The 57,671-nt window shown below is 34.5% G+C and carries 49 protein-coding genes (2 of these 49 running past the window's edge); 38 read left to right on the top strand and 11 right to left on the bottom strand.

Translation table 11 applies throughout. From position 1 onward, the window contains the following. Positions 1–2,704, top strand: the 3' portion of a protein-coding gene (locus tag CBF31_RS06745; protein WP_126831931.1) for a SpaA isopeptide-forming pilin-related protein. It extends 317 nt beyond the left edge of the window; 2,704 of the gene's 3,021 nt are visible here — the last part of the coding sequence; its start codon lies beyond the left edge, outside the window; it ends in the stop codon at positions 2,702–2,704. Positions 2,705–2,741: 37 nt separating this feature from the next. Here CBF31_RS06745 and CBF31_RS06740 read toward each other — a convergent pair whose 3' ends face one another. Together CBF31_RS06740 and CBF31_RS06735 are read right to left on the bottom strand one after the other, a co-directional pair. Further along, positions 2,742–3,734 (bottom strand): D-2-hydroxyacid dehydrogenase, encoded by a 993-nt coding sequence (locus CBF31_RS06740; protein ID WP_126831620.1) that lies wholly within the window; start codon positions 3,732–3,734, stop codon positions 2,742–2,744. A gap of 23 nt (positions 3,735–3,757) precedes the next feature. Further along, a complete protein-coding gene (locus tag CBF31_RS06735; RefSeq protein ID WP_126831619.1) occupies positions 3,758–4,831 on the bottom strand; it encodes a PTS sugar transporter subunit IIC in 1,074 nt (357 codons plus the stop codon). A gap of 335 nt (positions 4,832–5,166) precedes the next feature. Between CBF31_RS06735 and truA the strand changes: the two genes are divergently transcribed. Further along, a complete protein-coding gene (gene truA / locus CBF31_RS06730) occupies positions 5,167–5,907 on the top strand; it encodes a tRNA pseudouridine(38-40) synthase TruA (protein ID WP_126831618.1) in 741 nt (246 codons plus the stop codon). A gap of 47 nt (positions 5,908–5,954) precedes the next feature. Here the strand turns inward: truA and CBF31_RS06725 are convergent, their stop codons facing one another. Then, positions 5,955–6,761: a MarR family transcriptional regulator gene (locus CBF31_RS06725; protein WP_126831617.1), complete on the bottom strand. Its 807-nt coding sequence runs from the start codon at positions 6,759–6,761 to the stop codon at positions 5,955–5,957. 561 nt (positions 6,762–7,322) lie between these two features. On the opposite strand from CBF31_RS06725, the gene CBF31_RS06720 reads away from it, so the two are divergent. Genes CBF31_RS06720 through CBF31_RS06705 form a run of 4 tightly spaced genes read left to right on the top strand, consistent with a single transcriptional unit; the run spans position 7,323 to position 10,690 of the window. After that, positions 7,323–8,657 carry a hypothetical protein gene (locus CBF31_RS06720; protein ID WP_126831616.1) on the top strand — a complete coding sequence of 445 codons (1,335 nt, stop codon included), beginning with the start codon at positions 7,323–7,325 and terminating at the stop codon, positions 8,655–8,657. 11 nt (positions 8,658–8,668) lie between these two features. After that, entirely contained in the window at positions 8,669–8,998 is a 330-nt protein-coding gene (locus tag CBF31_RS06715; RefSeq protein WP_126831615.1) for an LPXTG cell wall anchor domain-containing protein, read from the top strand. 15 nt (positions 8,999–9,013) lie between these two features. Beyond that, positions 9,014–9,637, top strand: a complete 624-nt coding sequence (locus CBF31_RS06710) for a hypothetical protein (protein WP_126831614.1) — start codon at positions 9,014–9,016, stop codon at positions 9,635–9,637. Between the two features lie 45 nt (positions 9,638–9,682). Then, positions 9,683–10,690, top strand: coding sequence for a WxL protein peptidoglycan domain-containing protein (locus tag CBF31_RS06705; protein ID WP_126831613.1), 1,008 nt, complete (start codon positions 9,683–9,685; stop codon positions 10,688–10,690). 125 nt (positions 10,691–10,815) lie between these two features. Here CBF31_RS06705 and CBF31_RS06700 read toward each other — a convergent pair whose 3' ends face one another. Further along, positions 10,816–12,321: a helix-turn-helix domain-containing protein gene (locus CBF31_RS06700; RefSeq protein ID WP_170167894.1), complete on the bottom strand. Its 1,506-nt coding sequence runs from the start codon at positions 12,319–12,321 to the stop codon at positions 10,816–10,818. Positions 12,322–12,530: 209 nt separating this feature from the next. On the opposite strand from CBF31_RS06700, the gene CBF31_RS06695 reads away from it, so the two are divergent. The 20 genes from CBF31_RS06695 to CBF31_RS06600 all read left to right on the top strand — a co-directional run bounded on the left by CBF31_RS06695 (position 12,531) and on the right by CBF31_RS06600 (position 36,091). Next, positions 12,531–12,965: a hypothetical protein gene (locus CBF31_RS06695; protein WP_126831611.1), complete on the top strand. Its 435-nt coding sequence runs from the start codon at positions 12,531–12,533 to the stop codon at positions 12,963–12,965. Positions 12,966–13,080: 115 nt separating this feature from the next. After that, positions 13,081–13,728 (top strand): deoxyribose-phosphate aldolase, encoded by a 648-nt coding sequence (gene deoC, locus CBF31_RS06690; RefSeq protein WP_126831610.1) that lies wholly within the window; start codon positions 13,081–13,083, stop codon positions 13,726–13,728. A gap of 92 nt (positions 13,729–13,820) precedes the next feature. Then, a complete protein-coding gene (locus tag CBF31_RS06685; RefSeq protein ID WP_211330825.1) occupies positions 13,821–14,771 on the top strand; it encodes a sugar-binding transcriptional regulator in 951 nt (316 codons plus the stop codon). A gap of 84 nt (positions 14,772–14,855) precedes the next feature. Continuing rightward, positions 14,856–15,851: a ribose utilization transcriptional repressor RbsR gene (gene rbsR, locus CBF31_RS06680; RefSeq protein ID WP_126831609.1), complete on the top strand. Its 996-nt coding sequence runs from the start codon at positions 14,856–14,858 to the stop codon at positions 15,849–15,851. A 216-nt stretch (positions 15,852–16,067) separates the two neighbouring features. After that, the gene (gene rbsK / locus CBF31_RS06675) at positions 16,068–16,973 is read left to right on the top strand and encodes a ribokinase (RefSeq protein ID WP_126831608.1); all 906 of its coding nucleotides are present in this window, start codon (positions 16,068–16,070) and stop codon (positions 16,971–16,973) included. Positions 16,974–16,998: 25 nt separating this feature from the next. Next, entirely contained in the window at positions 16,999–17,394 is a 396-nt protein-coding gene (gene rbsD, locus CBF31_RS06670; RefSeq protein WP_126831607.1) for a D-ribose pyranase, read from the top strand. Between the two features lie 75 nt (positions 17,395–17,469). Beyond that, positions 17,470–18,351, top strand: a complete 882-nt coding sequence (gene rbsU, locus CBF31_RS06665; RefSeq protein WP_126831606.1) for a ribose/proton symporter RbsU — start codon at positions 17,470–17,472, stop codon at positions 18,349–18,351. 494 nt (positions 18,352–18,845) lie between these two features. Further along, positions 18,846–22,661: a lectin-like domain-containing protein gene (locus tag CBF31_RS06660; RefSeq protein WP_126831605.1), complete on the top strand. Its 3,816-nt coding sequence runs from the start codon at positions 18,846–18,848 to the stop codon at positions 22,659–22,661. Beyond that, positions 22,658–22,978, top strand: a complete 321-nt coding sequence (locus tag CBF31_RS06655) for an LPXTG cell wall anchor domain-containing protein (protein WP_126831604.1) — start codon at positions 22,658–22,660, stop codon at positions 22,976–22,978. The genes CBF31_RS06660 and CBF31_RS06655 overlap by 4 nt, the downstream gene beginning before the upstream one ends. 1 nt (position 22,979) lies before the next feature. Then, positions 22,980–23,774 (top strand): WxL domain-containing protein, encoded by a 795-nt coding sequence (locus CBF31_RS06650; RefSeq protein ID WP_126831603.1) that lies wholly within the window; start codon positions 22,980–22,982, stop codon positions 23,772–23,774. Between the two features lie 26 nt (positions 23,775–23,800). Beyond that, positions 23,801–24,562 carry a WxL domain-containing protein gene (locus tag CBF31_RS06645; RefSeq protein WP_126831602.1) on the top strand — a complete coding sequence of 254 codons (762 nt, stop codon included), beginning with the start codon at positions 23,801–23,803 and terminating at the stop codon, positions 24,560–24,562. A gap of 27 nt (positions 24,563–24,589) precedes the next feature. Then, positions 24,590–25,390: a WxL domain-containing protein gene (locus CBF31_RS06640; protein WP_126831601.1), complete on the top strand. Its 801-nt coding sequence runs from the start codon at positions 24,590–24,592 to the stop codon at positions 25,388–25,390. A gap of 66 nt (positions 25,391–25,456) precedes the next feature. Next, the gene (locus tag CBF31_RS06635) at positions 25,457–26,473 is read left to right on the top strand and encodes a WxLIP family cell surface protein (RefSeq protein WP_126831600.1); all 1,017 of its coding nucleotides are present in this window, start codon (positions 25,457–25,459) and stop codon (positions 26,471–26,473) included. 126 nt (positions 26,474–26,599) lie between these two features. After that, positions 26,600–27,268 (top strand): aquaporin, encoded by a 669-nt coding sequence (locus CBF31_RS06630; RefSeq protein ID WP_126831599.1) that lies wholly within the window; start codon positions 26,600–26,602, stop codon positions 27,266–27,268. A gap of 804 nt (positions 27,269–28,072) precedes the next feature. Then, positions 28,073–32,068 (top strand): L-type lectin-domain containing protein, encoded by a 3,996-nt coding sequence (locus CBF31_RS06625; RefSeq protein WP_126831598.1) that lies wholly within the window; start codon positions 28,073–28,075, stop codon positions 32,066–32,068. Then, entirely contained in the window at positions 32,068–32,511 is a 444-nt protein-coding gene (locus CBF31_RS06620) for an LPXTG cell wall anchor domain-containing protein (protein WP_126831597.1), read from the top strand. The genes CBF31_RS06625 and CBF31_RS06620 overlap by 1 nt, the downstream gene beginning before the upstream one ends. Continuing rightward, the gene (locus CBF31_RS06615) at positions 32,511–33,293 is read left to right on the top strand and encodes a WxL domain-containing protein (protein ID WP_126831596.1); all 783 of its coding nucleotides are present in this window, start codon (positions 32,511–32,513) and stop codon (positions 33,291–33,293) included. Before CBF31_RS06620 ends, CBF31_RS06615 begins: the two co-directional genes overlap by 1 nt. A 59-nt stretch (positions 33,294–33,352) precedes the next feature. Further along, positions 33,353–34,129, top strand: coding sequence for a WxL domain-containing protein (locus CBF31_RS06610; RefSeq protein ID WP_126831595.1), 777 nt, complete (start codon positions 33,353–33,355; stop codon positions 34,127–34,129). A gap of 59 nt (positions 34,130–34,188) precedes the next feature. Continuing rightward, on the top strand, positions 34,189–34,992 hold the full coding sequence (locus CBF31_RS06605; protein WP_126831594.1) for a WxL domain-containing protein: 804 nt from the start codon (positions 34,189–34,191) through the stop codon (positions 34,990–34,992). Positions 34,993–35,053: 61 nt separating this feature from the next. Continuing rightward, on the top strand, positions 35,054–36,091 hold the full coding sequence (locus CBF31_RS06600) for a WxLIP family cell surface protein (RefSeq protein WP_126831593.1): 1,038 nt from the start codon (positions 35,054–35,056) through the stop codon (positions 36,089–36,091). 280 nt (positions 36,092–36,371) lie between these two features. Here CBF31_RS06600 and CBF31_RS06595 read toward each other — a convergent pair whose 3' ends face one another. Then, positions 36,372–37,562 (bottom strand): coenzyme F420-0:L-glutamate ligase, encoded by a 1,191-nt coding sequence (locus tag CBF31_RS06595; RefSeq protein ID WP_126831592.1) that lies wholly within the window; start codon positions 37,560–37,562, stop codon positions 36,372–36,374. Positions 37,563–37,702: 140 nt separating this feature from the next. Here CBF31_RS06595 and CBF31_RS06590 point away from each other — a divergent pair, with 140 nt between their 5' ends. From CBF31_RS06590 to CBF31_RS06565, 6 genes are all read left to right on the top strand, one after another. Beyond that, positions 37,703–38,584, top strand: a complete 882-nt coding sequence (locus CBF31_RS06590; RefSeq protein ID WP_126831591.1) for a LysR family transcriptional regulator — start codon at positions 37,703–37,705, stop codon at positions 38,582–38,584. Positions 38,585–38,782: 198 nt separating this feature from the next. Next, on the top strand, positions 38,783–39,439 hold the full coding sequence (locus tag CBF31_RS06585; protein WP_126831590.1) for a peroxiredoxin: 657 nt from the start codon (positions 38,783–38,785) through the stop codon (positions 39,437–39,439). A gap of 186 nt (positions 39,440–39,625) precedes the next feature. Then, positions 39,626–40,189 (top strand): elongation factor P, encoded by a 564-nt coding sequence (gene efp, locus CBF31_RS06580; protein WP_126831589.1) that lies wholly within the window; start codon positions 39,626–39,628, stop codon positions 40,187–40,189. A 347-nt stretch (positions 40,190–40,536) separates the two neighbouring features. Then, entirely contained in the window at positions 40,537–41,718 is a 1,182-nt protein-coding gene (locus CBF31_RS06575) for a NupC/NupG family nucleoside CNT transporter (RefSeq protein ID WP_126831588.1), read from the top strand. Between the two features lie 114 nt (positions 41,719–41,832). Next, positions 41,833–42,225 carry a DUF4809 family protein gene (locus tag CBF31_RS06570; RefSeq protein WP_126831587.1) on the top strand — a complete coding sequence of 131 codons (393 nt, stop codon included), beginning with the start codon at positions 41,833–41,835 and terminating at the stop codon, positions 42,223–42,225. Positions 42,226–42,255: 30 nt separating this feature from the next. Further along, the gene (locus CBF31_RS06565) at positions 42,256–42,567 is read left to right on the top strand and encodes a hypothetical protein (protein WP_126831586.1); all 312 of its coding nucleotides are present in this window, start codon (positions 42,256–42,258) and stop codon (positions 42,565–42,567) included. Between the two features lie 53 nt (positions 42,568–42,620). Here the strand turns inward: CBF31_RS06565 and CBF31_RS06560 are convergent, their stop codons facing one another. The 3 genes from CBF31_RS06560 to CBF31_RS06550 all read right to left on the bottom strand — a co-directional run bounded on the left by CBF31_RS06560 (position 42,621) and on the right by CBF31_RS06550 (position 47,547). Continuing rightward, entirely contained in the window at positions 42,621–43,970 is a 1,350-nt protein-coding gene (locus CBF31_RS06560; RefSeq protein WP_126831585.1) for a polysaccharide deacetylase family protein, read from the bottom strand. A gap of 184 nt (positions 43,971–44,154) precedes the next feature. Beyond that, entirely contained in the window at positions 44,155–44,652 is a 498-nt protein-coding gene (locus tag CBF31_RS06555) for a mannose/fructose/sorbose PTS transporter subunit IIB (RefSeq protein ID WP_126831584.1), read from the bottom strand. Between the two features lie 18 nt (positions 44,653–44,670). After that, the gene (locus CBF31_RS06550; protein WP_126831583.1) at positions 44,671–47,547 is read right to left on the bottom strand and encodes a sigma-54-dependent transcriptional regulator; all 2,877 of its coding nucleotides are present in this window, start codon (positions 47,545–47,547) and stop codon (positions 44,671–44,673) included. A 208-nt stretch (positions 47,548–47,755) separates the two neighbouring features. Between CBF31_RS06550 and CBF31_RS06545 the strand changes: the two genes are divergently transcribed. Both CBF31_RS06545 and CBF31_RS06540 read left to right on the top strand, forming a co-directional pair. Further along, positions 47,756–48,286: a TetR/AcrR family transcriptional regulator gene (locus CBF31_RS06545; RefSeq protein ID WP_126831582.1), complete on the top strand. Its 531-nt coding sequence runs from the start codon at positions 47,756–47,758 to the stop codon at positions 48,284–48,286. 25 nt (positions 48,287–48,311) lie between these two features. Further along, positions 48,312–49,349: a linear amide C-N hydrolase gene (locus CBF31_RS06540; RefSeq protein ID WP_126831581.1), complete on the top strand. Its 1,038-nt coding sequence runs from the start codon at positions 48,312–48,314 to the stop codon at positions 49,347–49,349. 31 nt (positions 49,350–49,380) lie between these two features. On the opposite strand, the gene CBF31_RS06535 is transcribed toward CBF31_RS06540, so the two are convergent. Beyond that, positions 49,381–50,940, bottom strand: a complete 1,560-nt coding sequence (locus tag CBF31_RS06535) for a ClC family H(+)/Cl(-) exchange transporter (protein WP_126831580.1) — start codon at positions 50,938–50,940, stop codon at positions 49,381–49,383. A 161-nt stretch (positions 50,941–51,101) separates the two neighbouring features. On the opposite strand from CBF31_RS06535, the gene adhP reads away from it, so the two are divergent. After that, on the top strand, positions 51,102–52,115 hold the full coding sequence (gene adhP / locus CBF31_RS06530; RefSeq protein ID WP_126831579.1) for an alcohol dehydrogenase AdhP: 1,014 nt from the start codon (positions 51,102–51,104) through the stop codon (positions 52,113–52,115). Positions 52,116–52,155: 40 nt separating this feature from the next. Here the strand turns inward: adhP and CBF31_RS06525 are convergent, their stop codons facing one another. Continuing rightward, positions 52,156–53,085, bottom strand: coding sequence for a mechanosensitive ion channel domain-containing protein (locus CBF31_RS06525; RefSeq protein ID WP_126831578.1), 930 nt, complete (start codon positions 53,083–53,085; stop codon positions 52,156–52,158). Positions 53,086–53,238: 153 nt separating this feature from the next. Between CBF31_RS06525 and CBF31_RS06520 the strand changes: the two genes are divergently transcribed. From CBF31_RS06520 to CBF31_RS06510, 3 genes are all read left to right on the top strand, one after another. Continuing rightward, on the top strand, positions 53,239–54,111 hold the full coding sequence (locus tag CBF31_RS06520; RefSeq protein ID WP_126831577.1) for an SPFH domain-containing protein: 873 nt from the start codon (positions 53,239–53,241) through the stop codon (positions 54,109–54,111). A 293-nt stretch (positions 54,112–54,404) separates the two neighbouring features. After that, positions 54,405–55,922: a peptide MFS transporter gene (locus CBF31_RS06515; RefSeq protein ID WP_126831576.1), complete on the top strand. Its 1,518-nt coding sequence runs from the start codon at positions 54,405–54,407 to the stop codon at positions 55,920–55,922. 242 nt (positions 55,923–56,164) lie between these two features. Further along, positions 56,165–57,514: a glycoside hydrolase family 18 protein gene (locus CBF31_RS06510; RefSeq protein ID WP_126831575.1), complete on the top strand. Its 1,350-nt coding sequence runs from the start codon at positions 56,165–56,167 to the stop codon at positions 57,512–57,514. A gap of 35 nt (positions 57,515–57,549) precedes the next feature. Here the strand turns inward: CBF31_RS06510 and CBF31_RS11205 are convergent, their stop codons facing one another. Continuing rightward, a protein-coding gene (locus CBF31_RS11205) for a hydroxymethylglutaryl-CoA reductase, degradative (protein WP_126831574.1) crosses the window boundary here: on the bottom strand, positions 57,550–57,671 show its 3' end. The gene runs 1,159 nt beyond the window's last position; 122 of the gene's 1,281 nt are visible here — the last part of the coding sequence; its start codon lies off the right edge, out of view; its stop codon occupies positions 57,550–57,552.

Below are 57,671 nucleotides of genomic sequence, written 5' to 3'. Positions count from 1 at the left end.
TATTCTAGATGGTTTAGGGAATATTGTAGGTCATTTTAGTGGGAAAAAAGGTGAAGCTACAGGAACGATTACATGGAATGGTTATTTTAAAGAGCACCCTAATAATAAATGTGGAGAGATTTCTTTCGCAGTTCATGGTGATCGACCAGACCCAAACAGAGCGAGTTTTATTGCTAAAAATGGTTGGGTGATTGGAGAACCAGACGAACAAGGGCATTACCACCAAATTATGTGGAATTTGTTAATTAATCCAGCATCAAGAACTCTAACGGATACAGTAGTGACAGATGGTTTTACTAATCCTGAGTATCATTCAATTGATGAAGGATCATTTAGATTAACTTATAAAGATGGTGGAACAGATCAAGAAGAAGTCCCTGCAGATGTGTATAATTTATCAGTTGATCAAAGTACGGGATCATTTGTGATGACATTTAATGGGGAATTAAAGCGTCCAGTTCAAGTTCTTTATACAAGTACTTTAAAAGAAGGCATTGAGTATTTACAAAACGGAAAAACAACATTATTTAGAAATGATGTTAATTTAAAAGCCAATGAAAATGGTAACCCAGTAACTGAAGATGCTTATAAAGAAGTTGTCTTAAGTGGTGGTGGCTCAGGTATTGGGGAAGATGCAGGTAAAATCGAAGTTATCAAACATGATGAAGATGATGACTCTCTTTTATTAGCAGGTGCAGAATTTGATGTCTATGATAGTCAGGGAAATCTAGTTGATCATGTAATTGTAGGAGAGAATGGTCACGGCCTTACAGAAAAAAGAATGCTTGTTGGAGAGTACAAATTAATTGAAACAAAGGCACCAGAAGGATATGAAATTGATGAAACACCGCATTACGTGAAGGTTGAAGGAACTGAAACAGCAACAATTGTTATTTACATTGGTAATAAGAGACCGGAACCAGTAAAAGGGTCAATCGAAGTTATTAAACACGATTCACTTGATAAGAAGAAATTATTAGCAGGTGCAGAATTTGATGTTAAGGATGCTGCAGGACAAGTTGTAGATCATATTGTTACTGATGAAGATGGCTATGGTGTGACAACTGTACCATTAGATTTTGGAGAGTATACATTAGTTGAAACCAAAGCACCAGAGGGATATGAATTGGATACAACACCAATTGAAGTAAGTGTGTTTGAAGGTGAAGAAACAAACGTGGTAACAGTAGATGTTGACAATCGACAACTACCAGGTGAACCGATTATTCCGACGCTTCCAGGAAAAGGGTCAATCGAAGTCATCAAACATGATTTATTAGATAAAGAGAAATTATTAGCAGGTGCAGAATTTGATGTCTTTGATGCAACTGGAGAAGTAGTTGACCATATCATCGTGGGAAAAAATGGTCATGGTCTGACAACTGTGCCGCTTGATTTTGGAGAGTATACATTAGTCGAAACCACAGCACCAGAAGGCTATGAATTAGACTCAACACCCATTCCAGTAAGTGTAGTTGAAGGTAAAGAAAGCAATGTGATTACAGTTGATGTAGACAATAGACAATTACCAGGTGAACCGATTATTCCGACGCTTCCAGGAAAAGGAACAATCGAAGTCATCAAACATGATTTATTAGATAAAGAGAAATTATTAGCAGGTGCAGAATTTGATGTTAAGGATGCTGACGGAAAAATTATAGATCATATTATCACTGGTGAAGACGGTCATGGTCTGACAAGTGTGCCGCTTGATTTTGGAGAGTATACATTAGTTGAAACCAAAGCACCAGAGGGATACGAATTAGACTCAACACCAATTGAAGTAAGTGTGTTTGAAGGTGAAGAAACAAACGTGGTAACAGTAGATGTTGACAATCGACAACTACCAGGCGAACCGATTATACCAACCTTACCAGGAAAAGGAACAATCGAAGTGATTAAACATGATTCGCTTGATAAAGAGGTATTATTAGCAGGTGCAGGATTTGATATCATGGATAGCGAAGGTAATTTTATCGAGCATATTACAACTGACGCGACAGGCCGTGCAGTATCAACGACTCCTTTAGATTTTGGAGAGTATACATTAGTTGAAACAGAAGCACCAGAAGGCTATGAATTAGATACAACACCAATTCCAGTAAGTGTAGTCGAAGGTAAGGAAAGTAATGTGATTACAGTTGATGTTGATAATCGTAAATTACCAGGCGAACCAATTATTCCGATGCTTCCTGGAAAAGGAACAATCGAAGTGATTAAACATGACTCGCTTGATAAAGAGAAATTATTAGCAGGTGCGGAATTTGATGTTAAGGATGCTGAAGGAAACGTTATAGATCATATTGTTACTGGTGAAGACGGTCATGGTGTGACAACCGTACCGTTAGATTTTGGAGAGTACACATTAGTAGAAACCAAAGCACCAGAGGGTTATAAATTAGACTCAAAACCGATTCAAGTGACTGTAGTTGAAGGTGAAGAAAATAATGTGGCAACAGTTGACGTATTGAATACTAAGTTGCCAGAAAAACCAACAAAACCTGAGTATCCAGTTGATCCGGAAAAACCAACGACTCCAGGAAAACCAGGTCAACCAACAGAACCAGGGAAACCTAAAGTTCCAAATACGCCTAACCATAATATTTTGCCACAAACAAGTGAAGTTAACTCAAGTTATCTAACGCTTATAGGTAGCGTATTATTAATTGGTTTAGCATTTATCCAAGTGAGACGATTTAAATAGAAATAAAAGGCGCTAATCATTAAGATTAGCGCCTTTTTTAATTAACTCTATTTTGGCTGTCATCAGTTGTGACAACATCGTAAACTGCATTTAAACCACCAGCAACTAAGTTTTCAACCGCTGTATCAGTGTAGAATGCAATATGTGGTGTAAAGATAACATCTTCACGATTGACAAGTTCTTTAAAGATTTCATCTTCAATTTCTTTGTCAGTGAAATCTTTAGTAACATAAGGCATTTCATTTTCATAGGTATCAAGTGCAGCACCAGCTAACTTGCCACTATCTAATGCTCTTAAAAGAGCAGCAGTGTCAACGATCATCCCACGTGCTGTATTAACTAAGAATGAGCCATCTTTCATAAGATTGAATAAGTCATCGTTAAACAGATGGTAGTTGTCTTTAGTTGCAGGCATGTGAATTGAAATCAAATCAGCTTCCTTTACTACCTCTTCAACACTATCTTTGTATGTTAAAAATTCTTTGGCATCATCATTTTGATAAAGGTCGTATGCAATAATTTCAGCACCAAATCCTTTTAAAATTTGAGCAGTGATACGTCCGATACGTCCAGTTCCAATAATACCAACTGTCATTGAACGGATTTCACGGCTTATCATATCTTTAGCCCATCTGAAATCTTGTTTAGCCATATTAGCTTGGATTTTATTTAATTGACGAACAGTTGCTAAAGCGGAAGTAACTGCAAATTCTGCAATAGCATTTGGTGAGTACTCAGGTACGTTTGTTACGATTAAACCTGCCTCAGTTGCTGCTTCTAAATCGTACATGTCATAACCAGCAGAACGAGTTGCGATTTGTTTGATCCCTAAGTCTGCAAGTTGTTGGTACATTTCTTTTGGTAATCCCATTGTTTGTTGAAGAGCAATCCCATCTTTTCCTTCTACTAGATGAAGTGTATCAGGACTTAAAAAGTCATTGGTAATTTCAAGATCTATTTTATTTTCTTTAGCCCATTTTTCAGCAAAAATACGTTCATCTTCTCTAGCGCCCATCATAAGTAATTTCATTTTATATTCCTCCTAGAATTTTATTAGTTTTTATTAAAAGTAAAGACATCAGGTTGATAAAGCTTTAACACTTTTGTACATAAGAAATCAGCGATTAAGGCTGAAATTAGTGGGATAACAAAGAATGCTATACCCGTTATAATCAAGTTCATAGTTGGAGAGCCTGTCATAAATTTCATGGCATTAATGGGTCCAACTAATCCAGAGAATCCAAATCCTGCAGAAGCAGCTGTCCCTTGAATATTAAGGAATGATCCTGCAATCCCAGTTAAAGTAGATGCAATAACGATAGGGATGGTGATAATAGGGTGTTTGATAAAGTTCGGCATCATCATTTTCATAGCGCCTAGCCCAACAGCCCATGTGACACCAGAGTTATTAACTTTTCTAGAACTGACAACCAGCAACATAGCACATGCGCAAATCCCTAGGTTAGCAGCACCAGAGGCTAAACCATCAAGTCCAATTGCAGTAGCAATCGCTACGGTTGAAACAGGTGAAATAATAATAATACCGAACGATATTGAAATTAAAATAGACATGATAACAGGTTGTAAGTCAGTAAAACTGTTAACCGCTGTTCCGATTGCTGCTGTAAACTTGCTGACAAATGGTAAAGTAAGGACACCAATAAGTCCAGCACCACCAGCTGCAATTATTGGTAATAAAAGAATAGTCATAGATCCTAGTTTGTCGTGAACCAAATAAATAATAACAATACAAATGGCAGCTGTTAGCATTGTATTAATTAAATCACCGATGCCAACCAATACAAATTTACCATCTATGACTTTATAAGCTCCTGATGCTGCGAAAGCGGCACTACCAGTGATGATAGCCTCCATTGCGGTTAAACCGAATTGAAGAGCAATAAGCACGCCAACAATAATAGGGACTGTAAATTGAATAGCTTGTACAATAACGAGGGGTGTTGTGAAAATATCATTTTTTGTGATTAAAAATTTAAACAACTCACCGAGTATAGCGTTTGGTATTAGTCCGACCACGATACCAACGGCTGTACCCGATAAAACTTTATTGAGAAATACTTTAGGGGTTAGGTCCTTTGGAAAGACCTGTGAAAAAGTGTTTACCATAATAGTTATCTCCTTTTAAATCGTTATCAACTTTTTGTGTTATTATTCACAAGTTCGTTGTACCAGTAGATTATCATACTCATTTTGTGAAGTAAACTACTAAGTCTGTTTAAAAATTAGAGGATCCTTATTTAAACAGGAATTCCTTTGATATACCAATCTTTCCCAATTTTTGCCGAATGAACGCAATTTTTGACAAAGGATTTTCACAAACTGTAAAGAATGTGAAAAAGGATTAGTTACTCGAGGTATATATGTGGATAAAGCTCAAATAAATCCTTGTATTTGATGTATAATAGAGGAAATGATGTATGGAGTAGGAGAGGAAAATAAAAATGAAAAATATAAAATTAACAATAGAGTATGATGGGAAACGATATTTAGGTTGGCAACGATTAGGTGATTCTGATAAAACGATTCAAGGGAAAATTGAAATGACGTTAAGTAAAATGACAGGTGAAGAATTAGAAATAGTTGGCTCAGGTCGTACGGATTCTGGAACACATGCTAGAGGACAGGTTGCGAATTTTAAAACAGCGTCAACGATGACACCTGAAAAGATGATGAGTTATTTAAATAACGCATTGCCTCGTGATATTGTTATCACAAATGTAGAAGAAGTACCTGAACGTTTTCATGCAAGATATAATGCATCAGGTAAGCAGTACAGTTATTATGTGTGGAATAAAGAAGTCCCTTCTGCAATTGAACGAAACTTCAGCTATCATTATCCGCAAGAATTGGATACTAAAAAGATGCAAGCAGCTTGTGATAAATTAGTAGGAGAACATGATTTTATTGGCTTTTCTTCGCTTAAAAAGACAAAAAAATCAACTGTTAGAACCATCAATTCGATTGCGATAGATACAAAAGGAAACCTAATTCAGTTTAAATTTGTAGGAGAAGGTTTCTTATATAATATGGTTCGTATTATGATGGGAACGATATTAGCAGTAGGTTCAGGTGAGATGGAGTTAAGTAACATTGATGAGATATTTGAGAAGAAAGTAAGACAAGCAGCGGGTGAAACAGTCCCTGGTCATGGCTTATTTTTAGATGAAGTGTATTATAACTAAAAAAAGATGTCGTGTTAAATTTAACACGGCACCTTTTTTTTATTTAGTTAATTTCGTTTAGAAAACATTCTACTGAAAAATGATTTTTTTTCGCCATCTTCTTCTAGTTTTTGATGTGGAGCATCTTCTCTAGGGAAGCGACCTAATTCACGTTCTTTTTCTTCTAGTTTTTCTTGGAGTTCTTTTAACTCAAGAGAGTACTCATCATCTGTGTACGTATCTTTCGTTTTGATTGGCTCATCTTCAGGTTCTTCCTCTTGGTGAACAAAATCATCTTTAGATTGGGTAACATCTTCTTTGTCAGGTTGGACATCACCAGTTAACTGTAGTTGTAGCTGTTGAATTTGTTTATTACTTTGTAATGTAAGTTGTTGTTGTTGATTGAGTAAGTTTTGATTTTCTTTTAATCGTTCTTCTAAGCCTGAGATAATGTTATATAAGTTTTGCTTGTCGCGGCGTAATTCTTCAACCATTGTAGCAGTTGACATATCATCGAGTTGTAGGTCCTTTGAAATGACTTGAGTTGTTTTTTCATTTACTGTTTCTTCTTTAACTTCCTTAGATGTATTATCTTCTTTTTCTTTGTATAAGTCGTCATAGCCTGTTTCTAATTCATCTAAACAACCGTCAACTAATGATTTTTCAGTTGTTGGGTCGATTTCCACTTTAGGCTCAGGTTTATTTTCGTTAGGATATTTTTCTTCTAAAAGGGCAACCGTTTCAGGAGAAATAACATATCTACCGTCAACTTTTTTTGGGTGATTTTCTTTAGGTAACGATTTGATTCTTTTTTGAATGGCTTGTCGACTAATGCCCCATTCTTCTGATAACTCACGTACTGTCTTATAATTCATTCCATTCACCTCTAAGATTATTTATATAGTTTTCTTTTTTATTCATGATCAAGCGTTCTTTAGCAAGATGTGACCTTTTGATTAGTTGATCATTTTATAGGTACACCAGTTTCAACGAGTCAGTTGGAGTTGATGATTTGAACAACTTGTAATAGCTACTTATTATTATACTAGATACCGTAAGTATTTCAATAACACCTATTGCTTAAACTTAAGCTCGACTATACGTTTATTAAGTATAGCATAAAGAGCGGTGTTATAGTCTTTAAGTATGATAAGAGAATAGTGCTAAAATTAATGAAGGCTGCCATACAAAGTTTTGAAGAATTTTTTCTTTTATTTAATAATTAAATAAAAGAGTAGTATTAAAAATAGTCAATAAATACTATTTCGTTACGGAAAAATAGCAAAGTATAGATATTAAATTGTAATTATTAAAATTTGAGTAGTTTTTTCAAATAACGACCGTTAGTGTAAGCGTTGACAATATAGGGTAGTGTTTTTATACTAAAAGAACGTATTATGTTTAACGTGTCTATTATACTTTTCTTTTAGGAGGTTATGGGAATCAAAAAAATAAAAAGACTAATATTGTGTTTAGCAAGCGTTGGGATTTTGACTGGTGTAATTAAGCAAGTTTCAGCCGAAGAATTGTTGGAACAAGAAGATATAGTAGCAAGTTCCTCAGAAATTATCGACACTGAACAGGACTCAAGCGAGTCAGTTGAAAGCCCTATTTTGAAGGGGAAAATTGAGGTGAGGCAGAGTGAAGTTGAATCTTCAACTACTGAATTAGAAAATAGTCGTAAGGATAAGGTTGATCATGAGAAACATCAAAATGGAATAAAAGAGTTTGCTAAAAGCCTTATTCATGAACATTTTATTAATAAGGAAGGTTCAAAAGAGTTAGTTTTAGGTGGTTTGGAACCTTTTATGCAAAGCTCACTTCAAGATAAACGAATCGTCTTTACGCCACAGACGCAAGCTCAAACGTTTCGTTTACCGGTAAGGCTAGGATATGACCTATCACAGCTTCAAACTGATTTACCTAAAAATAAATGGGGAGATGCAGGTCGATTCACTATTCATCCTTCCACTGGAAATATGTCTATCGTTATAGTTGGAGATAAGAATGTATACCCTGAAAATGAAAAGTTAGTGGTTGCTATTGATGAAGATAGTTTAGCAAGCAGTCCTCTGTCGACTTTTAATTTAATTGTAAATGGTCAACCTGTAGGGCCAGCAAGTGATTATTTTGATTTGTCAGTTGCACCAGTTCAAGAGGACGCGACACAAGCTGACTTTACACTAACGATTAAAAAAGAAGGGTTGAAACTTAAAGGTGAACAATTGGGATTATCGTTCCAATTACCAGCCTACACCCGGTTTGATGCAACCTATTCGGGTTATCCGTTTTCTATAACGAAAGATAACTCTGTCGATAATGTAAGGTTGACAATTCCTCTTCAAATCGATGCGGAGGAACCCATAGTAGAAATTGATAATGCAACATTAAATCATATTGTCGATTTGAAAACACCTGGAAGTGATAGGACATCATCAGTTGCATCAGGAGTGTCGAATTTGACAGTAAAGAATGCTCAAACAGCTGGTTATCAACTTGTTGTAAAGCGGAGTGAACAGGTAACGGCGGCTACTTTTATGGCGGATAAGTTGTTCTATCGAGACCAACTCTTGACAACGGAGTCCCTTCAAAATATTTGTCAAACAGGGATGGGGCAATCGGAAGTAGTTTTACCATTACATGAATTGTTACAATTCCGAGGGTTGTCAAATGAGGATTTGGTAACGATTTACGATGGAAAAAATAGTGTTGCGTTGGATTGGATTATTCAGTCAAATACGGATAGTCTAACTTCTGCCGAGAGCTTATAGGGAGGGTGAAGATGAAGAAAATAGCAGTAGGATTAAGTGTGCTTTTTTTAATGAGTTTGAGTCCTTTAAAGGTAGTTGGTTCGGCAATGACATCAGTTAATCAAGTTGAAATCAATTTAGGAAAATGGGAACCTAGCGAAGAGCATCCGCCTAGTTTTCCAAAACCTCCAGCAGGTGAAAGTGTGATTGAGACAACTGAGGTTAAGAAAACAGAACAAAAAAAGTTGCCTCAAACGGATGAAAAAGTAGAATTTGGCTATGTATTAGTCGGATGTATAGTGATAGTAGTGGCTAGTATAGCCGTTTATTATAAGAAAGTAAAACATAAAAAGTTAACTTAAAAGGAGAATAATGATATGAAAAAGACAGTTTTTGGGATGGCATTGGTAGCCACAGCAGTTTTAGGTAATGTAGCATTGGCAGAGGAAAATGTGCCGTCAACAACGGGGTCAACTAATACAGTAAGTATCGTGCCTGGTGATGGTGCTGCTAAGATTACAGCTGCGCCAAGTTATGATTTTGGTGAAATCAAACCAGAAGATATAAAAAAAGGTTCTAAAGAAGTAACGGTAAATGATTCATCTGATGGTAAAACATTAGATTTTACAAATGATACATTTAAAGATATCACAATTTCAGTTACAGCAAGTGATCTAGTAAAAGATACAATGATTACAAAATTTGATGTTACTTACACAGGTGGAACGGAAGTCATGGAGAACCCTTCAACTTTTACCGAAAAAAATGCAGTTTCAATTGAAGAGTTTAAAGTGGTATCAGATAGTAAGGCTGTAACACAGTTAGTTATTGGAAATGCTGCAGCTTTAGGCGACCACAAAATAGCATTTACAAGTGCGACAGCTAATCTTGAATTTGATGAATCAAAAGCATCAGCTACTGCCCAACGTGAGTTTAATCAAAGTGTAACATGGACATTGGGTGAAAATGGCGAACAAAAAGTAGCTGAAAATACGTTATAAAAAAAGACTCTTAGGAGTCTTTTTTCATGTAAAGGAGAAAAGTAAATGAAACGATTACTAGTGGTAATAATAGGAGTATTCGGGTTGATAGGAGGCGTCTCAGAGGCTGCTGATTTTAACGTCCAGCTGCTTCATCCCGCTGAACAAAAAGATACGAGTGTAGGCTATCTGGATATTCCTGCTATAAAAGGTGAGATCATTACCTATCAAGTCAAGGTGAAAAATAATGAAGAAGAGGCTATCAAATTGGGTGTGACATTAACAAATGCCAATAGTTCTACTAATGGTGTAATTGATTATGGATTTAGCCGATCAATTAGCCAATCTACTCAAGCCCCATTTGATATAACGAAAGTTATTCATTCTGATTTAAAAGAAGAAGAACTTAGATTAGAATCAGGGGAAGAGCGTCTTATTAATTATACAGTGTCGATACCAGAAGTATTTAAAGGAGTTATGGCCGGGGGGATAAATGTTAAAGAGCTACCAGATGACACTCAACAAGGAGTGGTCAATCTAATACAGCGTACGATTTCAATTTTCTTACATGGTGAAGAGATTGAGAATCGTAAAGAATTGACACTTGATGAAGCAGCTATAAGGATGGTTAATGGTAGACCAATGCTTTCGGTAACATTAGATAATGCTAATGGTTTATTTATTAAATCGTTTGATATGTCAGCACGTATTAAGTCAAACGAGCATGATACATGTGTAAAAAGTATTCCTTTAACGGAGGAACAGTTATATAATGTTGCGCCGTATACTAAAACAACTTTAGAACTTCCTTTAGATGAAGAGGAGATGAAAAATTTAGAACAAGGCGTCCATCCTGTTGAATTAAGAGTTGCGACCGAGAAGAATAAGTGGACGTTTAACACTAAAATAACAGTTCAGGATAGTTTACCTAAAGCAATAGCTGAAGAAGAAAAACGTAAAGAAGTCAAAGAGCCAATAGACAAGAAGCTGTTAGCAATTATTACTTTAGCAGTGTTAGTAGTAGTTCTGTTAGTCATTCTTTTTATTAAAGGAAGAAATAACAACAAGAAGTAAACTTCCTATTGAAGGAAAAAGTATTTATCATATAGTTTAAAAGGAAAAATAAAAAAGGAGTAGCTACCTACTCCTTTTTAGACTATCTAATGATATAACGCTATTTGTTCAACTGAGTTATTAATTTATAGATAGTAATTTTCAAATTCCATAATTCGTTTACTATAAACTCGTGTTATTAGGGACAGTAGATTTTCTAATTCCGTTACAGAGTTCGTATCTGTAAATGTAAATAGCTCGATAGAATCAGATATATTAGGGATATAATCAGTAACAAGTATATCTGATTCCATTGTATTGAAAGAAAAAATAAGAATGTTTTCCGAAAAAATATGACGAAGACGAGTTTGCAAGAACTGTTCAAAAGAAAGTCTATAAATAAAATCAAAACAGATTGTGAGAGAAGCTTTTCGATAATTTCTAATTGCCGAATAACTAGAATCGATAAATAGATTTTTATTAGAAAGGATATCAATTTGATTTCTTATAGCAAGATTTGAAAAATTATTTGGTTTTTCAAAGTAGTTTTTCAAGGCTAAATAACCAGGTTGTATATTCTTGTTATTATAAAGAGCGTGTTCATCAGTTAATTTGAATAACGATTTAATATCAAAACCAAATAAGCGTATATAAATCAAGTGAAGATGAGCATTATAAATAAATTCGTAGTAATCATAGTTACTAACACTCATGGGTGAAAAAAAAGTAGAAATAAGATTGTCTACTAAAAGTTTAGCATCTTTTGCAAGTTCGGTTTGTGATTCAGATAATCTTAGACCAATTTTATTCTTTGTATTTTTAGTTTCGAATTGAGTTGAATTGAGACGGATAAGTAGATTAATTAGTAAACGTACATCGGATGAGATAGTGATTGTTTCTGTTGAGGGCATAAGGAAGTCGGACTCGGAAGTAATAATACTCAAGCTGTCTCTTGATTCTGAATCAGTAATTTTAATAGTGTTTAAAGTAGTACAGCATTTTTTTAATACTCGATGTAATTCTTCTACACGAGCAAGATGACTGTCAGTTAGATTAAGGGTCTTATAGTTTGGAATGAGCACGTCAAGTTCAGGAAAAGAGTGCGTACAGTGGTAAGGTAAATTATCTATTTTACTCAAATATTGGCGAATTAGAAATTCGAGATAGAGGATGTTCAATTCATTTCCCTTAAAAAAAATCACATTATTTTTCTGACGAATTTGGACGTTAGTAATAGAAAGATAATTATTAATTTGTTTGATTACTTTATTAAAGTAGCTAGAAGAAATGTTTAAAGAATGTATTAAAGCAGCAGTGTTCTGTTCAGCTTTAAGTAGTAAAGCTTTAAGAGTCTGGTAGACAGTTGACTCATGTAAATAACTTATCAGAATATGATGGAACAAGGTGTGAGTAAATGTTGAAGGGGCACTGGACAAAAATATTTTTTCAGAAGTGGTTTCTATAGTAATAGATTTTGAAGTATCAAAATTACTGAGAGCAGCATTAATATTTCTAATATACCGATTCAAAGTAGATAAAGTTATTTTGTGATTGAGTTCAAGATTAATTTTAGTAATTTCTTGATCTTTTAATAGAGCTTCCATAATAAGAACTTGTTTGTATTCATTTTTTTTCAACAATAATTCCAGCATATTTTTATCCTCCAATTTCATAGTGTAACACTATTATAGTAGGTATATCTTCGATTAGGCGCTTCAGAAATATCTGCAGAGAATCACAATCATATAATGAACAATAATCTAGTTATTAGGGGGAATTAAAAAACATTTCAATAAGAGTGCTGTTATTTCTATTTCAGCTATGATACGCTTATTAAATAACAAATGGAGGGTTTTAAAAAATGAAAAAGTATATTCTAGTTATAATGAGTATTATCATGGTAACGGTACTAAGCGCCTGCACAAGTGATGCAACACCAAATGATTTAATGGAAAATGAGTGGCATTCAACGATAAACAATGATGGAATTGATTTAGAGGTTCAGTTTTCTTTTAAAGAAGATAAGGTTAAAATAACACCAGAGCTTAAATCGATAGATATGGATAAAATGCCAGCTGATGCTAAAACGTTAGGAAAAGAATTTGCAGAATCAATGGCTAAAACGATTGTGTCGCAGTTGAAAACAACAGCCGACTATTCACTAAAAGAAGGAAAGATTTCAATAGCTGAAGAAAGTTTGGGGATTGATGGGCGTTATCCAATAAAAAAAGAGGGTGAAAATATGATTATTGAATCGGAAGGTCAGCGATTAGTATTAGAACCCATAAAAAAATAAAAAAGCTAAAAAGCTTTTTTATTTCAAGGAATGTGAAAATTTGTAAAAAATAACATTTTACAAATGATAAAACGAGTGCTATGATAAAGATAAGAATAAGAGGAGGTCATACATTATGACATTAGCAAGTTATTTAGATCACACAATTTTAGCAGCAGCAGCAACAGAGGCTGACGTAGACCGCGTTACAGCTGAAGCAAAAGAACATGGATTTGCAACAGTAATGGTTAATCCTTACTGGGTATCTCGCGTAGCTAAAGCTTTAGAAGGTACAGATGTTAAACCTGCATGTGTTATTGGTTTCCCTCTAGGGGCTAACACAACAGCAATCAAAGTAGCAGAAGCTAAACAAGCAATTGAAGATGGTGTTGAAGAATTAGACATGGTTATCAACATCGGCGAATTAAAAGGGAAAAATTACGATGCCGTTCAAAATGATATCAATGCAGTTGTTGAAGTATCACATGCTTCAAATAAATTAGTTAAAGTTATCATCGAAACAGCCTTACTTACAGACGAAGAAATTGCTAAAGCAAGTGAATTAGTAATGAACTCAGGAGCAGAATTCGTTAAAACATCTACTGGTTTCTCAACAAGTGGTGCTAAATTAGAAGACGTTAAATTAATGAAAGCAACTGTTGGCGATAAAACAGAAGTTAAAGCTTCAGGTGGGATTCATAATGCTGAAGAAGCAAATGCATTCATCGAAGCTGGCGCAACTCGTTTAGGTACAAGCGCAAGTATCAAAATTATTGGAAAATAGTTTGAAAAAGTGAGAGGCATAGCGCCTCTCTTTTTTTTGCTTTAAGGCTTATATGCTATAATAAAAACGAGAGAAATAAGAGGAGGGATCGTTTGACGAACGCATCTAAAAAGAAAATACAACAAGCGGTTCAAGTAGCTAAATATTATTACCAGAGTAATTTAGATCAAAGTGAAATAGCGAAAGAAATGTCATTATCAAGACCGACTGTTTCGCGTTTATTACAGTTTTCTAAAGACGAAGGATATGTTCAGATTAACATTATTGACCCTTATGATGACTCCAAACAATTAGAAGAGCAATTAAAAGAAAAGTATGGTTTAAAAAAAGTAGTGATTGCCTATAGTCATTCGACAAATGAGGGAAATATTCTTCAAAATATTGGACAAAAAGCTGCGGAGTATATACAAGAAATAGCGATAAATGATGCGATTATTGGGGTTGGTTTTGGTAAGACGATGTATGCTGTGGCAAAAGAATTGAAGGAACAACCTATAGAGAACACTAAAATTGTCCAATTAAAAGGTGGGGAATCACATGCCTCTATCACTAATTATTCTCATGAAGTGATGAGTCTATTTACTCAAGCCTTTCATGCGAAGTCTGAAATTTTGCCTTTACCTGTTATTTTTGAACAACAGGAAACAAAAGAGTTAGTGATGAGTGAAAGCCATATTAAGTATTTGATGGATGAAGGACGAAAAGCGAATATTGCAGTCTTTACAGTAGGAAGTGTGGAAAATAACGCGATGTTGTTTCAGTTGAATTATTTTGATGAAGAAGAAGTGACCGCGATTCAATCAACAGCTGTTGGAGATATTTTATCCCGCTTTATTACAGCAGATGGTAGTATTGCGAATGAAGAAATTAATAATAGAACAATAGGGATTGAATTATCAGAGTTAAAAGATAAAGCTGATACTATTTTAGTAGCGGGTGGCAAACACAAAGTAGCTCCCATACATGCAGCGCTTGTAGGAGGGTTTGCTAATACGCTAGTGACAGATATACATACAGCAACAGATTTGGTGAAACGTTTGTAATGTTAGGTGTTAAGTGTGGAGACTTAACAAGTTGTAATCAAAAGTTTGATAGAATAGGGTAGCTTTACCATAAGGAGAACAGAAATGACGAAGAAAAAAATAACAATTAAAGATGTGGCCAAACATTCTGGAATGTCGATTGCGACAGTTTCTCAGATTTTAAATGGTAAAGAAAGCAGCTTTAATCCTGATACAGTGAAAAAAGTAATGGCATCTAGAGATGAATTAAATTATAAACCTAATTATTTTGCCCAAAGTATGATTGGTAAAAAAAGTAAAACAATTGGTGTATTAGTACCAGATATTACTAATCCATTCTTTTCTAATTTGATTAGGGGGATTGAAAGTGTCTTGTATGATAAAAATTTTATTACCATGTTGTGTAATGCTGATTTAGATGAAGAAAAAGAAAATGAGTATTTAGAAGAATTGAGTAGACGTGGTGTTGATGGTTTTATTATTGCGAGTTCGGCTATTTCAAACAAGGCTATTAGAGAAAATTTAGAGATGAAAAACTTACCATTTATCGTACTTGATCAGAAGAAAGCGGAAGGACTATCAGATGCTGTTTTTACCGATGATTTTTTAGGTGGTCAGTTAGCTGCGACACATCTTAAAGAGTTAGGGCATGAAAAAGTAGCAGTTGTGATGCCTGTTAGAGCAACAGCTAACATTAAAAATCGTTTAGAAGGTTTCCGTTCTATTTATCAAACTAATTTAGTTGTAGTGGATACTGAATTATCAAAATCAGGTGGTCGAGAGGCGGTTGATCGTATTCTAATGACCGATGTAACGGGGATTTTTGCGATAAATGATGAGATAGCTTTCGGGCTTTATTTTGGTTTAGGTGAAAAAGGGAAAAGTATACCTGACGATTATAGTATTATTGGTTATGATAATGTAGATATGTGCGAATATGTTTCGCCTAAGCTGACAACAATTGCCCAACCTATTGTAGAATTGGGAAAAGTGACGGCAGAAATTTTACTTGAGAGAATTGAAACACCGGATAAAGAACGGGTGGAAAAAACACTACCTGTAAAATTAATAAAAAGATTTTCAACAACACACTTGAAATAGCTTTCATTGTGTGTTATCTTTTTATTGTCCTATTAAAACGTTTTAATAATAAATAAAAGCGTTTTATATATTTTTAGGAAGAAATTAAAACGTTTTAATTTTTTAAACCTTAAATAAAAGCGTTTTATATATTTTTTTCAACCTAATTAAAACGTTTTAATAACAAGAAGAATACTTAACTTATTTAAAAGAAAAAAATACTAAGGAGTGGTTTAAATGAATACGATTACAATTATTGGGAGTATTAACCTAGACACAACATTACGAGTGAAAGACATGCCAAAACCTGGTGAAACAATCCATGCTATTGAACATTTCACAGCTGGTGGCGGAAAAGGAGCTAACCAAGCGGTAGCTGCTAAGCGTTCAGATGCGAATACTTTCTTTATCGGTGCTGTTGGTAACGATGGAGCGGGTTCAATGATGACAGATTTAATGTCTCAAGAAGAAATTGACATGACAGGTGTTACACCTTTAGATAATGAATCAACTGGTCAAGCTTTTATCATGGTAGATAACCACGGTGAAAACAGTATCATGATTTACTCAGGAGCTAACAATACATTTACTCCAGAACATGTTGAAAAAAGTAGTGATTTAATTAAAAATAGTGATTTCGTTATTGCACAATTTGAAAGTGCGATCGATAGTACGATTGAAGCTTTCAAAATTGCGCGTGCTAATGGTGTTAAAACAATTCTTAACCCAGCGCCAGCACTAGAAAATGTCCCAGAAGAACTATTAAAAGTAACAGATATGATTATTCCTAATGAAACAGAGACAGAAATTTTAACAGGAATTGAAGTAACTGATGAAGCCTCATTAAAAGAATCAGCTGATCATTTACATGGTTTAGGAATCGAAGCCGTTATCATTACAATTGGTAGCAAAGGTGCTTTCTTCGATGTGAATGGAAAAAATGGTATCGTACCAGCCTTCAAAGTTAAAGCAGTTGATACAACAGCAGCAGGTGATACATTCATCGGTGCTATGAGTAGTATTTTAAAACCAGACTTCTCTAATTTAGAAGAAGCAATTCTTTACGGTAACAAAGCATCATCATTAACGGTTCAACGTTTTGGTGCACAACCGTCTATTCCATTCAAAAAAGAATTAGTTTAAATCACTTATAAAGGGGAAATTTAAAATGAAAAAAACAAAAGTAATCAATTCAGATATTTCACGCGTTATCTCTCAAATGGGTCATTTCGATAAATTAAGTATTGGAGATGCTGGTATGCCAGTTCCAATGAACGTTGAAAAAATCGATTTAGCAGTCACTCATGGTTTACCGACATTTATGGATGTTTTAAAAAATGTCTTAGAAGAACTAGAAGTACAACGTATTTTCTTAGCAGAAGAAATCAAAACAGCAAACCCAACAGTTTTAGCTGAAATTAAGGAAACATTACCAGATACAGAAATCGTCTTTTATCCTCATGAAGACATGAAAAAAGATTTAAATAATTGTCACGCCTTCATCAGAACTGGTGAAGTAACGCCATATGCAAATATTGTGTTAGAAAGTAATGTTGTTTTCTAAATCAATTAAATCTATATTATAGAAGAAACACGTCAACAGAATGAGACTTATAATAAAAAAATAGGAGTGACACAAATGAACGTTACAGCATTATTAATTGGCTTAGGGCCACTATTAGGTTGGGGTTTATATCCAACTATTGCTTCAAAAATTGGTGGAAGACCTGTTAACCAAATTTTAGGGTCAACATTAGGAACATTTATCTTTGCTTTGATTTTTGCAATGGTAAAAGGTATTGGTTTAGCGAGTGGCATGGATTTAGTTTTTGCTATTTTATCTGGTGTGGGTTGGGCATCTGCTCAAATCATTACCTTCAAATCATTCGGTATGATCGGTTCATCTCGTGCGATGCCAATCACAACAGCTTTCCAATTATTAGGAGCATCACTATGGGGCGTTATTGCATTAGGTAACTGGCCTGGTGTAACAGCTAAAGTTCTTGGTGGTTTAGCATTAGTCTTAATCGTTATTGGTGCAGCACTAACTGTATGGTCAGAAGAAAAAAGTGAAGAAAACGCATCTGTTCTTAAGAAAGCAGTTATTTACTTAGCAATTGGGGAAATTGGTTACTGGGCATACTCAGCAGCTCCTCAAGCAACAAACTTGGATGGTATGCAATCATTCTTACCACAAGCAATAGGTATGTTATTAGTAGCTGTCATTTATGCAGCATTCTTATCAACTAAAGAGAAATCAGCTTTCACTGAAGCTGTTTCTTACAAACATATTTTCTCAGGATTCTTCTTTGCTTTTGCAGCATTAACATATTTAATTTCTGCACAACCAGATATGAATGGTTTAGCAACAGGATTTATCTTATCACAAACATCTGTTATTCTAGCAACACTTACAGGTATTTGGTTCTTAGGTCAAAAGAAAACACCAAAAGAAATGCGTGTAACAATGTTAGGTTTAGTTTTAATTATTGTCGCAGCAACAGTAACTGTTTTAATATAAGAAAAAGCACTCGATAAATCGAGTGCTTTTTTTTGTATTAAAACAGGTAAAAGAGTATGAATTTAATGTCACTATCATTTTTTTTATTTTTTTATTCAATTTAACCGGTCAAAAAAAAGAAAAAGTCTAAAGGAGGAAATTGGAAGAAAAAAACCAGATAACAGGATGTAATTAATCATATTTTATCTGTATGTCTTTTATAAAACAGGAGCAGTATTTTTTTTCAGACTGTATCGTCAGAAAGCGAATAGAATAGCTAAGATAATGGATGTTATTCGACTAAATTGTTCTGTTTCTTAAATATTTTAAAATAACAAACATGCTAAAATGATGCATGTTGGCTCAGTGAACAGTAGATTTCTTTTATGAATGACTTATAACAGTTCTATACTAAAGGCTGTATTAGTAAGCTTTAGCAGCAGAATTTCTATTTAATCACGTTGAGCAGACAAGACTGAATATAGTCACAATTATTTTAAGAAAGGAGTGAAGAAGTGAAGAAATTTATTTGTTTGATGTCTGTAGCGATTGTAATGGGTGCTCCTCTGAGTGCTGTAGCTGTAACAACGGTAAACATAGAGAAGCAACATGATGTAGAAGATCAAGAGAGAAGTAAAGAACATAAGGCTTATATGGTATTTACGTTAGATTATTTACTGAAATTAAAAGAGATTACTGATGAACAAAAAGAGTATGTTCAACAAGCTAAATTTAATTTGGAGCAGTTATCAGTTAATGATAACGCACATTTTGAGAGTTTTTCTGTAAAATTTTCAGTTTTAATGGAAGGTTTAACTAAAGAACATCCCTATTTGATAAAGTCATTAAATCAGTTATATGACAAACAAAAACACTCTGATGAAACTAAATCAACGTGGCATACAGAAACAGAAGAAAGTTTGGCTTTATCAAGTACAGAGTTAAAAGAGTCTGTTTTGAAAGAGACAACAAGCCCTAATATCAGTGAGTCACACTCTTCTGAATTTAGTGAAGCAGAAGAGCCTGTAGAAATATTTCCTTCAGAAGAAATATCTGACACTGGTGAGACCTCAAAAGTTGAGAAAGAGATTGAACAGTCAACTGAAACGCCTACAGAAGAAAAAGTTGTAATCACGGACAATGAGGATGATTTTTTATTGGATGGTGAGCTTACAGAAGCAGGACTCGAAGATTTAGCTACTGAAGGTGTAATTGACCGAGATAATGATGAAAAAGAATATTCAGCTGAAGTTTTCAAAAAAACACCTGAGAAACCCACAGATGAAATAATAAAAAGTGCACCCAAAGGTTTGGCTTTGGATGATATATTCGCTGTAGAAGATAAACAAGGTGACACCTATATTGAAAAAGTTAAAGATACTGATACAGATATCGTTTTTATTACGGATAAGGAAAAGAATAATGGGAAAAATCAAGTTGGAGCAATCTGGGCAACAGATAAGATGAAAATTGATTTAGAAAATGATTTTGAAGCAGAGATGAGTTTATATCTAGGCGGAAATGGTGCTGATGCAGGAGATGGCATGGCTTTTGTTCTACAAAATGATGATGTTCAAGGGACTAAGGCTATTGGTCACGGTGGCGCTGGTTTGGGTGTATATGGCAATCCTAATGCAACCTTAGAAAAATTTAAAAAAGGGTCTATACAAAATAGTTTTGTTGTAGAATTCGATACACATGAAAATGGCTCTACGCTAGATAAACGGGTGTCAAGACATAAAATTGAAACTAAGAACATACTAGGTGGACTATTGTCTACAGGATATAAAACTTACTATAACCGTCAAAGTAAACAACATATAGGTGCTACGTACCCAGCTTTTGATAGGAAAAATGGGTTAACAACGGAAGATCAAAATTTTTATCCAGATGTTCCTAAAATGAAATATCCAGCAGGGAGCTCAAAGAATAGTGATCCAACAAAAAAGAATAAGAAAGACGGTTTGTTAGGAGAACGAAATTGGATTGCAAATAGATTTAAGAGTGATAGACGACCACTTTTTTCTTATACAAGTTGGTTCAATAAATACCCTATTATTAATCATGATGTGATGTTCAGTTCTAAATCATTATTTGATGGAACAAAGCAAAATTTATCAAATGGTAAATGGCATGACTTTAAAGTGAAGTACTTAACACCCCAAAAGCATCCAGATAAAAAAGATGCAGGGATGTTAGAGCTAAGCTTTGATGGTAAAGTTGTAAAAACAGTCCGACGTTTAGACTTAGATGCTTTAAACATCGAAGGTAGCTCGAAGAAAAAAGAAGTACGTTGGGGATTTACTGGTGCAACTGGGAAAAAAGGCTCGACACAGGCAGTTGTTTTCAAGCAGGTTCCTGATTTAATAGAGATCGAGCATGAAGAAGATATTCTTGATGATTCAGGGCAGTCTATCTATTCAGATGGTGATAAAACGAAGGTACCTGAAGTGGTTCCTGGTGGACAATTGACGTATAAAAATTCTGTCAAATATGTATCAGGTAAACAACAATGGTTAAATCCCTCTATTGTTTCGCCATTGTCTGATTACTTCTCCTATGTTAAAAATTCTTATGAATTATCATACGATAATGGGAAAACGTGGACTAAATTATCTGATAAAAACTTAATTGTATCTACTTATCAGCTTATTGCTAAACTACCTAAAACTATAACAGCAGAAGGTCCAGATAAAGTAATATCTAGATTTAAGGTTGATATAGAACCTACAGATACAGATATAGTAGTTTCGGGTAATACACGTTATTACGGAAGTAACGACAGTTTTTGGGGAGATAAGCTGGCATATAAAATATTAGCGAGTACGATGAAAGCGGACATGATAATTACAGGTGATTTAACAGACTCGGATAAGGTTGAAAGTAACCGAAAAGTCAAAGGTGAAATCAAAAATATTGAAGAGCCTTATCAAAATCTTCCTTTAGAAGTTAAGCTTTCAGGAGATCCTGCTGTGGATGGAAAAGTCGTAGAAGTGACTGAGGGAGAGGATGGTTCGAAATTATTTGAGTTTGTATCAAAGGATAAAACTTTTACAGCTTCGAATAGAATTAGAGCAAAATTAGTCCCTAAAAAAGCTGATAAAGAGGAGATTGTATCTGTAGCGTCTAAAGAAGTAATGGATAAAACTGCACCAACCGGTGAGGCTGAGGATTTAATTACAACATTTGTAAGGACGTCTAAAGAAGTTGAGGCAATCGAGTTAGATCCCTACATGTTCGTAAATGACTTAGATGATACCAATCCAATTGTTAAGTTAGATGATATCGTTGTTTCTTTTGTGGATGAAAAACAATTGAAAAAAGATTTGCAAAAAGTATCAGAAGGCGTACCTTATAAAGTTAAGTTAAGGTTAGAGGATCCTGCAGGAAATATAAATGAATCAATAGAAACAGACCTTAAGGTTGTGGATGAAGATGATCGTGTCGATCTTATAGCAGATGATGAAGTAACTGTTAAAAGTGCTGACATTGGTGATACGGAAAAAATTCAACTCAATCCTGATGAATCGGTTATAACGCAAGTGTTAACTGAGGAAGGCCATTGGGATGCAATATTCCGTGAAGAAGATTTAACAGAAACTTCAATAGCTGAATTTATAAAGCCGGATTATGATAAGTTGGATTATTTACCCGGTTCATATGATGTGATGTTGACATTAGAGTACACAGAATCACAAGAAGGTGAAGAGGAAGAAGAAGATAGCCTTGGTCATGGAAATAGATGGGGAATGCATCTGAAATTCTTGAAACCTAAAGAAGCTGAACTTGCTAGAGCGCAAGGGGAAACAGTGTATAAAAAGAATAAAATGGTCAAAGTACATGTAATTGATGGTGAACTAAGTTTAGGTGTTGAAGGAGAATTATCGTACAAAGGCTTACTACAATCAAAAGCAGAACAACTAAAACCACTAAATGAATTTAATTTATCTGTTAAGGACGATCGTTATATTCAAAAGGGGTGGGAATTAACTGTTAAAAATAGTAAATTTTTGGAAAATGAAACAAAACTAAAAGATGAGCTACCTTTAAATCTATTATTAGTCGATAAGGAAGGGAATGCCCTTTCCAATCTTACGACATCAGAACAAACCATTAAAACAGGTGATGAAAAAGAATTAGAACTTCCTTTAGGTAAGGGAGAAGAAAATGAGCAACGTTTAGAAACAGCTGTAGGAGCATCAAGTCATTCTTGGGCAACCGCCAATGATACGTTTACCTCAGAATTAACATGGAATATCAGACCAGAAGATAAAGTGTTGACTACTGTCGTAGAAAAACTTTCTGTAAAGAAAGGGGCTAACCTTTCATGATAATGAGACGAATAATGGTTAGTTTAGTATTGCTGTGTTGTTTGTTAGGAACAGCTTCACAAGCAGCAACCACAGTCGTTTCAACTGTGGACACTAAAACAGGAGTTAGATTCCATGGAGAAAATCCAAATAAATTAGGGCAAGATGTTGGTGATACACCGCATAAAGGCAAACTAGAAGGTTTAAACCATAAAGGAACTTTGCCTCAAACAGGAGAAGTGAAGACGTCATTTGTCTATAAAATAAGTGGTAGTTTGATTTTAGTGAGCGGAATAATAGCTTACTATTTTAATAAAAAAAATAAGGACGTGTCATAATATGAAAAAAATTCAATTTTTAGCAGTAACTACATTAGTATCAACTATTTTAGGTGGTGTTGCAGTTTCAGCAGCAGAACCAGGTAAAGGACCACAAGATTTAGATACAATAACACATGTAAAATTTATTCAAGATGATAATGGCGGAGAGGGCGGTGGAACAGTAGAACCTCCTAAAGGACCAGAGGGTGGCGGTGAAATCGAACCAGGACCGGGAGGAAATCAACCGTCAGAAAAAGCACCACTAATGATTAACTTTGCTCCTAATTTTGAATTTGGTGAAGTGAAAATCCAAGCTAAAACAATTGCTGTTCCAGCTGAAAGTCAAATCAAAGATGTAGACGGTAAAGATGTTGCTCATTTTGCAGAAGTATTAGATAACCGCGGAACACATGAAGGTTGGAATTTATCATTAACAACAACTGATTTTAAGAGTACTGAGGGAGAAGATGCGACAACATTAGATGATGCATCAATAAGCTTAACTAATGTGACGGCTAAAGGAGAATCAGAAGGACAAGCTAATGTGGAATCAACTCAAACAATTAATTTCCCACAAACAGATGTTACAGTAATGACTGCTGCTGCAAAAGCTGGAGAAGGTTCTTGGGCAGCTAACTTCGGATCAGCTGCAACATTAACAACAAATGAAGGTATAACAGTTAATCCAGACGTTCAATTAAATATTTCAGCTAAAGATATGGCAAAAGTTTCAGCAGTTGATTATACAGCAACATTAACATGGAACTTAACAGGAAATACAACAGCATCAGACGCAGCAACACCAGCAGTTTAAAAATTATAAAATAGGAGGAATTAACAATGAAAAAAATTAATTTAGTAACATTAGCAGTTTTAGCATCAACAATGGTAGGTGGCGTAGTTGCATCAGCAGCTAATAAAGAACCAAATAAATTGGATACAACAGCGAAAGTTGAATTTGAAAAAGTTGAAACAGGAGGAGAAAATACAGAGAAACCAACACCACCAGGTGGCGGTGGGGAAATTGAACCAGGACCTGGTGGAGAAACACCGGAAACGACTTCTGATTTAATGATTACATATGCTCCTAATTTTGATTTCGGTACAGTTAAATTAGATGCTAAAGCGAAAGAAGTAGCAGCAAAAAACATTATTGAAAACGAATCTGGAAAAGTAACGCACTTTGTGCAAGTAAAAGATGTACGTGGAACACATACTGGCTGGTCATTATCAGCAACTGCAACAGCTTTAGAAAATGGTGATAGCATTTTAGATGGTGGAAGTTCAATTCAAATTAGTAGCTTCAATGTAAAAGGTGAAGAAGGAAATATGGCAGCTGCGCCAACAAGCATGTTTAATGAAATTAAATTTGACGGGAACCAAACAGATGTTATGTTAGCAGGAGCAGAAGCTGGAGAAGGCGTATGGTCTGGAATTATGGGTAAAAACAGTACTCAAACAGAAGAGCTAAACAACGATGTTAAATTAAATTTAACAGGTGCAGATGCAGTTAAAGCTTCTGTTGGAGAATATACATCAACAATTACATGGAATTTAGTAGGGGCACCAGAAGACGTTTTATCAGCAACACCTAAAGCATAATTAACTAACTAAAAAGGGGAAATAGATATGAAAAAAATTAATGTATTAGTAATAGCAACAATTTTAGGATCAATGACAGGGGCATTAGTAGCAGGAGCGGCTAATATTTCACCTACAAAATTAGATACAGAAGGTCATGTTAAGTTTCATCCAGGTAATGGCGGCGGAGAAGGTGGTGGTGAAAATGAAAAACCAACACCTCCAGGCGGCGGTGGTGGAGAAGGTGAAAATGAAAAGCCAGAAGTTATTGTTCCTAATCCAGGAGGAAATACACCTGAAACTTCAGGACCACTTATGATTAACTTAGCTCCTAACTTTGACTTTGGGGATCATGAAATTAAAGTTGGCGCAATGTCACTAGAGAACGAAAGTGTTATCAAGTCTGAAGATGATGCAGTTAACTATACATCATATGTACAAGTAACAGATGTACGTGGAGGACAAAAAGGTTGGACACTTAGTCTAGATACAACAGCCTTAACATCAGGTGAAGAAAATCTAGATGCGACTTATATTAAGGTGAATGATAAACGTATTATTTCTAACAGTGAAGGTTTAGAAAGTTTTGCACCAGTTACAGCAGTTGAGAAAATTGAATTTAATAAAAAAGGTCAAGAAATCATGACCGCAGATGCTCAAAAAGGTGGCGGAACATGGTCAATGGTATTTGGTAAGGAAGATATTCAGTCAACGCAATCAAATAGCGGTGTGACATTAGAAATTCCAGCAGCTGATAGTATTAAAGTTGCGGCGTCTGATTATACATCAACATTAACATGGAACCTTACAGGTGGAACATCATTTGCAAAAGCAGCAACACCAGCATAGTAATAGAATGAAAGGCAGAAGGTGAAAACCTTCTGCCTTTCATTATTAATAAGGAGTGACATAGAAATGAAAAAAAAGATTATATATTTAATCCTTGTAATGGGAGCTATGGTGTCTATGCCGAACCATGGCTTTGCTGAAGGTAATAGCCTATCCGTTCAAGTTGAACCGCATAAGAATTCTATTGATAAAAAAGATACCTCTTCTTTTAATTTAAAAGTAATACCGAATGAAAATTATAATTTGAAAATTAAAGTAAAAAATGGCTCAAAAAATAAAACATCTGCAGATATTTTTATTAACGATGCCTATACAACGCCGGAGGGAGTCATTGCTTATGGAGAAGATGAGGTTGAATTGCCAGAAAGTATGATTAATCCTATTTCTAAGTTAGTGACAACAAAAGAGAAATCAATCGAGCTAAATCCCGATGAAACTAAGGAAATTATTTTTTCTTTGAAAGCGCCGAAAAAAGAGTTTAAAGGGATTAAATTAGGGGCAATTTATGTATTGAATGCTGTGTCAGATAGTGAAAAAGGAAAAATGTTTAAAAATCGTTTTTCTTATACTGTTCCCCTTATGCTTACTGAAAGTGACGAACAAATTAAGCCGAATTTAGAGTTTATATCGTTAAGAAATATACAAGAAAATAAACGAAATTATTTACAAATAAAGCTAGAAAATACAGAACAAAATATTTTATCACGAGGTATTTTTAAGCTTGATTTATTTAAAGGGGATAAGAAAATTGCTTCTCAGAGTAAGGAAGAGATGAGTATTGCTCCTAATTCATATTTACCTTATCAAATGCAGTGGGGGGATAACAATGTAGTGTCTGGGACCTATACTGCAAAATTCTCATTCGATACACCATATGGCTTGTGGAAGTGGGATAAGAGCTTTGAGATATCAAAAAAAGAAGCAAAAGACATGAATGATTCAGCTATTCATGTGACAGAAGAAAACTCATATTTAGGCTATATACTAGGTGGAAGTATTTTACTATTTATTATTTTAGTTATGACAATTGGCTATTTCTGGATGAAAAAACAAAAAAATAATGATAAAAGTAAATTAAATTAAATTTAGAGGATATATAGGTATTGAAAACGATATTAAATGAGAATTTTCTGAAAATATGAAAAACTAATTGCAATTACATCTTTGTTTGTTTTACAATCTATAAATGAACAAGAGAGGAGAGATAGTATGGCAAAAAAAATTATTGCTGAAATTATTGGTACATTTGTTTTAGTTTTATTCGGTACAGGAACTGCAGTTTTAGGTGGAGGTGCTGATGGTGTTGGGATTTTAGGCGTATCAGTTGCATTCGGTTTATCAATCGTTGCGATGGCATACACTATTGGTGTTGTGTCAGGATGTCACATTAACCCAGCTGTAACATTATCAATGATCGTTAACAAACGTATGGATATTAAAGAAGGATTGGTTTACATGGTAAGCCAAGTGGTAGGTGCTATTTTAGGATCTGCAACATTATTCTATTTCTTATCAGCATCAAGTATTGAAACAACTAATATGGGTCAAAATTCATTTGGAACATTAGGTGGTTTAGGTTCATTCATCGCTGAAGTTATTTTAACATTTGTATTTGTATTAGTTATCGTAACGGTTACTGGTAAACATGGTATCAACAAAATGGAAGGTCTTGTTATTGGTTTTACATTAATTCTAATTCACTTATTAGGTATTCCAATGACTGGAACATCTGTTAACCCAGCTCGTAGTATTGGACCGGCTTTATTTGCTGGTGGTGAAGCTTTAACACAATTATGGGTATTTATCTTAGCACCTATGGTTGGAGCTGCTTTAGCTGCATTAGTTGGTAAATTTGTCTTATCTTCAGAAGAAGCATAAGGAATAGAAAAGCATCAAGCGAAAGCTTGATGCTTTTTTTTATTTCTTATAAGGTTTAAATTCAATAATTCTCTTCATTTCACTATTTTTGTTCAAATTAAATTCAGTTATATAATCTTTATATGTGTCTAAAAAAATATACTGATACAGCAAGGATATCTAAAGGGAATTTTAAGGTCGTATCTGTGAAATACGAGTTTTATTTTCCAGTTTTTTTTTAGTTTTTTTAAAAAAAATGGAATGAACGTTGAATTTAAAGGCTTTTCGATAGAGTTTTTATTTATAAAGTAAAAAAAAACTTATAGTCGGTTTTTGATTTTTAGCTACTTTCCCCAAAAAAATATCGAAAAACATTAATGTACAATTTATTTCATTTTGTTTTTTTTGTCATGATAAATGAACAAGAAAGAGCTTTGTTTTTTATAAAAGGGGGTTAAAAAGTTGTTTTTTTTTTGAAAAAATTAACAATATTTTTAAAAATTAAAATAAAATAAAGGAATTCGTTATAGTATAATTATCGAATTTGTAAAAAAAAGTAAAAAACGGATAGACCGCGATTTTTAAACGTGCTACAATGATTTACGGAAAGTTTAATATGTGTTTGGGGACGCAAGATATTCAATAAATACTCATAATTAAGCAGTAAGAAGTGTGAGTAAAGATGTCTTATGAGTTTAATATTGTTATTTTATTCATATAACGATCGTTTAATAACGAAAGTTGAATCTTTTTGGATATCAGTTCATTAAACGGACCTAATGTATAGTGAGAAGTTGTATGAAAAAGTTAAGAAAGGAGCAAAAAATGAAGAAATTTATTTGTTTAATGTCATTAGGTGTTATGTTAGGTTCACCAATCAGTTCTGTTGCAGTAGGCTATGTAGGTTCAGCTGAACATGAAAATATGTTAGAGAACTTTAAAGATAGCGAACGTAGAGAGTACATGTTATTCACGTTAGACTACCTAAGCGAACTAAAAGAAACGAAAAAAGAACTTAAAGAAGATGCAGTAAAAGCTAAAAATATCTTAGAAGAAATTTCTATCAAAGATAAAAAAGAGTTTTCTAAATTTTCAGAGAAGTTCACTGACTTAACTAAAGCTTTGGATAAAGAGCATCCGAAATTAATTAAATTGATTGATGTTGCCTATACTAAAGAAGCTAAAGAAAAGTTAGAAATTCCAAATGAATTACCTACAAGTGATACAGAGAAAAAAGAAACAGTTACTTCTGAAGGTAAAAATGAGAAAGAAGTATCATCAAGCCAAACAGAAGAAACTGCAGCTAAGTCTTCAGAAAGCTCATCAGAAAGTAAAGAAACTGAAAGTGAAGCTAAATCAGAAGAGTCTGTAGAAACAGAAGGAACTAAGGAGGAATCTTCAAAATCAGAAGAAAAAGAAACTTCTAGTAATAAAGAAGCATCTCAAACAACTGAAAAAGAAGAAAATTCTTCTAAAGAAAAACCATCTAAGGATAAAGAATCTAAAGATAAACCTTCTAAAGATAAAGAATTAAGTGCTGACCCGGATGACTTCATCGTTGATGGTGTTCTAACGGAAGCGGGCCTTAAAGAATTAACAAAAAATGGAGATAAAGATGAAGCGAAAGACCTTGAGTCTTATGCTCCAGAAACTTTCAAAAAAACTCCAGAACAACCAACAGAAGATATTATCAGTAAAGCACCACGCGGTCTTGCATTAGATCAAATCTTTGCTACAGAAGATATCCAAGGTAATGCTTACGTTACTAAAGAGAAAGTAACGAATACTGATATCGTGGTTATGACTGATAGTGAAAAAAACAAAGGTAAAGATCAAGTAAGTTCAATCTGGTCAACAGATCCAATGAAAATTGATTTAGAGCATGATTTTGAAGCTGAAATGAGTCTATACCTAGGTGGAAATGAAGCTGATGCAGCAGATGGTATGGCCTTCGTTTTACAAAATGATTCAGTTCAAGGTACTAAAGCTATCGGTAAAGGTGGCGCTTCATTAGGTGTTTATGGCGATCCTGCTCATACAACTAATGTCTTCAAGAAAGAATCTATTCAAAATAGTTTCGCCGTAGAGTTCGATACTCATACAAATAGAGGAACACTTGATAAAAGAATGCCTCGTATGAAAGTTGGACAAAAAAATGGATGGACTGGTGGATTAATACCTTTCCCAATCGTTCGTACAGGTTATAAAACTTATTATAACCGTTCGGCTAAACAACATATTGCGGCAACTTATCCAGCTTATGATAATCCGGCAGGTAAAGGAATGCTTCCTGGTTATCAATTAGATTTCTATCCAGATACGCCTTACATGAAATCACCAGCTGGTTATAAAGGTGGATGGATAGGGCTAGAACAAATTCCAGCCAATACAGACCCTAATAAGCTTTCTCCGCGTGAAGGGTTACTTAACGATGGTAACTTCTACTACAATAAGAAGAAAACAGATGCTCTACCAATCATGTCATATTCAAGTTGGTTTAAAAATTATCCTGTAATTAACCATGACACTATGTTCTATTCACAATCATTATTCGATGGGTCTAAACAAAACCTTGCGAATGGTAAGTGGCATGACTTTACAGTGAAATATTTAGCGCCAAGTAAACATGAAGATATGAAGGACATGGGAACGATGGAATTGACCTTTGACGGTAAAAAGATTAAAACTGTTAGAGCTCTAGATTTCCAAGCGTTAGGAATCGATCCAAAATCTGATGTTAAAAATATCCGTTGGGGCTTTACAGCAGCAACAGGTAAAAAAGCATCAACACAAGCAGTTGTGTTTAAACAAATTCCTGATTTAATCAATGTTAAACATGAAGAAGATATTTTAGATGAAGAAGGCCAATCAATCTACAAAGATGGCGATAAAACTAAAATTCCAGATGTAGATGCTGGACAACAAGTTACTTATCAAACTTCAGTAGAATATATTTCAGGTAAGCAAAGTTGGTTAAACCCAGAAATCATTTCTACAATTACACCGTATGGTCAGTATGTAAATAATTCATATGAAGTATCATTTGATGAAGGTAAAACTTGGACGAAATTAGATGATGATAATCCAGACGAAATCGTTCGTACTAAAAATGATATTACAGCTAAATTAGATAAAACTATTTCACTTGAAGGTCCTACGAAAGTAATGACTCGCTTCAAAGTGGATATTGACCCAACCGATGTGGACTTACTAGTAAAAGAGAAAGTTCGTTACTTTGGTAAAAATGATAGTTTCCTAAGTGATACGTTACAGTACACAATTAAACAAACACCGATGAAGGCTGATATGGTGATTACTAACACGTTAACAGATAGCCCAATCGATGGTAACAACGACATGGTTATAGGTTCTATCTCTAATATCCAAGACCCATATAAAGATACTAAGATGGAAGTTGTCTTAACAGGTGATGACGCAGTTGAAGGTGAAGTAGTTCCTGTATCAGGTAAAGGTGATACGCGTTCATTTACATTCACACAAACCAATGGTAAAACATTTACCGCTTCAAACCGTATCCGTGCGAAATTAGTTCCAGCTGCAAATGATAAACAAGAGATCATTTCTGTAGCATCTAAAGAAGTATTGGATAAAACAGCACCTACAGGGACTAAAGAAGCTCCTGTAACAACATTCAAACGAACTAAAACAGAAGCTGAGTCTTTAGAGGTTGACCCTATGTTATTCGTAACTGACATTGAAGATACGAATCCAACAGTTAATCCTGAAGATATCAAAGTTGAATTAGTAGATGAAGAATTATTCCGTAAAAATATTCAAACGTTAACAAACGGAGCACCTCATAAAGTTAAAGTTCATTTAGAAGATCCATCAGGTAATGTTAATGAAACAATCGCAACAGAGTTATACGTTGTAGATCCAAAAGATCGTATTGAATTACGTGCGGATGATGAATTCACAGTAATGACTGGTGAAGTTAAAGACCCTTCTAAAGAAGCTTTATTACCAGAAGAAGAATTAACACCAGTTTTAGAAGAAGCTGGTAATTGGCAAGGTATCTACCGTGAAGAAGATTTAACAGAATCAGATATTTCTGAGTATATCCAACCAGATTACACTGATATGAAACATACTCCAGGAAGATATCCAGTTAACTTGCACTTAGAATATCAATTAGTACCTGAAGAGGGTGGCGAAGAAGGTGGAGAATCTAGATTAGCAAAATCTGGTAAACCATTCACACCACTAAAATATAAGGTTAAGTTTTTAACTAAAAAAGAAGCGGATAAAATCCGTAAAAGTGGAAGAGCAGAAGAAAATCCAATCTACACGACAGATGACAAATTAGTTTACGTTAATGTTATTGATGGCGATTTAGAGATGGAAGTTGAAGGTGACTTATCTTATAAAGGTAAATTACAGTCAAAAGAAACTCAATTGAAACCAGAAACAGACATGAAAGTGACGATTAAAGACGGTCGTACTTCTGAAAAAGGGTGGGAATTATCAGTTAAAAATAGCCCATTCACAGATAAGAACAACACAAGAGCTGGAGAGTTACCACTTAGCTTAGTTGTCTTAAATAAAGATGGCTCTGTTCAAATGGATTTAAATAGTTCAGAACAAACAATCAAAACAGGTGACGAGAAATCACTAGAATTATCATTAGGTAAATCAAGTGAAGATCAACACCTTGAGACTAAAGTTGGAGCTTCAAGTCATACATGGGGTAATCCAGATATGGAATATACTTCAGAAATCACTTGGAACATTAAACCTCAGAATGATACATTAAGTAAAATCACTGATAAACTTTCTGCAAAGAAAGGAGCTGACAAATAATGAAAAGAAAAGTAATGTTTGTTAGTTTGTTGTCAATGTTCCTTATGACAACAGCCTCAGTCGAGGCTGCCACGACTGTCGTTTCTACAGTCGATACTAAAACAGGTGTGAGATTCCATGGTGAAAACCCAAATCCAGGTAGTAATAATGGAGAAAACGGTGGAAACGGTGAAGGAAACGGCAGTGGTGGAAACACTGGTGGCGGGTCTGGTAATGGTTGGTTAGGTGGCGGATCTGGTAACGGATCAAACAACTATCCAAATGGAGCTTACCCGGGTGGCGGTAATGGGTCAGGGTCAACAGGGAATGGTAAATTACCTCAAACTGGTGAAACTCAGAATTCGGGTTTATATGTATTATTAGGAAGTTTAGTAACAATAGGTGCAATGTTTACCATCGCATTTAAATTTAAAAATAAAAAAAATGAAGGACGTGCAAAATAATGAAAAAAATTAACTTATTAACAGTAGCAGTATTAGCATCAACAATGGTTGGAGGCGTTGTAGCATCAGCAGCAAACACTGCTCCAGATAAATTAGATACAAATGCTCACGTTAAATTCGTACAAGATACAGATCCAGGAGAAAAACCTGAAAAGCCAACTGATCCTGAGGGTGGTGGAGTTATTGATCCTGGTAACCCTGGTGAAGGCGGTGGAGAAACTCCATCAGAAAAAGCTCCATTAATGATTAACTTTGCTCCAAACTTCGAATTTGGTGAAGTTGCAATCAAATCTGGTGATGTTCAAGTACCAGCAATTAGCCAAATTAAAGATGACAAAGGTAATGACGTAGCTCACTTTGTTCAAGTACAAGATAACCGTGGAACACATAAAGGATGGAACTTATCATTAACAACAAGTGAGTTTGCTGCTGAAGATGGTTCTAAATTAGAAGATGCTTCAATTAGTTTATCAGAAGTAACTGCTTTTGGTGATTCAGAAGGTGTTGCTACTACAGAAGCTAGCCAAACAATCAACTTCCCTCAAACATCAGTAGCAGTAATGACTGCAGCTGAAAAAGCTGGTGAAGGCGTATGGACTGCTAAATTCGGTAAAAATGCTTCATTAGCACAAGATGGCGAAAACAAAGTTAACTCAAATGTTAAATTAAATCTTTCAGCTAAAGATATGACTAAAGTATCAGCAACTGATTACAATTCAACATTAACTTGGAACTTAGCTGGAACTCCAACATTCGCTGCTTCAGCAACTCCAGCAGTTTAATACTAATTATCTTATAAAATATAAAAACTAAAAATAATAATCCTCAGGAGGAATATAACATGAAAAAATTAAACTTAGTAACAGTAGCATTATTAGCATCAACAATGGTAGGTGGCGTAGTTGTATCAGCGGCAACACCAGGTAAAGGACCAACTGATTTAAATACAACTGCTAAAGTTAAATTCGAAAAAGAAGAAACTGGTGGAGAAAATGGTGGAGAAGTTACACCTCCAGGTGGCGGTGGAGAAATTACACCTCCAGGCGGCGGTGAAGGTGGAGAAACTCCAGAAACAACTGCTGATTTAATGTTAACATTCGCTCCAAACTTTGACTTTGGTACTATTAAATTAGATGCTAAAGCTAAAGAAGTTGCAGCTAAAAACGTTATTGAAAACGACAAAGGTAAAGTAACACACTTTGTACAAGTTAAAGATATCCGTGGAACACATGCTGGATGGTCATTAACTGCATCAGCTACTCCATTAAAAAATGGTGAAAGCACATTAGACGGCGGAAGCTCAATCGAAATCAAAGGTTTCAACATCATGGGTGAAGAAGGCGTTGAAGCTACAGCTCCAACTGGTACTTTTACATCAATCAAATTTGACGGAAGCCAAACTCCAGTAATGTCAGCAGCAGCTAATGCTGGTGAAGGAATCTGGTCAGGTATCTTAGGTACTACTCCAACACAAACAGGCGAAACAAATGAAGATGTTAAATTAAACTTAACTGCATCAGATGCTGTTAAAGCTTCAGAAGGTACATATAACTCAACAATCACTTGGAACTTAGCTGGAACTCCAACTTACGCAGCTGCAGCAACTCCACAAGCATAATTTTTAAAAAAACTACCGTTTTGCAAAAAAATAGTATATAATAAAGGGGAAATTTCAAAATGAAAAAATTAAACTTATTAGTAGCAGCAACAGTATTAGCTTCAATGACAGGTTCATTAGTTGCAGGAGCAGCTAACGTATCACCAACAAAATTAGATACAAAAGGTCACGTTAAATTTCACGCTGGTAACGGCGGAGAAAATGGCGGCGGCGAAGGCGAAAAACCAACACCTCCAGGCGGTGGCGGTGGTGAAGGTGAAAACGAAAAACCGGAAGTTGTTGTTCCAAACCCAGGTGGAGAAACTCCTGAAACTTCAGGTCCATTAATGATTAACATTGCTCCAAACTTTGACTTTGGTGATCACGAAATTAAAGTTGGTGCTATGTCATTAGAAAACGAAAGTGTTATCAAATCTGCTAAAGATGATGTAAATTACACGTCTTACGTTCAAGTAACGGATGTTCGTGGTGGACAAAAAGGATGGACTTTAAGTCTTGACACTACTGCTTTAACTGATGGTAAAGATTCATTAGATGGAACTTTCATCAAAGTTAATGATAAACGCATCGTTGGTAACGTTGAAGGTCTTGAAGCTTCAGCACCAACTGCAATTGCAGAACAAATTGAATTCAACAAAACAGGTCAAACTATCATGACTGCTGACGCTCAAAAAGGTGGCGGTACTTGGTCAATGGTATTTGGTAAAGAAGATGTACAAACAACTGAAACAAACAGTGGCTTAACATTAGAAATCCCAGCTACTGATAGCGTGAAATTAGCAGATGCTGATTACACTTCAACATTAACATGGAATTTAACTGGTAGCACTTCATTCGCTGAAGCGGCAACACCAGCAAAATAATAATAACTCGAACGGCAGAAGGATCAATCCTTCTGTCTTTCGTTGTAAGGAGTGAAAATAATTGAAACGTTTTTTAATGAGTTTAACAATGGTAGTGGGGTGCCTTGCAGTATTTCCAACTACAGGATTAGCCGAGGGGAATAGTTTATCTGTTCAACCTGAAGCGCATGAAAATGCAATCGATAAAACGGACACATCATCATTTAATTTAAAGGTGAAACCTGATAAGGATTACACGCTAAAAGTTACGGTGAAGAATGGTTCTAAGAAAGAAACATCAGCTGATATTTTAATCAATGATGCTTATACAACGCCAGAGGGTGTTATTGCTTATGGTGAAGAAAAAGTGGACTTGCCTGACAGTATGAAAGAACCTGTTTCAGAGCTTATTAAAACGAAAGAAAAAAATGTTACGTTAAAACCTGGTGAATCTAAAGTTGTTGAATTTAAATTAAAAACACCAAAAGAGAGCTTTAAAGGGATTAAATTAGGTGCAATTTATGTACTTAATGCTGTAGCAGATAGTGAAAAAGATAAAATGTTTAAAAATCGTTTCTCATACACTGTCCCAGTGATGTTAACTGAAAGTGATGAGCAAATTAAACCGAACTTAGAGTTTGTGTCTTTAGAGAATATCCAAGAAAATAAACGTAACTATTTACAAATTAAATTAGAAAATACTGAACGTAATATCTTATCACGTGGTATTTTTAAATTAGATGTTTTTAAAGGTAATGAAAAAATTGCCTCTCAAAGTAAAGAGGAGATGAGTATTGCACCGAACTCTTACTTACCTTATCAAATGCAATGGGGAGACAATAATGTTGTTCCCGGGACATACACAGCTAAATTCTCTTTCGATACGCCGTATGGTGTTTGGAAATGGGAAGAAAAATTTGAAATCTCTCGTGAAAAAGCTAAAAAATTAAATGATTCAGCGATTCACGTTAATGAAAAACCAAATAATATGCCTTATATTATTGGTGGAATTATAGCAGCTTTAGTTGCAGCGGGTACTGGTTTCTTCTTCTTTGCTAAAAAGAAAAAGGAAAAAGAAAAAGAAAAAATTAAAGAGTTAGAAAACGAATTTGATATGTAAGAAAAAGTGAGAATAACTATCGTATTATCAATAAAGATAGATTAAATTAACAATGAACTATGAGAGAATGATTATCCTTTCTTTCATAGTTTTTTTGTCATATTATTTAGCTCTATTTCAAATACATTGGCTATCTAAAATATGTAGATAAGTCGGGACAGTTTTGTGGGTACCAAGAAATCTTAAAATTAATAGTCCCTAAATTGCCAGAGCTCGTTACATTGATAAATGATTCAGTGAAATGAAAAAGGAGATGATTTTTAAAATCATCTCCTTTTTATTATTTTGTATAGTTATCGAAGTACCCTTTGATGTAGACGAAAGGTGTCCCTTTATCGCCACTACCTGATGTTAAATCTGATAATGAACCGATTAAGTCAGTTAAACGACGAGGTGTTGTTCCTTGTGCTTCCATAGCACCGACTAAATCTTCATCTTTATTTTTGATGTAATCTGAGATAGCTGTTTTTAGTTCGTCACCGCGTAGGTCAGCGAAGTTATTATCAGCTAAATATTTTAATTTTACTTCGTTAGGTGTTCCTTCTAAACCAGCAGTGTAGGCTGGAGAAACAACAGGGTCAGCAAGTTCCCAAATTTGGCCAACTGGATCTTTAAATGCGCCGTCACCATAAACCATAACTTCAACATTTTTTCCAGTTTCTTCTTTAATTTTAGCTTGGATACCTTCAACTAAAGGTTGGCAATCATTAGGGAATAGTTTAATACTATTTTCTGTTGATTTGTTTGAGCCTAGTAAACCATAAGCTTCATTAAATCCACTGCCGTTGTTTGAAGCAGTTAAGATATCGCTCATAGCGTAAACTTTTTCAGCGCCATTATTTTCTAAAATACGTTTTGTACGGAAACGAGTATGAATATCACATGTTAGAACGTTCTTAGTGTAATCTAAGATTGTTTTAGCGTTGTTTGAGAAGATGACTTCACATTCAGCGCCTTCTTCTTCGATTAATGATTTATAGTACTCGATGTAATCCACACCTGTAAATGTATGTTTTTTATAACCAAAGTGTTCACGGAATTCAGCTTCTGTTAACACATCTGTCCAAGGATTAATTCCTTTTTCATCTAATTCGTCGATATCTACTAAATGGTTACCTACTTCATCTGAAGGGTAGCTTAGCATTAAGACAACTTTTTTAAGACCACGTGCCATACCACGTAAACAAATTGAGAAACGGTTACGGCTTAAGATTGGGAAGATAATACCAACGGGTTCATCTCCGAATTTAGCGTTAACATCAGCAGCGATATCATCAACTGTTGCGTAGTTTCCTTGTGAACGAGCCACGATAGATTCTGTAATTGTAATAACATCTTGATCGTCAATGCTGTAATTTTCAGCTTTTGCAGAATTTAAAACGACGTCTACCACGATTTTTTCAAGGTCGTCTCCTTGATTAATAATTGGGCCACGAAGACCACGGACTGTTGTACCAACTGTTCTTTCCAATTAGCTCTCTCCTTAGCGGTAGCTTATTTGAGTTAATAAGCACCATGTATGATTTGTGTTCTTTACTTCTATACTATAGACTATAACTATGGTATAAGTAAACATAATAATAGTTATATAGGGTATAAGGAGTGGTAATGGTGATTGGGAAATTAGATTTGTACCGTATTTTTCAGATAGTTAGTCAGTATAGCAGTTTTTCAAAAGCGTCAGAAGAACTTTATATGACACAATCAGCTGTTAGTCAATCGATTGCAAAATTAGAACAAGAATTGGGTGTGACTTTATTTTATCGAACACCTAAAGGAATTATATTAACTAATGAGGGTAAGGTGCTAGAAGAGCATGTCAAAATTGCGCTAAAGCGTTTTGAATTAGCCGAAGATGATATTTTGAATTTTACAGAAATGAAAACAGGAGAATTAAGAATAGGTGTTGGCGACACAATTTCTCGTTATTTCTTACTCCCTTACTTGGAGCAGTTTTATGCGAATTACCCAGGTATCAACTTAAAGATATTAAACGGAACGACAACTGAGATTGTCAGTTATTTAAAAGAAGGGGAAGCTGATGTAGGAGTTTGTCATTTGCCGGTCAGTGATAAACAAATCACAGTCTTACCAAAAAAAGTAATTCATGATATTTTTGTTTGTACACCAAGTTATCGCGAGAAGTTACCACAGGCTATGACGTATGAAACATTACTCACACACCCTTTAATAGTTCTAGAAAAAGAAGCGAATTCACGAGTATATGTTGAATCTTTTATAGAAAAAAAAGGGCTGAGATTAAAGCCGGTATTTGAACTAGGGTCATACGACCTCGTTTTAGATTTTGCTAAAATTAATTTAGGAATTTCTTGTGTCGTTAGAGAATTTTCAACACATTATTTAAATGATGGGAGTCTGGTTGAATTGAAATTAGATGAAGAGATACCTGCTCGTCATGTAGGTGTTATTCATTTGAAAAATTATCCACTGTCAAAAGCGGCTCAAAAATTTGTGGATAGTATTAAACTCTAGAGGTTGAGATATAACGATTAATGAGTCGTTTGAAAGTGATGTTTCAAGATGATTTCATAAATTAGATTCCGAACGTTTTAAAAGCCTTAAAGATTCTGATAATGATAATCATTTTCGAAAATAGCTTATTATTTTGTATTATTTTTTGATACTTGTTATAATCATCACGAATCTTAAATTACTAAGGAGGAATAGATTATGTGTGAAGAAAAAGAATTTTTATCATTACCACGTATTGGTTCACCGGCTCCAGAATTTACTGCGGAAACAACTAAAGGAGAAATCTCTTTATCAGATTATAAAGGAAAATGGGTAGTATTATTTTCACATCCATCTGATTTTACACCAGTATGTACTACTGAATTTGTTGGCTTCCAAGGGATTAAAGAGGAGTTAGCTGCAATTAATACTGAATTAATTGGGTTGAGTATCGATAGTGTTCATTCTCATATTGCTTGGGTAAGAAATATTGAGCAAAATTTTGACGTTAAAATTACATTCCCTGTGATTGCTGATTTATCAATGGATGTAGCTAAAAAATATGGTATGATTATGCCAGGTGAAAGCGACACTGCTACTTCACGTGCTGTGTTTGTCATTGATGACAAACAAGTAGTAAGAACTATTATTTATTACCCATCATCAAATGGACGTAATATTCCTGAAGTATTAAGAATTGTTCAAGCCTTACAAGCATCGGATAAACATAATATTGCAACGCCAGCTAATTGGGAACCTGGTGATCGTGTAATCGTTCCACCTGCTAAAAATCAAGATGAAGCTGCTAAACGTATGACAGATGAAACGATGGAGTGCAAAGATTTTTACTTCTGTACAAAAGAATTAGAAAGTTAAAAGTATAAAGGCCATGGAGTGACTACTTCAAGGTCTTTTTTTCATAGGTTATATTTCATAAAACGATCAATTAATGACTGGTGAAAGCCGATACTACTAGAATTTAAGGCTTTTTTTTGCTACAATGAGTAAGTATTCAGATAAGAATAACTTAAATTTAGTTTTTATAAAAAGGAGAAATACAATATGATCGCAATTAGTGATTTAAAAGCAGGTATGACATTTGAGCAAGATGGTAAATTAATCCGTGTTATGGAAGCTAGCCACCATAAACCAGGAAAAGGTAACACTGTTATGCGTATGAAATTGAAAGATGTTCGTACGGGTTCAACTACGGATACAACAATGAGACCTGATGATAAAGTAAAAAAAGCATTCTTAGAATTAAAAGCTGTTCAATATTTATATAGCCAAGAAGATATGTCAATCTTCATGGATTTAGAAACGTATGAACAATACGAGTTACCAACTGATTCTATTGAAGATGAATTAAAATATATGTTAGAAAATATGGAAGTTAAAATTCAATTTTTCGGTGAAGAAGTAATTGGTATTACATTACCAACAACTGTTATTTTAGAAGTTGCTGAAACACAACCTTCAATTAAAGGTGCAACAGTTTCAGGTTCAGGGAAACCAGCTAAAATGGAAACAGGTGTTGTTGTAAACGTACCTGATTTCATCGAAGCAGGTGAAAAATTAGAAATTAACACACAAGAGGGTACATATTTAAAACGTGCAGCTAAATAATAAAAAATATCTCAGTAAAAGGGAACTTCCCATAGGTTGAGGTAAATATAAAAGCACCTTCATTCATTTTACATAAATTGAATGGAGGTGTCTTTATTTGATTAGACCAGAATACGAACATTATAAAAAATAAAGGTTGGTTTTTTTTATAGAATATTGACATTTCGTCCAAAAAAAACTACAATTAAGCCTTGTTCATGTAGGAATTAGTGTTATTTATTTAGTTAACTTTCAAGTTGTAACCGCTTTTTAGTAAAACCTTTTACTATTTTCGGTTTTATCGGATGTTTTTTAATACGATAATAATAGTTCTTTATGATTAAAATAGTTTAAAAGGAGTGTCAGTTTTGAGTATTTTGATTAGTATTATTGGTATCATTATTTTTATTGGATTAGCGTATGCATCAAGTAGTGACCGTAGTAAGATTAAAAAGAGACCGATTATTCAATTATTAGTTCTACAATTTGTATTTGGGTATATCTTACTTAATACGAGCTTTGGAAACATTTTAATAGGCGGGATTGCAAACGGTTTTACAAAAATTTTAGATTATGCAGGTGAAGGTGTTGAGTTTGTATTTGGTGGTTTAGCTAATGAAGGTGCAGCCCCGTTCTTCCTAACTGTATTAATGCCTATCATCTTTATCTCTGTGTTAATCGGGATTCTACAATTCTTTGGAATTTTACCATTCATTATTAAATATTTAGGTAAAGCGATGAGTAAAGTAAATGGTATGGGGCAGTTAGAGTCGTATAACGGTATTGCTTCTATTATTTTAGGTCAATCAGAAGTATTTATTTCAGTTAAAAATCAATTAGGTGGCCTATCTGAAAAGCGTTTATACACCTTATGTGCCTCAGCAATGTCTACAGTTTCAATGTCAATCGTTGGAGCATACATGACATTACTTGAGCCAAAATATGTTGTAACAGCTATCGTTTTAAATTTATTTGGTGGATTTATTATCACATCAATCATTAATCCATATGAAGTGGAAGATGAAGAGGAACTAGAAGTTGTTCAATCTAAACAATCATTCTTCGAAATGTTAGTAGAATATATTATGGATGGTTTCCAAGTAGCGATTACTGTTGGGGCTATGTTAATTGGATTTGTTGCGATTATTGCAATGATTAACGGTATTTTCAATGCTATCTTTGGAATTAGCTTCCAAGAAATTTTAGGATATATTTTCTCACCAGCTGCTGTTTTAATGGGTGTTCCTATGGCAGATGCAGTTGATGCAGGAAGTGTTATGGCAACTAAATTAGTATCTAACGAATTTGTTGCGATGGAAACATTAAAACATGGTTCATTTGAATTTAGTGCAAGAACAGAAGCGATTGTTTCTATTTTCTTAGTATCATTTGCTAACTTTACATCGATTGGAGTTATCTCTGGTGCAGTTAACGGACTTAATAAACGTCAAGGTAAAGTTGTTGCTAAAATGGGCTTACGTTTATTATGGGGAGCTACATTAGTAAGTTTCTTATCAGCTACAATTGTAGGCTTAATTTTCTTTAACTAGATCTTTCTAAAGGTCACACATTTTATTATGTGTGGCCTTTTTTTGTAAGAGTATTAGAAAAAAATTGTTACTTGTTCTATAATGAACATGTAAGAAAACAAAGGAGGACTACATATGAAAGAGGTTGCTATTACAAGTACAATTGATTTAACAAACGGTGGGTGTAATGCTTGTGGGACGGTAGAAAGTGTTATATTTTCGTTAGATTTAGACGGAAAAGAAATTGTATTAGATGGATTGACCGTTTCTTCGATGGTGATGGGGTTAGTTTTGAACGAAGGTTGGAGTCAAGAGTATAAAGTGATGATGATGGATGAGTATACTGTTTTTAGTAAAAATGGAAAAGAAGTAAAACTTGTTGAAGAATACGATCAATTGATATATAGTTCAGCAGGAAAATCAATTTCTAGCAAGAATTTTATATCAGATAATGATGAACTTTTTTCAAAAGTAAATGGTATTTTACAAGAGTTATTTCAGAGTGATGGGTACACATTCACAATGTAACCGCATGTTAATGAAAAGAGATGATTTTATATGCTTAAGCTAATTAGAGAACTAGAAGAAAGACGACCGGATTTATTTGTGTTTGCTCCATGTGGAAATATTCAGCCATTACAAGTGATTATTGACTTTAAAACAGCTAAAGGTGAGTTAACAGCAGTCTGTTGGGTTCCAGATACTGTTATAGAAAGAGTAACCTTGTACCAAGGAGAAACTAAACTATCAAGTTACTTACTTGATATAGAGTCAGAGCAATTGGCTCATTATTTGTTGGAAAATGGGTATCTTGAGTTGGAAATCAGTCGTATAAAAAAAACAACTCGAAATTTTACTTACGAATTATAAAAAAAGAAGTTCAAAAGAATGAGCAAAGTGCTCTCTTTTGAACTTCTTTTTAATTAGGCCACAGGTCTATTTTCGAATTGATCAAAATATTGTTGTCCTGGGTAGAACTCTTGAATAAGATCATCTAGAGAAACAAAACTGTAACCTTGTTTAGTTAAGTCGTTAATGATAATTGGTACAGATTTTATTGATTCTTTATGGATATCATGGATGAGAATGATTGACCCTGGGTAAGTGTTAGAAACAACACTTTTCGCAATTTTCTTAGCATCTTTAAGCACCCAGTCTTGAGAGTCGATATTCCATTGAATAATTGGCATTTGTAGCAAATCAGAAGCATCTTTATTAATATCGCCATAAGGTGGGCGATATTTTGTTGGTAATGTGCCAGTTGCTTTGTAGATTGCTTTTTCATTTTCAATTTCATAATCAATAACTTGTTGAGGTCCTATAGCTGAGGCTGCATCATGCACAAGACTATGACTCGCTACTTCAAAGCCTTCATCATAGACAAGTTTAGCTGTTTCAGGATAAGTGTTGACACTTGAACCTAACATAAAAAATGTAGCTGGAACGTTATATTTTTTTAATGTTTCTAATAATTCAGGTGTAGTATCTGATTTTGGTCCATCATCAAAGGTTAATGTGACTAGTTTATCAGTTTTTGGTTGTGCGTAATTTTTAGTACTCGTAATTTTCCCAACATCTTGGTAATCCAATATTGTAGATTTTTTAGATAGTTTTTTAATTGTAGTTGGGAAGTATAATCCTTGACTGGTGAAAGCTACATTATCAAAATCAATTGAGAAATCACGTGAAAAGATTTTATCCATCATTTTTTCATCATCTTTGTTGACATTTAAGGCATTAGTTTTTACTTCCAGTGCGATACGATCAAGTTGGCGTTTTGAAAACTTGAAATCGTCAAATGAAATTTCATGGCCTGTCTTTTCATAAATAACAATATCATTATGAGTGGTTTTTTGTTTCTTCCAACCGAAGAGACTTGGACGGTAGTCATTTTTTATGATGGAATAGCTAATAATGCTATTTGTAAATCGTGTTGTTTCAAAGGTGACAAGTTCACGTGGTTTTTTAAATGTATTTTTTATCAAGGTAGCAGATTGTCCGATAAAACCACTCGATTTAGTGGAAGAATCTTTTGGTGCTTTACCAATTTGTTTGCCATTATCGGCTAAAGGAACAAGTGTATTTCCTCCATCTTCTTGGTTAACCAATGTTAGAAAAGGTAATTTTTTTTGTTGAAGATGTGTCTGTTCGTCACTTAATAAAGTTAACCATTGGGTATTTAAAGCATAGCTATAAAACATAAAAAGAGCTATGAGAATAAATAGAGTAGAGTAAAAAATGTAATAAATGGAGTGAGTGTGTTGTTTTTTCATAAATAATCTCCTTACTGAAATGTTTCAGAACCACCGTAATGCGTTACCTTTATTTATATCAAAAAAGGCTTATAAAGTCAATTTAATGGGGGATTTACAATGTAATACACAATTGATACCATATTTGTTTGTTAAGTATCTATAAAAAGTAAAAAAGAAATACACAACTAAGTCATTTCTTTTTTTACCATAATTTTTCTTTTTCTAAGAGAGAAATAAGATTAACCTTATTATCAGCTACTACTTTCCTAATCTCTAAGTCAATTCCTTTTTCCGCAAGAAAATGAAATGTTTTAATATCATCTTCATTCACAGCTACAGCATTAGTGATCATTTTCTTTCCATTAGAAAAACTCATCCCACCTATATTAATAGAATCGAAATGAACACCACCGCTGACAAGATGTTTAACATCTTGAGGGTTAGTAAATAAAAGCATGGCTTTCACTTCATTAAAACGCTTATCAGGGTAAACTTCCAACATTTTATTTACAGTGATGACATTTACTTTTACCCCAGGAGGAGCGGCTTGGATAAGCAATTGTTTTCTCAAGTGATCATAAGCAACAGTATCACTGACCACGATAATACGATTGATATTAAAAGCTTTTGTCCAAACAGTAGCGACTTGTCCGTGAATAAGGCGATCATCAATTCTAGCCAAGCTAATGGTCATACTCATAAAAATTCTCCTTTTAGTTTAAAGTTCAAAATCATCAACAGTAGTTGTAGGAATGTCGGGTGTATTTTTTGTTAAACTGTTTAAAACAATTTGGTGGATAAAATAACGTTCTTCAATAGGGATACTTAGATTAAGTATAGACTCTAATTCTTCAATATCTTTTGTTATTTCATTAGTATAAGGCAGTTCTAGTCGCTCTTTAGCTTGGGTGGTTGTTAGTGTCAATGTATCTTGAGTCATGATGCGTTCAATTGCCCCAGCAGTGTGCATCACAAGGTTAATTTGGAAATGGTATAAATCATCAGACTGAGGTAAAAGACTGCTTAAATGTTTTGCAAATTGCCACAGAGGGTCGATTAATTTAGACGGGTTAACAAATGAAAAACTATCTGACATGTAGTCCTGACATACTTTCTTTGCTTCGTTTTCCGATAGAGTCACTTGGTGATAATCCGTTTTACTCAATAATTTTTCAATAATTTGACTGGTTTCACCGATAAAAAAGTTTTCCATTGAGATAAAAGGAACAGCTAACTTAGGATCAGTAATACCTGTTGATGCGATAACATCGTAGCTCTCTTGTATCGTTCCTATTTTTGATTGAACGTCAGCAACAGAGATAGGAATAACACGTAGTTGTGTTCTGTTTTCCTCTGAGACAGTTGATTCGATTAGCTCCTTCATGCGCTCAGCTGTTCCAATACCTGAGGCGCAGATAGCGATAATTGCTTTTTCTTTAGGTGTCGAAGATGAAGGGTGACTATAACTCATATCATATCCCTGAAATTTCTTTAAAGAATCGTATAAATCATCTAATCGAGTGTCGATAAGGGCTGTTTTACGAGCAGTTTCCAAAACAATGGGTGTAGAAACCATGTCTACCGTTTTAATAGGTATAGAGGTTTGGCGCATAATTTCTTCAGAGAAAGTTGCAAGTGAGCCCATGTCAACGAGTAAAAGAACACCATTTCCTTCATTAACTTCTTTTACGGCAGTAATAATGGCGATCAAGGCTTCAGAAGGTGCCATTTCGAGTGGCATGTCAACAGCACGTAAGTTATCAACATTTAAAAGTTGAGTGACAACTTGAACCATACTGGTTGCCGTGCTTTTTCCGTGAGCAGCGACAACTATACCTATTCGTCCAACCGTTTTATTTTCTTTTAATGATATCAAAAGGACAGCTAAATAAAATACTTCAGATTCAGGTAACCCTTGTTTAAATTCATCCTCTATTAAAGCCTTTATTTCTTTAGCAACTTCAAATTCGTGTGGGTGGTCAAGTACCATGGCTTTTATATTTTCATTGACAGTATAATCACGTTCTTTTCCTGAATGACTACGTTTAATAAATGAGCTGAGATGCAAACTAACTGCATAAATAAAATTAGATTGAAAATGATAACCAAGTTGCTCCTGCGCAAACCGGTAAATTTGTTTGGTAAGTTCAAGCACACGTTTATCAACCAATTCAACGAGTTTATTGTCACTGTCAAATGTAAACCCATGGTTTTTGTAAAATGATTTTAAGTGGACGTTGATATCTGTTTTAATAAAATGAGTAATTGCCTCTTTGTCTAAACCATCATGTTCTAGCAGAGTGGCTTTGTCACCGATTATTTCATAAAGGTTATAGGGCAGTTCATAAGAGTCTGATTGGATAGCAACTGCCGGTTCATTAGGTGAGACAACCATAACCGGTTCTAAAATTTTTGACAACTCATTTAGAGAGTCGCGGTTGTTTGCAAGTTGCAGCATCCCATCCTTTATATTTTCAGTGAGTTCTTCCAATTCAATATGTAACTCATCTTGCTCCATTTGATTTAAAAAAGCGCGAGCGGTTACCAGTTGTACATTTGACTTTAGTTGTCCAACATTTCCGTATGAGACACTCCCAATCAAGGCTTTGACAACATCTTCTGATAAAGAAATTTTACGTTTGATACGTGACGCTTCTATGGATGTCATCGTGCGTAATAAATCAACTTTTTCCTTAGCAGGTCTATCCTCGAAATTTGGAAGTTGGATGACGATAGGTATTCGTCTAACAAAGGTATTGAGTAAAGCTGAGGCCGGGTTTTCGGTAGTCGCACAGATAACTCTTACATCAGCCTTATGTGTTTTCCCAGATTCACCAAGTCGCGAATAAGTCCCATGATCTAGAAAATAAAATACCATTTCTTGTCCTTCAGGAGGTAAACGATGAACTTCATCTAGGAATAGAATACTGCCATCTGCTTCATGAATAATCCCATTTTTCTCTTTAGTTGCACCTGTAAATGCCCCTGCTGCATATCCGAATAGATGTGACATCAATAGTTCGGGATTGTGAGCATAGTCTGCACAGTTAAAGACGATCAGGTCTTTATCTTCAGGAATGAGATTATTCAATTTTGCAAAACGAAAAATTGCGTGGGCGAAATAGGTTTTACCTGATCCAGTAGGGCCAGTAATTAAACAATTAAGCCCTTTAGGTGGATAAAGGATAGCGGCTTTTGCTTGTTCAACAGAATTTTTCATACTTCCTGTTACGCCGATCATTTGACTGAAAATATCGCGAGACGATGGCGTATTTTTAGAAGGAGTGACAATGGTTGAATGGGAGTTAATGTCATCGGGTTCTTTTTTATCTTGAAAATAGCTAGCAACAGGCTTGGAGAATGGCTGATGACGTAGCACGTTGATATCGACGTATTTCACAGGGCGTCCTTCTATTTTACCTAATAGACCTTGACGTACAAGTTTGTTTAAATCTTTGCTGGTATTCGTTCGTTGAATGTCTAGTGCTTCTGATATTGCTTTAGTGGTTAAGCCGTAACCAAGAAGGAGTTGGTCAGGTGTTAAATTTTGTGTTTGGCTTAAAACGTGATGATAAATACGGTCAATTCGTTTCATAGGTTGCTCCTTTTATATAGTATTGAAAAATATTAAGAAAAAACTAACTTAATAGGGTAACCGTGTTTTAACAAGGGATACACAAGTGTATTATATAGTGTATTGTTGAAATAGTACACTACTCGGGTTGAAAAACTATTGACAAATAATACTAATATTGTCAAAATAAAAAAAGACGTCTGGACGGTTTTTTGAAAGGGGTGGTCCGATGAAGAAAACAGAGATTAAAAAACAACGCATATTTGATGCGACTGAATCATTGATAAATGAACATGGTGGTGATTTTTCCTTAGAGATGGTGGCTAAAAAAGCTGAAGTAAGTAAGGGAGGCTTACTTTACTATTTCCCAACTAAAGAGAGTTTACTGACCGCGCTGGCTCTAGCTATTCACGAAGAGTTTACAGCGGGATTAATTGACAAGGCGGAAAAATCTGAAGGATCGGGACGCTGGACAAGAGCGTTAGTTGACTCGTTGATTGAGGATATGAATAGTGGCATGAAATTAAATGTTGCGGTGAGAGCTAATATGATGATTGATAATCAGCTTATCGAGAAGGTCCAATCTGATTATGAAAAAATTCAAATGCGTGTTGAAAATGATGGGATTGATCCCATAAATGGGACAATTGTCAGGTTGACGATGCAAGGCTTGTATCATGCGATGTGGTTTGATGTGGCCCCATTAGGCAAACAAGAAACACTAAAAGTTATCGAAAGATTACATACATTGATTAAATAAAAGGGAAACTGAAGGGAACGGTAAGATGAAGAAGATTATTTCAATTATTTTAGGAGTTATATTAGTAGCAGTTGCAGGAGTAGGGATTTTATTTAGAGGTGAGATTGCAACGCTTTATAATGTGAAAAAAATAGACGATTATGGCTTTTATCAAATGGAATATAAAGCCGATTATGGGTTTGATAAGTTTTTAGAAAAAGGGGTAACTAATGATACTGAGTTAGTTAAATTTGTATCTAAGCAGTTATTAAAAGGGATTCCACTTAGTATTGATATTCCAAACTTAGGGTGCAGTACGTTTAATACAGTGAATGAAAAGGGCGAACCTAACTTTGGACGTAACTTTGACTTAGGTTATTCTCCATCAGTTATTGTCAAAACCGCACCTAAAAATGGTTTTAAGAGTTTATCAATGGTTAACTTAGAGTTCTTAGGTTACGGTAAAAATGCATTGGATAAAATGAGTGATCGCTTGTTCAGCTTAGCAGCACCTTATATTCCATTAGATGGTATTAATGAAAAAGGTGTAGCAGTAGGTGTTTTACTATTACATGACAAGCCAACTAACCAAACGACTGAAAAAGTAGATATTACAAGTACAACTGCTATTCGTCTGATTTTAGATAAAGCAGCCTCAGTAGATGAAGCTGTAAAATTACTAAAAAACTATGATATGCATGATTCAGCTAATGCGTGTTACCATTATCAAATTACCGATGCGACAGGTAAGAGCGTGATTGTAGAATACATTAACAATAAAATGTCAGTTCTTGAACCAGAAGACAAATACTTTGGTGCAACAAACTTTTACTTAACACCAGGCGAGAAATTTAATAAAGGAAAAGGTCAAGACCGTTACAAAAAAATCATGACAACCCTTGAAGATAAAAAAGGGGAATTGACACGAGATGATTCAATGGATTTACTTCAATCAGTAAGTACGGATAAAGAAGAAAAGAAAGATGCGACACAATGGAGTGCGGTATACAACAATACGCAACGTAATATGGATATTGCAATTGGTAGAAATTACGATAAAATCTATCATTTTGATTTAAATTAAAAAAAGAGTTCCCTTTTCGGGAACTCTTTTTTTATGCCAAGTCATAGATTTGGGGTGCAAGCTTTTCTTTAATATAGCCCACATTATTCTCATGTGTCAGTATATTTAAGGTGTCACCTGCTAGAAGTAAGGTATCGCCTCTAGGAATAATTTCTTTTCCACCACGTGTGATACTGGCAACCAGACAATCCTTAGGCCATTTTGCTTCTTTGATCATAGAGCCGTCTAGAGAGCTTCCCGTGTGAATTGACAATTCAATGATTTCTTTTGAACCAGAGATGTCAGTTTCTTGAGTTGGAATCATACGAGATAGTAGCGCTTCGTAGATAGGTTCAGTTCCAAGTAAATCTGATACAAGGTATGCAACCAGAGAAACAACTGCGATAGTCATCAGTTGTTTAAAGTCACCAACCATTTCAGTAATTAATATACAAGCAGTAAGTGGTGCTTTACCAATGGCTGAGAATAAGCCTGCCATTCCTAAGACTAAGAAATTCAGTTTAAATGACATATCTATAGAAAAGATAGGGAAAATAGCTGTTGCGAATAAGGTTCCTAATACAGCACCAAGGGATAGGATAGGTAGGAAAATACCACCAGGTAAACCAGACCCATAGGAAATCATTGAAAAAATGAAACGTAAACTTACAATCCCGATTAAAACTAGGAAGGTTAGATTGTTTTGAGCAACTAAAAAGATGGTATCGCTACCTCCTCCAAGTAGATCAGGCCACATCAACCCAATAGGAATGACTAATAGTAATGGAATGATGCTATAGTAATGAGCGGGTATTTTTTTGAATGCGCCATAGAACGTAGGCATCCATAAAAGGGCTTTAGAATATAAAACACCAGCTAAACCTAGTAATATACCAAATAATAGTAGTAGCCCGTAATGGCTAAGTGGTAATCTCTCGATTTGACCGAATGATAGAATGGGTGTTAACCCAAAAAAGTGTAGAGAAACAAAGTTAGCAGTAGTGGTTGCTGATAAAGTTGTCAGTAAAACAATAGGTGAAAAGTTGTGTTGTATTTCTTCTAAAACAAATAACAAACCGGCGAATGGTGCATTAAAAGCAGCAGCTAGACCTGCGCCAGAGCCACTAGCTAGTAATACTTTTTTAGACATAGTATTACCTTTTAAAGCATAGTTAACACCTTGACCGATAGACGCACCTAATTGAATAGAAGGGCCTTCACGTCCTAGAAATAAACCGGATGAAATGGCTAGAACACCAGCAATAAATTTTTTCCATAAAACGGAAAACCAGTTAATAGTTAAAACACCCGCAATCTGACCTTCAACTTGTGGAATACCGCTACCTTTTATGTAAGGTTCTGATTTGATAGCATAACCAAGAACAAGACAAAGAAATAAAGAAATGACAATCCAAGGAATTATCAAGATAGGGTCATTTGCCATGAGTAGATAGGCTTTTTTTACTAAGGTGAATAGTTCTTCAATCGCAACACGGAATAGGCTAACACCAAGTCCAGCAAGTAAACCTACCAGGACACCTTTTCCGATAAAATATATTTTAGACCGATCGAAGTAAGTAGTAACATATGACTTTTGTTCAGTGACTTTCAATTGCTGACTCTCCTTTTGACTAGAAAAAACTCTCAATTACTATGATAGTCCTATTCTATTAAATGTCAAAGGGATTTTTTGTAAAAATATTCACAAAAAAACTATACAACAAATAATCTTCGTGATATAATTCACATATATTCAAGTAGGAGGTTATTTATATGAAAGCAGCAGTTGTAACGAAAGATCATAGAGTATCAGTTGAGGATAAAGTATTACGCCCCATTAAACATGGTGAAGCGTTAGTAGATATGGAATTTTGCGGTGTTTGTCATACAGACTTGCACGTTAAAAATGCTGATTTTGGTGATGTAACAGGAACGGTTTTAGGACATGAAGGAATTGGCGTCGTTAAAGAAATCGCAGAAGGCGTAACAAGTTTAAAGGTTGGCGACCGTGTCAGTGTAGCTTGGTTCTTCGAAGGATGCGGACATTGTGAATATTGTGTTAGCGGAAAAGAAACACTTTGCCGTAACGTAAAAAATGCAGGATATACAGTTGACGGTGGTATGGCTGAAGAATGTATTGTTACAGCAGATTATGCTGTTAAGGTTCCAAATGGTTTAGATCCAGCAGCTGCAAGTAGTGTAACATGTGCGGGAGTGACAACTTATAAAGCTGTTAAAGAAGCAAATATTGCACCAGGTCAATGGTTAGTTGTCTTTGGTTTAGGTGGACTTGGAAACTTAGCTTTACAATATGCTAAGAATGTTTTCAATGCTAAAGTTATTGCAGTTGACGTCAACGACAAACAATTAGAGTTTGCTAAAGAGATGGGTGCTGATCTAGTTATGAATCCATTGAACGTTAACGTTGAAGAAGAAATCGTTAAATTATGTGATGGTGGCGCTCACGCCGCAGTAGTTACTGCAGTAGCTAAATCAGCTTTCAACTCAGCTGTCAATGCAGTACGTGCTGGTGGAACAGTTGTCGCTGTTGGTTTACCACCAGAATCAATGGACTTAAGTATTCCTCGTCTAGTATTAGATGGTATCCGTTTAGTTGGTTCATTAGTAGGAACTCGTGAAGATTTGAAAGAAGCTTTCGAGTTTGCTAAAGAAGGAAAAGTTGTCCCTAAAGTTCAAATGCGTCGTTTAGAAGAAATAAATGAAATCTTTGACGAAATGGAACAAGGAAAAATCCAAGGTCGTATGGTTATTGATTTAAAAAAATAATATAAAATAAAAAAGCTGAAACCATGAGGTTTCAGCTTTTTTATTTTTGAATTAAACCAGGTGACATCTCAACTAAGAAGTTAGCGAATTGAATGTCTGGTTGTTTAGCCAGTTCTGTCATTATTTGTTGATGTAAACGAGTCTTAGTACTAGATCCTTCGCGGTAGTGAACAAGATAGCGCACTTTCAAGTCAATGCCTACCGTTGTCACATCCATATTAAAGGTGGGGTCAGCAGAACCGTTAGATAACGCAATAGCAGCTAACTCTTTTTGAATGTTACTTACATCTTTAAAAGTTCTGTTTTTTAAAGCATGATATTCTTTTTCGCAAACAGTAGTGAGGATATCTTGTCCTTTTTTCCAGTTGCTATCATGGGAAATCGTGTAGCAGATTTCATTCCAAACAAAATGGTTAAGCTCTGTATAGTTAAATACCTCATTATCGAATATGTAGCTGTTAGGTATTTTAATCGTACGTCCTGTTGGTGCATCAGAAGAGAACCAGTTACTAATTTCTACTATTGTAAAGTGAATAAATCCAGTTTTTATGACTTCGCCTTTGACACCATCGATTTCGATTCGGTCGTAAAGTCTAAAGTGCTTACGTTTCTCGATAATAAACCAAGCGATAATGTTATTAATCATGCCCTTAATATAGATAGAAACGAACAGAGCGGCTAAAAATAAAAGGAGTATAAAGGTATCCATCGCCTGCATCCATGTTTTTAATGTAGCTAAAATCATAATAGTCCGAGTTGTACTTTTTAAAATAGCACGGCAACGATAGAGCGTTTTAACATTTTTAATCTTTTTCTTTAATAATTTCATACCTAGGAACTCAACTGTAAAACCAATGATAATAATAAAGAGCATCATTGAAAATTTAGTAGAGTATTCTTGTGGATTCTGTAGGCCTTTGGCAATATCCATCGTGGCATTCATAAAATAATCGCTAATTGATTGTTCCATATAAGTTATAAGTCCTTTTCAGTAAATTTGTCATCTGTTTAAGTATAAAAATAAACAATGAAATAGTCAAAGTATAATGTTGGGGGCGTAATAAGTGAATAATAGTGAATAGTATGAGTATACTGTAAGAAATGAACAAGGAGGAGATTATCTATGACAGAACGTAAAGCATGGTCCGTTAATGGATTTGCAGGATTAATTGCAATGGTAGTAATACTTTTAGGGGCATTAGGGGCCTTTTACAAAGGGGGATCAATTGAAGGAATTACAAATGTAGCTTGGATTATTCTAGGTTTAATCCTAATTGTGGTAGCCGGTTTATTCATCTCGTCATTAACAATTATTGCACCAAATACAGCAGTAGTGCTAACTTTTTTTGGAAGATACATCGGCACTATTAATCAAGCGGGGTTATTTATGACGGTTCCATTGACACGTAAAACAAAAGTATCGCTTAAAGTTAATAATTTTAATAGTGTAAAAATGAAGGTTAATGACTTAGATGGTAACCCAATTGAGATTGCAGCGGTTGTCGTCTATAAAGTAGTTGATACAGCAAAAGCTTTATTCGAAGTGGATTACTATACTAACTTTATCGAAATTCAAAGTGAAACAGCCATTCGCCATGTGGCAACTAAATATTCATACGATGGTGATGATAATGAGATTTCATTAAGAGGAAATGTGAGTGAGATTTCAGAAGAATTGGCAACTGAGTTACAAGAACGTTTAGAAGTTGCGGGTGTGGAAGTTTTGGAAGCAAGATTAACTCACTTGGCGTACTCAACAGAAATTGCAAGTGCGATGTTACAACGTCAACAAGCAAAATCGATTTTAAAAGCGCGTCAATTAATAGTAGAAGGAGCCGTAGAAATTACGCAATCAGCCATTGATCATTTAACAGATAAGCAAGATATGACGTTAACACAAGACCAACGTTTGAGATTAGTTAACAACTTACTAGTAGCTATTGTAAGTGAAAAAGGAGCTCAGCCGACCATTTCAGCTGACCAAATGTCAGATTAAAATTTCGTATTTAAAAACGTTTATTTATTAGTAAAAGAGGATTAATTATGAAATGACTCATTTTAAATTCTGAAACAATTGTACTATGAAAAACTGAATGTAAAGGTTACCAATGCCTTTCGTACGGTTGTTTCAAAGGTTTAGGTATTAAAAACATTTATGAGTAATTAAAAAGCAAAAATCTGTTTCTTTCATCTTATTTTAATTTTTCTCATGAAAACTATTGTTTTTTTAACCTTTATGTATTAAAATTCATATAAATACTATTATATTTATTAAGAAAGAGTGAGTCGATGAAGTATACACGTGAAGAAATGGTTCAAAGTGTTCCTCAGACTGGTTTCTTCGGTCAGCCTAAAGGGCTTGGAATATTATTTTTTGTAGAATTCTGGGAAAGATTTAGTTACTATGGCATGCGTGCTATTTTACTATTTTATATGTACTACTCAGTTACAGAAGGTGGATTAGGATTACCAATTGAAATGGCGCAATCAATCATGTCATTATATGGTGCACTAATCTTTATGACCTCATTATTAGGTGGCTGGTTAGCAGATAGGGTATTAGGATCTAGAAAGTCATTATTCATTGGAGCGACTATCATTATGTTCGGTCATATGGTATTAGCTTTACCAGGTGGCGGTAATTTAAGTATTCCGTTTTTCTTAATTTCTATGGCACTTATTATTTTAGGTTCAGGTTTAATGAAACCAAATATCGCGAGTGTTGTTGGTGGTTTATATGATAAGAATGACGCACGTATGGATTCAGGATTTGTAATTTTCTATATGTCAGTAAATATGGGTGCGTTAGTATCACCAATGATAGTAGGTCAATTACAAACAACATTAGGATTCCATTGGGGATTCGGAGCAGCCGCTGTAGGTATGGCGATTGCATTAGTGGTTTATGCAATTTATAATGTTAAATCATTAGGTTTAGTAGGAAAAGATATTCCTAACCCATTATTGGATTCAGAAAAATCAAAATATAAAAAAGGCTTTGCTATCGGTGCTGTTGCACTAGCAGCTTTAATTGTAATTGCCAAAATGGTTGGTATGTTAACATTTGATAATATTTCATATGTTATCACTGGATTAGGCTTAATCTTACCAATTGTTTACTTTACATCAATGTTCAAGAGTGAAAAAACAAATGCAGTGGAGAAAAAACGTTTATTAGCGTATATCCCACTATTCCTATCAGCAGTAATGTTCTGGTCAATCCAAGAACAAGGTTCAAGTATCTTAGGATCATTTGCTGATCAAAAAACACAATTAGATTTAAATCAAGTGGTTGGAATTAACTATCAAGTACCAGCAGCGTTCTTCCAGTCAATTAACCCAATTTTTATTGTCCTATTAGCACCAGTTATTTCAAGCTTGTGGTCTAAATTAGGAAAATATAACCCATCTACAGCAATGAAATTCTCATTAGGATTATTCTTTGCAGGATCATCATTCTTAATCATGGTTATCCCAACATTAGGAATGGTTGAAGGCGATTTAATTAACCCATTCTGGTTGATCCTATCATTCTTCTTATGTGTTATCGGAGAATTATGTTTATCACCAGTTGGTCAAAGTGTCTCTGTTAAATTAGCACCAAAAGCTTTTGAATCAACAATGTTAAGTCTATGGTTACTATCTAATGCAACAGCACAAGGCTTAAATGCTCAATTAGTTAGATTATACAATGTATTAGATAACTCTCAATATTTCGGTTTCTTAGGAATAGTTGCAGTAGCATTAGGTATTATTATTTTAATCGTGTCACCATGGACTAAAAAAATGATGGGTGGCATTCACTAATTACTAAATCAAGGACGGCTCTTACCTGAGTCGTCTTTTTCTTTACGAATAAGATGAAAAATTTATAAAAATGAATGTCTTTTTTTATTTAAACTAACTTTTTTACGAATACACGTTGTTAATAGAGTCAGAGTATATTAAAATATAACTAAGTACCATTTTCAAAATGTGTTATTTTTATGATAATGTAAGACTATGAAACACTACGGTTAGATAACGTGGTTGTATATTAAGGGGAAAAAATGAAGAATAATCGAATTTTAATGATTGGTTTGCTTGTGATTGTTGCGATGACTAGTCTTTTAGGTTTTGGACAGACGAGTCAAGCAGAGCGAGCAAAGTTCAAGACAGTAGGGTACTTACCAGATTATGATGTTGGTCATATTGACGACACAGTTGATTTTACTCAATTTACAGATGTTAACTTTTTTTCAATGGTTCCTGAGAATAATGGAGAGTTGAAATTTTCTGATACAGGTAGTGCATCACAATTAAAAGAATTTGTAACTAAGGCGCACAAGCACCGTGTTAGAGCAGGGGTTAGTATTGGTGGTTGGAATTTAAGTGATAACTTTGTCCAAGCAACATCGAAAGAGAATTTGTCAACTTTTGTAAAGAATATTGCTAAATTAGTTGATAAATATGAATTAGATACAATTGATATTGATTGGGAGTATCCAGATGTTTCTGAAGCAGCTCAATTTGAAAGTTTTATGAAGGCATTAAAAAAAGAACTAACTCCTAGAGAAGTTAAGATATCGATTTGTGTACCTTCAGGGATTGGTTCAACCGGTGATATTACTGGTAAATGGGAAGATAATTTTACTCCTGAAGCATTAAATACAGCGGATTGGGTAAATATCATGGCTTATGATGCACAAGTTCCAGGAGAGGTTAGTCACTCGCCAGTAGACTTACAAGCGAACAGTTTGAAGTATTGGAATAAGTTAATGGGCGGCGATAAAATGTCCCACTTAATTGCAGGTGTTCCTTATTATGCTAAGTCTAATATTGGAACAGTTATGACTTACAATCGTATTTTAAATATCGCTCAAGATAAGATTAAAGGTGATAAAATTACCTATAATGGTGCTGAATACCACTTTAATAATAAAAAAACGATTAAAGAAAAAACGGAGGCCTCTATCGAGTTGAAATCATTAGGTATCATGATTTGGACACCTACTCAAGATGCTGACTTAACAAGTTCAAATCGTTTAACAGATGTGATAGTGAATACAATTGAAAAAGATAAACGTGTGACATTAGATAAAGGACGTGTTATCTTTGGGAAAGTAGCCGTTAACCCACCTAAAATATATAAAGTACCAGTTAAGCTGCTAACAAATTTAGTTTGTGTAGCATTAGCTTTGGTTGGCGTTTTATTCTTTAGAGGCGGATTTAATGAATATGTTCCTGATGTATCAATTAAGGGGAAAAAAATACGCTCAGTTAAATTTGCTAAGATAATAGGAGCTGGTTTACTAGGTATAGCATTAACAGGTTTAATTTTAATTAACCTACCATGGTATATGATATTATTAATAGCGTTAGCGATTATTGGTGCGATTTATTACATATTCTTCACATAAAAAAAGAGTTGATGCATACAGCATCAGCTCTTTTTTTATGATCTAATAGTAATTAATAATTCAGTAGCTCGTTTTGAATTCATTTGTTTTTCATTTTTTAATTGATTGGCTAGTTCATCTATCTCATCGCCGGTTGCACCAGCATGGATAGCGAGTG

The organism is Vagococcus fessus (assembly GCF_003987565.1).
Classification (GTDB): domain Bacteria; phylum Bacillota; class Bacilli; order Lactobacillales; family Vagococcaceae; genus Vagococcus_D; species Vagococcus_D fessus.
Note: the sequence above shows the minus strand (reverse complement) of the source record. Positions and strands in the feature narration are given on the sequence as shown.

Bases quoted from the DNA above. Each gene is read 5' to 3' on its own strand.
- CBF31_RS06740 (WP_126831620.1), bottom strand. From the start codon at position 3,734: ATGAAATTACTTATGATGGGCGCTAGAGAAGATGAACGTATTTTTGCT.
- CBF31_RS06735 (WP_126831619.1), bottom strand. From the start codon at position 4,831: ATGGTAAACACTTTTTCACAGGTCTTTCCAAAGGACCTAACCCCTAAA.
- truA (WP_126831618.1), top strand. From the start codon at position 5,167: ATGAAAAATATAAAATTAACAATAGAGTATGATGGGAAACGATATTTA.
- CBF31_RS06725 (WP_126831617.1), bottom strand. From the start codon at position 6,761: ATGAATTATAAGACAGTACGTGAGTTATCAGAAGAATGGGGCATTAGT.
- CBF31_RS06720 (WP_126831616.1), top strand. From the start codon at position 7,323: ATGGGAATCAAAAAAATAAAAAGACTAATATTGTGTTTAGCAAGCGTT.
- CBF31_RS06715 (WP_126831615.1), top strand. From the start codon at position 8,669: ATGAAGAAAATAGCAGTAGGATTAAGTGTGCTTTTTTTAATGAGTTTG.
- CBF31_RS06710 (WP_126831614.1), top strand. From the start codon at position 9,014: ATGAAAAAGACAGTTTTTGGGATGGCATTGGTAGCCACAGCAGTTTTA.
- CBF31_RS06705 (WP_126831613.1), top strand. From the start codon at position 9,683: ATGAAACGATTACTAGTGGTAATAATAGGAGTATTCGGGTTGATAGGA.
- CBF31_RS06700 (WP_170167894.1), bottom strand. From the start codon at position 12,321: ATGCTGGAATTATTGTTGAAAAAAAATGAATACAAACAAGTTCTTATT.
- CBF31_RS06695 (WP_126831611.1), top strand. From the start codon at position 12,531: ATGAAAAAGTATATTCTAGTTATAATGAGTATTATCATGGTAACGGTA.
- deoC (WP_126831610.1), top strand. From the start codon at position 13,081: ATGACATTAGCAAGTTATTTAGATCACACAATTTTAGCAGCAGCAGCA.
- rbsR (WP_126831609.1), top strand. From the start codon at position 14,856: ATGACGAAGAAAAAAATAACAATTAAAGATGTGGCCAAACATTCTGGA.
- rbsK (WP_126831608.1), top strand. From the start codon at position 16,068: ATGAATACGATTACAATTATTGGGAGTATTAACCTAGACACAACATTA.
- rbsD (WP_126831607.1), top strand. From the start codon at position 16,999: ATGAAAAAAACAAAAGTAATCAATTCAGATATTTCACGCGTTATCTCT.
- rbsU (WP_126831606.1), top strand. From the start codon at position 17,470: ATGAACGTTACAGCATTATTAATTGGCTTAGGGCCACTATTAGGTTGG.
- CBF31_RS06655 (WP_126831604.1), top strand. From the start codon at position 22,658: ATGATAATGAGACGAATAATGGTTAGTTTAGTATTGCTGTGTTGTTTG.
- CBF31_RS06650 (WP_126831603.1), top strand. From the start codon at position 22,980: ATGAAAAAAATTCAATTTTTAGCAGTAACTACATTAGTATCAACTATT.
- CBF31_RS06645 (WP_126831602.1), top strand. From the start codon at position 23,801: ATGAAAAAAATTAATTTAGTAACATTAGCAGTTTTAGCATCAACAATG.
- CBF31_RS06640 (WP_126831601.1), top strand. From the start codon at position 24,590: ATGAAAAAAATTAATGTATTAGTAATAGCAACAATTTTAGGATCAATG.
- CBF31_RS06635 (WP_126831600.1), top strand. From the start codon at position 25,457: ATGAAAAAAAAGATTATATATTTAATCCTTGTAATGGGAGCTATGGTG.
- CBF31_RS06630 (WP_126831599.1), top strand. From the start codon at position 26,600: ATGGCAAAAAAAATTATTGCTGAAATTATTGGTACATTTGTTTTAGTT.
- CBF31_RS06625 (WP_126831598.1), top strand. From the start codon at position 28,073: ATGAAGAAATTTATTTGTTTAATGTCATTAGGTGTTATGTTAGGTTCA.
- CBF31_RS06620 (WP_126831597.1), top strand. From the start codon at position 32,068: ATGAAAAGAAAAGTAATGTTTGTTAGTTTGTTGTCAATGTTCCTTATG.
- CBF31_RS06615 (WP_126831596.1), top strand. From the start codon at position 32,511: ATGAAAAAAATTAACTTATTAACAGTAGCAGTATTAGCATCAACAATG.
- CBF31_RS06610 (WP_126831595.1), top strand. From the start codon at position 33,353: ATGAAAAAATTAAACTTAGTAACAGTAGCATTATTAGCATCAACAATG.
- CBF31_RS06605 (WP_126831594.1), top strand. From the start codon at position 34,189: ATGAAAAAATTAAACTTATTAGTAGCAGCAACAGTATTAGCTTCAATG.
- CBF31_RS06585 (WP_126831590.1), top strand. From the start codon at position 38,783: ATGTGTGAAGAAAAAGAATTTTTATCATTACCACGTATTGGTTCACCG.
- efp (WP_126831589.1), top strand. From the start codon at position 39,626: ATGATCGCAATTAGTGATTTAAAAGCAGGTATGACATTTGAGCAAGAT.
- CBF31_RS06570 (WP_126831587.1), top strand. From the start codon at position 41,833: ATGAAAGAGGTTGCTATTACAAGTACAATTGATTTAACAAACGGTGGG.
- CBF31_RS06565 (WP_126831586.1), top strand. From the start codon at position 42,256: ATGCTTAAGCTAATTAGAGAACTAGAAGAAAGACGACCGGATTTATTT.
- CBF31_RS06560 (WP_126831585.1), bottom strand. From the start codon at position 43,970: ATGAAAAAACAACACACTCACTCCATTTATTACATTTTTTACTCTACT.
- CBF31_RS06555 (WP_126831584.1), bottom strand. From the start codon at position 44,652: ATGAGTATGACCATTAGCTTGGCTAGAATTGATGATCGCCTTATTCAC.
- CBF31_RS06550 (WP_126831583.1), bottom strand. From the start codon at position 47,547: ATGAAACGAATTGACCGTATTTATCATCACGTTTTAAGCCAAACACAA.
- CBF31_RS06545 (WP_126831582.1), top strand. From the start codon at position 47,756: ATGAAGAAAACAGAGATTAAAAAACAACGCATATTTGATGCGACTGAA.
- CBF31_RS06540 (WP_126831581.1), top strand. From the start codon at position 48,312: ATGAAGAAGATTATTTCAATTATTTTAGGAGTTATATTAGTAGCAGTT.
- adhP (WP_126831579.1), top strand. From the start codon at position 51,102: ATGAAAGCAGCAGTTGTAACGAAAGATCATAGAGTATCAGTTGAGGAT.
- CBF31_RS06525 (WP_126831578.1), bottom strand. From the start codon at position 53,085: ATGGAACAATCAATTAGCGATTATTTTATGAATGCCACGATGGATATT.
- CBF31_RS06520 (WP_126831577.1), top strand. From the start codon at position 53,239: ATGACAGAACGTAAAGCATGGTCCGTTAATGGATTTGCAGGATTAATT.
- CBF31_RS06515 (WP_126831576.1), top strand. From the start codon at position 54,405: ATGAAGTATACACGTGAAGAAATGGTTCAAAGTGTTCCTCAGACTGGT.
- CBF31_RS06510 (WP_126831575.1), top strand. From the start codon at position 56,165: ATGAAGAATAATCGAATTTTAATGATTGGTTTGCTTGTGATTGTTGCG.